Source organism: Denitrobacterium sp., from assembly GCF_056180635.1.
Window position 1 is genome coordinate 1 of record NZ_JAZZJS010000061.1, and the last position, 43308, is coordinate 43308.

The 43308-nt window shown below is 62.1% G+C and carries 30 protein-coding genes; 21 read left to right on the top strand and 9 right to left on the bottom strand.

What is annotated here, in order from left to right; translation table 11 throughout:
- The 10 genes from AC04P6_RS05240 to dxs form a co-directional block, all read left to right on the top strand.
- On the top strand, window positions 1-486 hold a 486-nt coding region (locus tag AC04P6_RS05240; protein ID WP_475565562.1), incomplete at its 5' end, for a 3-dehydroquinate synthase family protein.
- Window positions 487-523: 37 nt separating this feature from the next.
- Entirely contained in the window at window positions 524-1639 is a 1116-nt protein-coding gene (locus tag AC04P6_RS05245) for a M24 family metallopeptidase (protein ID WP_475565563.1), read from the top strand.
- 39 nt (window positions 1640-1678) lie between these two features.
- Window positions 1679-2239 carry an elongation factor P gene (gene efp, locus AC04P6_RS05250; protein WP_475565564.1) on the top strand — a complete coding sequence of 187 codons (561 nt, stop codon included), beginning with the start codon at window positions 1679-1681 and terminating at the stop codon, window positions 2237-2239.
- 134 nt (window positions 2240-2373) lie between these two features.
- Window positions 2374-3627 (top strand): serine/threonine transporter SstT, encoded by a 1254-nt coding sequence (gene sstT / locus AC04P6_RS05255; protein WP_475565566.1) that lies wholly within the window; start codon window positions 2374-2376, stop codon window positions 3625-3627.
- Between the two features lie 189 nt (window positions 3628-3816).
- A complete protein-coding gene (gene accB / locus AC04P6_RS05260) occupies window positions 3817-5715 on the top strand; it encodes an acetyl-CoA carboxylase biotin carboxyl carrier protein (protein WP_475565567.1) in 1899 nt (632 codons plus the stop codon).
- Window positions 5715-7061, top strand: a complete 1347-nt coding sequence (gene accC / locus AC04P6_RS05265) for an acetyl-CoA carboxylase biotin carboxylase subunit (RefSeq protein WP_475565568.1) — start codon at window positions 5715-5717, stop codon at window positions 7059-7061. Before accB ends, accC begins: the two co-directional genes overlap by 1 nt.
- 3 nt (window positions 7062-7064) lie before the next feature.
- On the top strand, window positions 7065-7412 hold the full coding sequence (locus AC04P6_RS05270; RefSeq protein WP_475565569.1) for an Asp23/Gls24 family envelope stress response protein: 348 nt from the start codon (window positions 7065-7067) through the stop codon (window positions 7410-7412).
- A 15-nt stretch (window positions 7413-7427) separates the two neighbouring features.
- Window positions 7428-7943, top strand: a complete 516-nt coding sequence (gene nusB, locus AC04P6_RS05275; RefSeq protein ID WP_475565570.1) for a transcription antitermination factor NusB — start codon at window positions 7428-7430, stop codon at window positions 7941-7943.
- Between the two features lie 12 nt (window positions 7944-7955).
- Window positions 7956-8207: an exodeoxyribonuclease VII small subunit gene (locus tag AC04P6_RS05280; RefSeq protein WP_475565571.1), complete on the top strand. Its 252-nt coding sequence runs from the start codon at window positions 7956-7958 to the stop codon at window positions 8205-8207.
- A gap of 104 nt (window positions 8208-8311) precedes the next feature.
- Window positions 8312-10168: a 1-deoxy-D-xylulose-5-phosphate synthase gene (gene dxs, locus AC04P6_RS05285; RefSeq protein ID WP_475565595.1), complete on the top strand. Its 1857-nt coding sequence runs from the start codon at window positions 8312-8314 to the stop codon at window positions 10166-10168.
- Here dxs and AC04P6_RS05290 read toward each other — a convergent pair.
- Window positions 10100-11119, bottom strand: a complete 1020-nt coding sequence (locus AC04P6_RS05290) for an EFR1 family ferrodoxin (protein WP_475565572.1) — start codon at window positions 11117-11119, stop codon at window positions 10100-10102. The genes dxs and AC04P6_RS05290 overlap by 69 nt on opposite strands.
- 166 nt (window positions 11120-11285) lie before the next feature.
- Here AC04P6_RS05290 and recN point away from each other — a divergent pair, with 166 nt between their 5' ends.
- Entirely contained in the window at window positions 11286-12914 is a 1629-nt protein-coding gene (recN, locus tag AC04P6_RS05295; protein ID WP_475565573.1) for a DNA repair protein RecN, read from the top strand.
- 8 nt (window positions 12915-12922) lie between these two features.
- On the opposite strand, the gene AC04P6_RS05300 is transcribed toward recN, so the two are convergent.
- Together AC04P6_RS05300 and AC04P6_RS05305 are read right to left on the bottom strand one after the other, a co-directional pair.
- Entirely contained in the window at window positions 12923-13936 is a 1014-nt protein-coding gene (locus tag AC04P6_RS05300; protein WP_475565574.1) for an MBL fold metallo-hydrolase, read from the bottom strand.
- A 93-nt stretch (window positions 13937-14029) separates the two neighbouring features.
- Window positions 14030-15415 (bottom strand): CCA tRNA nucleotidyltransferase, encoded by a 1386-nt coding sequence (locus tag AC04P6_RS05305; RefSeq protein ID WP_475565575.1) that lies wholly within the window; start codon window positions 15413-15415, stop codon window positions 14030-14032.
- Between the two features lie 160 nt (window positions 15416-15575).
- Between AC04P6_RS05305 and AC04P6_RS05310 the strand changes: the two genes are divergently transcribed.
- Entirely contained in the window at window positions 15576-16526 is a 951-nt protein-coding gene (locus AC04P6_RS05310; RefSeq protein ID WP_475565576.1) for an NYN domain-containing protein, read from the top strand.
- Between the two features lie 11 nt (window positions 16527-16537).
- A complete protein-coding gene (locus AC04P6_RS05315; RefSeq protein WP_475565578.1) occupies window positions 16538-17380 on the top strand; it encodes a class I SAM-dependent methyltransferase in 843 nt (280 codons plus the stop codon).
- Here AC04P6_RS05315 and AC04P6_RS05320 read toward each other — a convergent pair.
- Window positions 17347-18117 (bottom strand): class I SAM-dependent methyltransferase, encoded by a 771-nt coding sequence (locus AC04P6_RS05320; protein WP_475565579.1) that lies wholly within the window; start codon window positions 18115-18117, stop codon window positions 17347-17349. The two genes, AC04P6_RS05315 and AC04P6_RS05320, sit on opposite strands and share 34 nt — an antisense overlap.
- A 249-nt stretch (window positions 18118-18366) precedes the next feature.
- On the opposite strand from AC04P6_RS05320, the gene AC04P6_RS05325 reads away from it, so the two are divergent.
- Complete coding sequence (locus AC04P6_RS05325; RefSeq protein ID WP_475565580.1) at window positions 18367-19404, top strand: putative ABC transporter permease; 1038 nt, start codon at window positions 18367-18369, stop codon at window positions 19402-19404.
- A gap of 67 nt (window positions 19405-19471) precedes the next feature.
- On the opposite strand, the gene AC04P6_RS05330 is transcribed toward AC04P6_RS05325, so the two are convergent.
- Complete coding sequence (locus tag AC04P6_RS05330) at window positions 19472-20950, bottom strand: DUF1846 domain-containing protein (protein WP_475565581.1); 1479 nt, start codon at window positions 20948-20950, stop codon at window positions 19472-19474.
- A gap of 237 nt (window positions 20951-21187) precedes the next feature.
- On the opposite strand from AC04P6_RS05330, the gene AC04P6_RS05335 reads away from it, so the two are divergent.
- The 4 genes from AC04P6_RS05335 to AC04P6_RS05350 all read left to right on the top strand — a co-directional run bounded on the left by AC04P6_RS05335 (window position 21188) and on the right by AC04P6_RS05350 (window position 28078).
- Window positions 21188-22267 (top strand): PTS sugar transporter subunit IIC, encoded by a 1080-nt coding sequence (locus tag AC04P6_RS05335; protein WP_475565582.1) that lies wholly within the window; start codon window positions 21188-21190, stop codon window positions 22265-22267.
- 121 nt (window positions 22268-22388) lie between these two features.
- Window positions 22389-23207 (top strand): pyrroline-5-carboxylate reductase, encoded by an 819-nt coding sequence (proC, locus tag AC04P6_RS05340; protein WP_475565583.1) that lies wholly within the window; start codon window positions 22389-22391, stop codon window positions 23205-23207.
- A gap of 90 nt (window positions 23208-23297) precedes the next feature.
- Window positions 23298-25895, top strand: coding sequence for a YhgE/Pip domain-containing protein (locus tag AC04P6_RS05345; protein ID WP_475565584.1), 2598 nt, complete (start codon window positions 23298-23300; stop codon window positions 25893-25895).
- A complete protein-coding gene (locus AC04P6_RS05350) occupies window positions 25892-28078 on the top strand; it encodes a YhgE/Pip domain-containing protein (protein WP_475565586.1) in 2187 nt (728 codons plus the stop codon). The genes AC04P6_RS05345 and AC04P6_RS05350 overlap by 4 nt, the downstream gene beginning before the upstream one ends.
- An 80-nt stretch (window positions 28079-28158) precedes the next feature.
- Here the strand turns inward: AC04P6_RS05350 and AC04P6_RS05355 are convergent, their stop codons facing one another.
- The gene (locus AC04P6_RS05355; protein WP_475565587.1) at window positions 28159-29622 is read right to left on the bottom strand and encodes an MATE family efflux transporter; all 1464 of its coding nucleotides are present in this window, start codon (window positions 29620-29622) and stop codon (window positions 28159-28161) included.
- Window positions 29623-30062: 440 nt separating this feature from the next.
- On the opposite strand from AC04P6_RS05355, the gene AC04P6_RS05360 reads away from it, so the two are divergent.
- Complete coding sequence (locus AC04P6_RS05360) at window positions 30063-31757, top strand: (2,3-dihydroxybenzoyl)adenylate synthase (protein ID WP_475565588.1); 1695 nt, start codon at window positions 30063-30065, stop codon at window positions 31755-31757.
- Window positions 31757-32461, top strand: coding sequence for a 4'-phosphopantetheinyl transferase family protein (locus tag AC04P6_RS05365; RefSeq protein ID WP_475565589.1), 705 nt, complete (start codon window positions 31757-31759; stop codon window positions 32459-32461). Before AC04P6_RS05360 ends, AC04P6_RS05365 begins: the two co-directional genes overlap by 1 nt.
- Before the next feature lie 21 nt (window positions 32462-32482).
- Here the strand turns inward: AC04P6_RS05365 and AC04P6_RS05370 are convergent, their stop codons facing one another.
- Genes AC04P6_RS05370 through AC04P6_RS05380 form a run of 3 tightly spaced genes read right to left on the bottom strand, consistent with a single transcriptional unit; the run spans window position 32483 to window position 41741 of the window.
- Window positions 32483-33517: a Gfo/Idh/MocA family oxidoreductase gene (locus AC04P6_RS05370; RefSeq protein WP_475565590.1), complete on the bottom strand. Its 1035-nt coding sequence runs from the start codon at window positions 33515-33517 to the stop codon at window positions 32483-32485.
- Complete coding sequence (locus tag AC04P6_RS05375) at window positions 33517-34488, bottom strand: hypothetical protein (RefSeq protein ID WP_475565591.1); 972 nt, start codon at window positions 34486-34488, stop codon at window positions 33517-33519. The genes AC04P6_RS05370 and AC04P6_RS05375 overlap by 1 nt, the downstream gene beginning before the upstream one ends.
- The gene (locus AC04P6_RS05380; RefSeq protein WP_475565592.1) at window positions 34488-41741 is read right to left on the bottom strand and encodes an amino acid adenylation domain-containing protein; all 7254 of its coding nucleotides are present in this window, start codon (window positions 41739-41741) and stop codon (window positions 34488-34490) included. Before AC04P6_RS05380 ends, AC04P6_RS05375 begins: the two co-directional genes overlap by 1 nt.
- Before the next feature lie 152 nt (window positions 41742-41893).
- On the opposite strand from AC04P6_RS05380, the gene AC04P6_RS05385 reads away from it, so the two are divergent.
- Window positions 41894-43308 (top strand): condensation domain-containing protein (locus tag AC04P6_RS05385; protein ID WP_475565593.1); only part of this gene is annotated, 1415 nt, incomplete at its 3' end.

Here is a 43308-nt window from a genome sequence, read left to right on the forward strand (position 1 = left end):
GAGCATGCCGAACGCCTCGCGCAGCGCGATGCATCCGTCGTGAACGAGGCCATCGTGCGCAGCGTGGTGTTCAAGGCGAACGTCGTTGCCGCCGATGAGCAGGAGCGCAATGGCGCGCGCGAGTGCCTGAACTACGGTCATACGCTTGGGCATGCCATCGAGAAGCTCGCTGGGTATGGCGTGTACTCCCATGGCGCCGCCGTGGCCGAGGGCATGCGCTTCGCCATGCGCTTGGGCGTTGCCCTGGCTGGCGCTCCCATCGACCTCGTGCGCGAGCAGGACGCCCTGCTCGATAGCCTGGGTCTTCCGGCGCTCGACTTTTCCGCGTCGCCCAGCGACGTCATCGATGCCATGCGCGCCGACAAGAAGAACCGCGATGGGCAGATTCGCTTCGTCATTCCCAGCGATGTGGGCGCATGGGATGTCCGTGCAGTCGACGAGGGCGTTCTGAGCGAGCACCTTGACGCTTGGGCGCGCTCGAAATAGGCTTTCAGCCAGTATCCAATCGAAAACCAGATAGGGGATGAGCTCCGTGAAGAACGATTCTTCTGCGAGCGATTTGCGTCTTGCGCGCGTGCGCGAAAAGATGGCGCACGAGGGCGTCGAGGCGCTGTACGTGCGCGATACGAGCAATATCGCTTGGCTCACGGCCTTCGATGACGTGTTCGATGACGAGCGCGCGCATGCTATTCTCGTTACGCCCTCGACGTGCGTGCTCCATACCGACTCTCGCTATTCAGCTGCCTGCCGTGCCGCTGCGGCGGGCTCCCAGATTTCCATCGACGATTCCCGCGCGACGCATGCCTCCTGGCTTGCACGCGTATGCCCTGACGCGGCCGAAATCGCGATTGAGGATGACATGCCCCTGCGCGAGTTCCGCTCGCTCGAGCAGGCATGGGGCGAACAGGCTCCCGCGTTGCGCGAGACTGCGGGCTTTGGCGTGTCCCTGCGTGCCGTGAAGGACCGCTTCGAAGTCGAGCGCCTTATCGCCGCGCAGGCCATTACCGATGCGGCCTTCAAGCATATCGTGTCGTTCATGAAGCCCGGCATGACCGAGCGCGAAGTCCAGATCGAGCTCGAGGATTACATGACGCGTCATGGCGCGCGTGGCCTCGCATTCTCCTCGATCGTTGCGACGGGAGCCAACGGTGCATGCCCGCATGCCATCCCCGGCTCCACGCGCTTGGAAGCGGGGCAGTGCGTGGTGATGGATTTCGGCGCGCGTGCCTTTGGCTATTGCAGCGACATGACGCGCACGGTGTTCCTGGGCGAGCCCAGCGAGCGCCTGGCGCATGCCTATGGCGTGCTGCGCAGCGCGAACGAGCAGGTGGAGGCGATGCTGCGCCCTGGCGTTACGGGCCGCGAAGCGCATGAGCTCGCGGAAGAGGTGCTCGCCCAGGGCGGGTATGCTGGCGCGATGGGGCATGGCCTGGGTCATGGCGTGGGCATCGACATCCACGAGCAGCCCGTTCTAAGCCCCAGGAACGAGCGCCCCCTGGAAGAGGGCAACGTCGTCACCGTCGAACCCGGCATCTACATCGAAGGTGAATTCGGCATGCGCCTGGAAGACTTCGGCATCGTCACACGTGATGGTTTCAGGGTGTTTACGCAATCCACGCACGATTCGGTTATAATCTAGCGGTTATCTTTGCAAAGAAGACAAGAAGGGTAATCCGATATGGCAATCTCCACCGCAGACTTCAAGAATGGCATCTGCATCGAATACAACTACAAGCTCTGGACCATCGCCGAATTCCAGCATGTGAAGCCCGGCAAGGGCGGTGCTTTCGTGCGCACGAAGCTGCGCGATATCCGCACCGGTCGCGTGGTCGAGTACACGTTCAACAGCGGCACCAAGTTCGATAGCGTCCGCCTGGAAGAGCGCAAGATGCAGTACCTCTACAACGACGGTGCCGATTACTACTTCATGGATCCCGTCTCCTACGAGCAGATGAGCATCCCCGCCGACGTCATCGGCGACAACGCCAAGTGGCTCAAGGAAAACGACGAAGTCACGCTGCAGTACGCCGGTGAAGAGCTCATCAGCATCACCCCGCAGATGTTCGTCGAGCTGGAAATCACCGAAACCGACCCCGGCTTCAAGGGCGACACGGTTCAGGGTGGCACGAAGCCCGCTACGCTCGAAACCGGTGCCGTGGTGAACGTTCCCATGTACATCAACGTGGGCGAGGTCGTGCAGATCGACACGCGCGACGGTCGCTTCGTTAAGCGCGTTTAACCTAGTGAACGCATAGAAATTTGCGGCGGGCGGTTCCCAGGCGGGGCCGTCCGCCGTTTTATTTGGGCAAACCCTCTTGTCACTACAGTTGAATAGAGTGAAAATACTTAGATAGCCTAACGAGAGGAATCACCGTGAAAAAGATTTGGGAAACATGGAATTCGTGGAGCCTCATCCTGCGTATCGTGTGCGGTCTTGTCGTCGGCACCGTACTCGCGCTGGTTATCCCGAATTCAGAATGGATCGCGCTGCTGGGCACGTTGTTCGTGTCGGCTCTGAAGGCTATCGCCCCCATTCTCGTCTTCTTCCTGATTATCAGCGCCCTGTGCAATGCCGCTCGCGTGGGTGCCATGAAGCGCATCGTCGTGCTCTACCTGGTTAGCACGTTCGTTGCGGGCGTCGTCGCCGTTCTGGCCACGTTCATCTTTCCGCTGCACGTCACGCTCGAAGGGGTGGAAGCTGCCACGAAAACGGCTCCGTCCGGCGTGGGCGAGGTTCTCTCCAACCTGCTCGTCAGCGTTGTCTCGAACCCCGTTGGCTCTCTTACCGAAGCCAACTACCTAGGCATCCTGTGCTGGGCCGTGCTCATCGGCGTAGCACTGCGCGCCGCAAGCGATGGCACCAAGCGCCTCTTCTTCGACATCGCCGAAGCCGTTCAGCGCGTCGTGCGCATCATCATCTCGTTTGCCCCGTTCGGCGTTCTTGGTCTCGTGTACGATGCCGTGTCCACCAGCGGTCTCGACATCTTCACCGAATACGGCACGCTTCTGCTCGTGCTCGTGGGCTGCATGTTCTTCATCGCCTTCGTCACGAACCCGCTCATGGTATGGGCGAATATCCGCAGGAATCCGTATCCGCTCGTGCTTCGTTGCCTGCGCGACTCCGCCATCACGGCGTTCTTCACGCGCAGCTCCGCGGCCAACATCCCCGTGAACATGGAGCTCTGCCGCAAGCTGGGTCTCGACCCCGATAACTACTCCGTGTCCATTCCGCTGGGCGCCACCATCAACATGGCGGGCGCTTGCGTCACCATCACCGTCATGGCCATGGCCGCCGCTCAGACCATGGGCGTTCAGGTCGATTTCCTCACGGCCGTCATCCTGTGCGTTCTCGCAGCCGTTTCCGCATGTGGCGCTTCCGGCGTTGCCGGCGGCAGCCTGCTGCTCATTCCCGTGGCCTGCTCGCTGCTGGGCATCGGCGGCGACATCGCCATGCAGATGGTGGGCATCGGCTTCATCATCGGCGTGGTGCAGGATTCCTGCGAAACCGCTCTGAATTCCTCGTCCGACGCACTGTTCACGGCCACGGCCGAATACGTGCAGTGGAACAAGGATGGCAAGAAGTACTTCCCCGGAAAGGACGCCGAAGAGGTGAAGGCAGCGCTATAGCCTCGGTCCCGCTCGAACTGCCAAACGGGTTGGGGCGCAGGCTTCCAACCCGTTTTTCGTATGCGGTTCCCGGCGAGCAGATACTCGCCGCCCTTTTTGTGTACCTTGTCCATGAAATTACCCGCGTAAGAGCTTGTAGCTGCGCGTCTATTTATAATGTTGAGTTCGAAACCTAGGAGGTTTGCACATATGCCCAAGCTTCAGATCATGGATACCACCATACGCGATGGTCAGCAGAGCCTGTGGGCAACGCGCATGCCCGTTGGCGACATGCTCCCCATTCTCCCGAAGATGGACGAAGTGGGGTACTGGGCCATCGAGGCGTGGGGCGGCGCCACATTCGATTCGTGCCTGCGCTTTCTCGACGAAGACCCGTGGGAGCGCCTGCGTTCCATCAAGGCGAAAACGCCCAACACACGTCTGTCCATGCTCTCCCGTGGCCAGAATCTCGTTGGCTACAAGCACTACTCGCGCGAAGTCTGCATGCGCTTCATCGCTGCAGCCAAGCGCAACGGCATCGATATCTTCCGCGTGTTCGACGCTCTGAACGACATCCGCAACGTCGTCGACAACGCCGACGCCATCAAGGCGTGCGGCGGTCACTTCGAGGGTGCCATCAGCTACACCATGAGCCCCGTTCACACGCTCGATAGCTACCTGGAATACGCTCAGCAGCTGAAGGATTTGGGCGCCGATTCCATCGCCATCAAAGACATGGCCGGCATGCTCACCCCGTACCGCACGGAGCGCATGGTGCGCGCGCTCAATGCCGAAATCGGCCTGCCCGTGCACGTGCACTGCCACTACGTTGGCGGTATGGCTCCTGCCAACTACATCAAGGCCGCCGAAGCCGGCGCTGCCATCGTCGACACCGCAACCGCGCCTCTTGCCTTCGGCAACAGCCAGCCCGCGGTGGAAATGATTGCCGCCGCCATGCAGGAAAGCCGCTACGATACCGGCTTCAACCTCGATCTGCTGTTCGAAATCGCCGAATACTGGGAGCAGGTGCGCGAGCGCAGCCACTACAAGCGCGGCGTTTCCAGCCTCATTCACATGAAGGTGTACAGCCATCAGGTGCCCGGCGGCATGATGAGCAACCTCGTCTCCCAGCTGAAGACGCAGAACGCGCTCGATCGCCTGCCCGACGTGATGGAGGAAATCCCCAAGGTTCGCGCCGAAGTCGGCTATCCGCCGCTCGTAACGCCCATGAGCCAGATCGTTGGCACGCAGGCCGTGTTCAACGTGCTCACCGGCAAGCGCTGGGGCATCGTTTCCAAGGAAATGAAGGATTACATCTGCGGCTACTACGGCAAGGCTCCGGGCCCCATGGACCCGAACATCGTGAAGAAGGTCGTGGGCGCTGCCGAGCGTCTCGATCCCAGCGTTGCGCCCGGTTCCCTGGTAACCACCACGTTCGCCGAGCTCGAAGAGGAAATCGGCGATTTGGCGCAGAGCGAAGAAGACGTGCTCATGTACGCCATGTTCCCGAACGAGGCGCGTACGTACCTTAGCAAGCATCGTACATCGAAGTCGGTCGAATTCCTGATGGAAGAGGAGTCGAGCGAAACCAAGGAGGAAGATTACGTGGATATCAATCAGATTCGCGAGCTGGTTCGCGTCGCAGAGGAAAGCGGCGTAGGCGAAATCATCGTGGAAGAAGAGGGCGCTCGCATCGCCGTCCGCATGCCCGGTGTTATGCAGGCTGCTCCCGCTCAGGCCGTTGCCGCTGCTCCCGCGCCTGTTGCAGCTCCTGCGGCTCCCGCAGCTGCCCCCGCGGCTCCCGCCCAGGCAGCCGAGTCCAGCCGCCCCGCTTCCTGGATTCCCGTCACGGCTCCCATGGTGGGCACGTTCTACGTGGCTCCCGCGCCCGATCAGCCGCCGTTCGTCACCGTTGGCGATGAAGTTGCCGCCAACCAGACGCTCTGCATCATCGAGGCCATGAAGCTCATGAACGAAATCGGCGCCGAGCAGATGGGCACCATCCGCGAGGTCTGCCTTGAAGACGCCACGCCCGTCGAGTTCGGCACGGTGCTCTTCTACATCGAGCCCCACAATGCAAACGACGCTACCGGTCCGGAGAACGCATAATGTTCGATAAAATCCTTATCGCCAATCGCGGGGAAGTGGCGCTGCGCGTCATGCGCGCTTGCCGCGAGCTGGGCGTCAAAACGGTTGCGGTGTACTCCACTGAAGACAAAGACACGCTTCCCGTTCGCTATGCCGACGAAGCCGTGTGCATCGGCCCTGCTCCTGCGAACAAGAGCTACCTGGTGATGGCCAACGTTATCGCCGCCGCGAAGAACACCGGCGCGCAGGCCATCCATCCGGGCTACGGCTTCCTGTCCGAGAACGCCGATTTCGCCCGCGCCTGCGCCGATAACGACATCGTGTGGATCGGCCCGTCCCCCGAGTGCATCGAGAGCATGGGCAACAAGTCGGTTGCGCGCGATACCATGAAGCGCTGCGGCGTCCCCACCGTTCCCGGTAGCGATGGCACCGTGGAATCGGTCGAGGAAGCTCGCGCCTTTGCCGAGCGCGTGGGTTATCCCGTGCTCATCAAGGCCAGCGCTGGTGGCGGTGGCAAGGGCATGCGCGAAGTGCACAAGGCGGAAGAGCTGGAAAGCCAGTTCCTCGCCGCGAAGTCGGAAGCCAAGGCCGCCTTCGCCAACGACGACGTGTACCTGGAAAAGCTCGTTCTTCGTCCGCGCCACGTGGAAATCCAGATTCTCGCCGACGACTTCGGCAACCGCGTTGCCCTGTGCGAGCGCGACTGCTCGATTCAGCGTCGTCATCAGAAGCTCCTGGAGGAAGCCCCCAGTCCTGCGCTCGACGCCGAAACGCGTCGCGCCATGGGCGTTGCGGCAATCAAGGCCGTTCGCGCGGTCGATTACCGCTCCGCGGGCACCATCGAGTTCCTGCTCGACCAAGACGGCAAGTTCTATTTCATGGAAATGAACACGCGCGTTCAGGTAGAGCATCCCGTAACCGAGCAGATCACGGGCACCGACATCATCAAGGAGCAGATTCGCATTGCGGCTGGCGAGCCCATGACCTGCGCCGAGCGCGCCCCGTTCACGCCGTACGGCCATGCAATCGAATTCCGCATCAATGCGGAAGACCCCGAGCATGATTTTCGCCCTAGCCCCGGCACCATCACGAAGTTCACGCTTCCGGCTGGTCCGGGCGTGCGCGTGGAAAGCTACCTCGAGCAGGGTTCCCGCATCAGCCCGTACTACGATTCCCTTATCGCCAAGCTCATCGTGTGGGGCTCCACGCGTGCCGAGGCAATCGCCCGCGGCAAGCGCGCTCTCGATGAGTTCAAGATCGAGGGTGTCAATACCACGATTTCCTTCCATCAGGCGGTACTCGACGTGCCCGCGTTCGTGGAAGGAAACGCCTATACCGATTTCATTGAAACCGAGATGGGAGATTAAAGCATGTCAGATTTGAATATTGAAGGCATGGCTCTCGCCGAAGGCGTTGTTGAAACCATCATCGCCATCGCGCTGAAGGATGTAGAAGGCGTTGCCAGCGTTGGCGCTCCTTCCACCACCAGCGGCCTGCTTTCCGCTATTCAGCAGAAGCCCAGCACCCAGGGCATTCAGGTGGAGCCCACCGAATCGGGCTCCATTTCCGTGAGCGTTCGCGTCGAGGTGTTCTTCGGTCAGGTCCTGCCCGAAATCGCCGGTCGCATCCGCACGGCCGTTGCCGATGCCGTGAACACTCAGGTGGGTATTACTGTGTCAAACGTCGATGTCTTCATCGACGGCATTCGTTTCGAATAGTTGTGGTTGTATAGCATGAACAAACGTCATGAACGTATTCTGTCCCGTCGCATGGCGGTGCAGGTTCTGTATCAAAGCGAGATTACGGGCGTTCCCGCATGGGAAATCGCCGACAGGGGAGACGCCCTTCCCGAAGGCGGCACGCTGCCTCCGTACGCGATCGAGCTGCTGCGCGGCGTGGCTGCGCATCACGTGCGCATCGACAAGCTTCTCGACGAGGCTTCCGCGAACTGGTCCCTCGAGCGCATGCCGCTCGTCGACCGTTCCATCATGCGCATGGCCGTCTTCGAGATGCTCCATGAAACCGATGTGCCCGTTTCCGTGTGCATCAACGAAGCCGTGGAGCTCGCCAAGGAATTTGGCGGCGAAGACGATTCCTCGCGCTTCGTGAACGGCGTTCTGGGCCGCATCGCTCGCGATCAGGGCCTGGGCGAAGTTCCCGAGGTCGAGGAAGACCTCTCGCTTCATCGCTCCGATATCCCCGAAGGCGATATCGCCGCTGCCCCCAGCGACTCCGCCAGCGAACAGTAAGGTCTGTAGCGCATGGCCGAAATCGAACAGACATCGTTCGAGAGCATCAATACTCGTTTGAAGGAAATCCAGGCGGCTGTCGAAGATACCGACATGCCCCTGGATGATGCCCTTTCTCTTTTCGAGGAAGCGGTTCAGCTTGGCATGCAGGCCTCTTCGCTTTTGGAAGAGGGTATAGCCCAGGGCGCTGCGCTTGATACCGACGAGGTTGGCGCGTCCCATATCGAAGAGTTCGCGCCGGGCGAAAGTGCGCGTTCGCTCTAATCCGTAACCTTGCCCTTGCTGGTAAAGCGGGGGTGCGCATGGTACGGTACAGGGAAACGTTGAATGGAAGGGGAAGCGTGGAAGACAAGCATCGAATTATCGATATGATTGCCAATCCTAGCGATATTAAGCTGCTTTCTGAACCAGAGCTCTCCATCCTCTGCAAGGAAATCCGCGAGGAGATTGTCTCCGTCACCTCTACCAATGGCGGCCACCTTGCTTCCAGTCTGGGCGCGGTCGAAATCATCGTCGCGCTTCATTCTCTTCTGAACTGCCCCGAAGACCGCATCGTCTTCGACGTGGGGCACCAGGCATACGCCCATAAGCTCCTTACGGGCCGCCTTTCCAGGTTCAATACGCTCCGCCAGATCGATGGCATCACTGGGTTCCCGAATCCTCTTGAAAGCGAATATGACGTGCACCCTTCGGGTCACGCGTCCGATAGCCTTTCGGTTGCCATGGGCCTCGCGTACGCTTCCAAGCTCAATGGCGATTCCCGCAAGATCGTCACCGTCATCGGCGACGCATCGCTGGCTGGTGGTATGGCCTTCGAGGCCTTGAATCACATCGGCCAGGAACAGCTTCCCATGGTCATCGTGCTCAACGACAATGGCATGTCGATTTCGCGTCCGGTTGGCGCGCTCGTGCGTCACTTCGGCTACCTGCGTGCTTCCGCGCGCTACCGCCAAACGCGCGATGCCGTGCAGGGCGCCATGGAAGATGGCGGCAACGTCACGCAGGGCATGCTCAATCTTGGGCGCAACATGAAGGACTCCGTAAAGCACCTGGTTATTCCCAAGGCCATGCTTTTCGAGCAGCTCGGCATCACGTGCACGCCGCCCGTGAACGGCCACGACCTGCATCAGCTGCGCGATATGTTCAACGTCGCATTGCAAAGCAACGGCCCCGTGCTCGTGCACGTGGTTACCAAGAAGGGCATCGGCTATGCGCCCGCACGCCAGAACCCCGAGCTGTTCCATGGCGTGGGCCCCTACGATATCGCCACGGGCAAGGTTCATAAGAAGCCGAATGCCAATCCGAAATACACGAGCGTCTTCGGAAGCGCGCTGATAAACGAAGCGCGCGAAAACGGCGACATCATCGCCATCACCGCGGCCATGAAGGACGGCACGGGCCTCGACTCATTCTCGAAGGAGTTCCCCGATCGCTTCATCGATACGGGCATTACCGAAGAGCATGCCGTGGGCCTGGCAAGCGGTCTTGCGGCTTCGGGCAAGGTGCCCGTCGTGGCTATCTACTCCACGTTCCTGCAGCGTGCCCTCGACCAGGTCATCATTGACAATGCGCTCGCGAATCGCCATGTGGTGTTTGCGCTCGACCGCGCGGGCCTTGTGGGAAACGATGGCCCTACGCATAACGGCGTGTTCGATATGGCATACATGCGCATGGTTCCCAATATGCGCGTTTTGGCCCCCTCGAACGAGGCCGAGCTCGTGAACGCCCTGCATACGGCCATCGAACTCGATGGCCCCGTGTCGCTTCGCTATCCGCGCGGCGAGGCAGAAGGCGTGCCGCTGCCCACCGCCCCCGAGTCGTGGCCCGTGGGGAAGAGCGTCGTCGTGCGCGAGGGGTCTGATGCTGCGATTCTGGCGTTCGGCCATATGGTGAAGTACGCGCAGGAAGCGGCCAGCCAGCTTGCAGAAGAAGGCATTTCCGTGCGCGTCGTTGATATGCGCTGGGTGAAGCCCGTCGATGACGATGCCGTTCGCGAAGCTGCAGCCACCGGATTCGTGCTCACTGTCGAAGAGGGTACGGTTTGCGGGGGTGCGGGTTCCGCCGTGCTCGAATCGCTTGCGCGCCAGGGCATCGCCGTTCCCGTGCGCGTTATGGGCCTGCCCGACGAATTCATCGAGCAGGGTCCCGTCGATGTGCTATTCGGTCGCCTGGGCGTCGACGCCGCTGGCATCGCTGCTGCCATCAAAGCCCAGCTCGGAAGGTAGCTCTTCTTCGCTCGCGCCTTCATGCGCGCATTCGTCTTCCGCTTTTGCGCCATCAATGGAAATGTCTTCCGGTTCGAGCTCGAAGGCTTCGACGCTGTTGTATACCGGCGCTTCCGGTTCGGGCGCTTCCATGTCGAGCGTCTGGGCGATGGCCTCGTTCATGGCCTGGCTGCTTTTCAGGATGGGGTGCAGGTAGCGGGCGCGATGGCGCGTCGATTTCCCGAATTGGATTGCATGCACGGGGCAACGCTGCAGGCATGCGAGGCACTGCGTGCAGTTTCCCTCGAGCCATACCGGATAGCCGTTGTCGAGGCGGATGGTGTTGGTGGGGCACATTTCGACGCAGGTGCCGCAGTGCAAGCATACGTTAGGGTCGACGGTGAATTTCTCGACCGAGAAGCGCTTGCCCTCTTTTCCCGTAACCGCCGAAAAGGCCGTGCCAATGGGGTTGCGCGTCTCGAAATGCCCGAACTTCATCGAGCTTACGTCGCGGGCGATCGAGCGTGCGCGGTTATGCGCTTCCTCCTGCTTGCGCGCTTGCGCCGCACGCGAACCGGGGCCCGTGAGGTAGGTGCAGCTGCTTACCGTGGCAATGGAGTACGATGCGTCGAGCCTGATGTTCTGGTGCTTGCGAAGGCCCTGCTCGAAGTGCTTTGCCGTGGAGCCCGGGATGGCGGCGCAGGTGAAGACGCAGTAGCAATAGCCTGGCACGAAGGGGTTGCCGTTCGGCGTGATGAAGCGCACGTTGCGCAGGAACTCGTCGACGATGCGCGGCGTGGTGAACAGGTACACGGGGAAGACGAAACCCAGGGGTTCGCCCTGCTCCACTTCGAATCCGTAGGCTTCTTCCTTGGTGGCGCGCCCGATGCTGGCAATGCGGTCGTTCGTTGCCTCTGCGATGGTGTAGGCGGCGTCGAGGGAGTTTCCGGTTGCGGTGAAGTAGAAAATCATGGCGTTCCTGGTCTGCCGGGGTGAAAGCCGCATCAAGGGCGCAGTGGCCCCTTGCTTGCCCCTTCCCACCCCAAACTTCGGTTGGCGTAATTACAAAGCAGTATTATACGATAAGAAATATGGTACACTTGTTCGTGTTTTTGCAACCCCGTCGAAAGCGTAAGGCATGATTGACGAACTGCATGTGAAGAACGTTGCCCTCATCCGCGAAGCCACGCTCGCTCCCGCGCGCGGCCTCACGGCCGTTACGGGCGAAACGGGTGCTGGTAAAACGGCACTCCTTTCGGCTTTGAAACTCCTGGTGGGCGAACGCGCCGACGCGCATATGGTGCGCGAAGGAGCCAGCTCTCTCACCGTCGAGGGTCGTTTCTTCCATTCCAGCGAAACCGATTCCGAGGGAACGGTGGTCTGCCGCACGCTTTCGTCCGATGGGCGCAGCAGGGTGCATGTCGATGGCTCCATTTCCGGCGTGCAGCAGCTTGCGCGCACGGTTGGCGCCACCGTCGATTTGTGCGGTCAGCACGAGCATCAGCGCCTGCGCGCCTCTTCGAACCATATCGCCATGCTCGACGCGTGGATGGGCGAGTCCCTGGCGGAACCCATGGCCGCATATGCCGTTGCCTGGAAGGAAACGCGGGAAGCCATCGCGGCCCTGGAAGCCGTGCGCAAGGCGGGGCAGATGAGCAACGAGGAAGTCGACCAAGCGCGCTACATCGTCTCGCGCATTGCCGAGGTCGACCCCCAGCCGGGCGAGTACGAAGAGCTCGCCAGCCTCGTTCCCCGCGCGGAAAATGCCGAGCTCCTCATGCAGTCCGTTTCCGCAGCCTATGAAGCCCTCTCGGGCGATGGTGGGGCCCTCGACGCCCTTTCCCAGGCGGCGGGTCTGCTCGAGCGCGTTGCCGGCGTCGATGAAGCGCTGGGCGCGTTGGCTTCCAGCCTGCGCGAAAGTAGCTATGTCATAGAAGACGTGTCCCGCGACACGCGCGCATACCGCGACGATCTTGAATATTCTCCCAGCGACCTTGCCTCGCTGCAGGAGCGCCTAGGCGAGCTGCAGGGGCTCATGCGCACGTGGGGTCCGGGTATGGAACAGGTCTTCGCGGCGCGTGATGCGGCTCAGGAATCGCTTCTCGCCGTCGATTCGCTCGAGGCGCGTCTTAAGAGCGCACAGGCTCAGGTCGACGCCGCGGAAGAGCGACTTGCCCAAGCGGCCAACGTCCTGCACGAAGCGCGTGCTGCGGCGGCTCCCCAGTTTGCGGAAGCGGTAACGGCTCAGATGTCCCGCCTGGAAATGGGCGGTGCCTCACTCGTGTGCAGCGTCTCGCTGCAGGAACGCGATGGCTGGACGTCGCGGGGTGCCGATGATGTCGAGTTCCTCTTCAAGCCTGGCTCGCATATGAGCGCCCGCCCTCTGGGCAAAATTGCCTCGGGCGGCGAAACGAGTCGCGTCATGCTCGCCATCAAGGTGGTCATGGGTTCGCGCGACGACGTGGAAACGCTCGTGTTCGACGAGGTAGACGCTGGGGTTGGCGGCGGCGCCGCCCGCGCGCTGGCCGAGGTCCTGGCCGATCTTGCGAAAACGCATCAGGTCATCGTCGTCACGCATCTGCCTCAGGTTGCCGTTGTGGCATCCACGCATTACGTGGTGCGCAAAACCGCGGGCGAGGTGCCTTCTACGGAATTGCATGAAGTTCGCGACGACGATCGCGTAAGCGAAATCGCGCGCATGCTTTCGGGCGATACGGGCAGTACCAGCTTGGCGCATGCGCGTGAAATGCTCGAAGAGCGCGCGTAGGGCGTTTGCTAGAACGTCTGCGGCATTGCCAGGAATCGCATGTCATTGCCGCAGATCGTGCAGGCAATGCGTTCCTGCTGCATCAAATGCACCAGATGGGCAAGCGTTTCGCCCAGCGAAAAGTACTTTTGCTGCAACGACCAGTTGTCCCAGTTGCTGTGCTTCCATGCGCAGTTGCGCGCGATGTCAGCAAGTGTCGAATAGCCCGCGGCAACCAGTCCGTTTATTTCCTCGAGGCGCTGGGCATGATGGTCTTTCAGGAATGCCAGGCGTTCGTGCACGTGGCCGAAGGGTTCACCGTGTCCCGCCAGGGCTAGGTCGACATCGAGCGTATCCAGTTTATCGAGGCTGTGCAAGAATGCTCCCAAGTTGTCGTGCGAAGTGAGCCAGGTCGACACGGTGGGCGTGATGCGCTCGAGCACGGTGTCTCCCGCGATAAGCAGTCGCTCGTTGGGCTCGTAGAGGCAGATGTGCCAGTTGTCGTGCCCCGGCGTGCTTATCACGTGGAACGTGTAGCCTGCGGCTTCGAAGATGTCTCCGTCGTCGAGGAAGTGGAAGTTGGGGCGCTTGCGCAGGGGCAATAGCTCGCTCGTGAGCACGGTGCGCGATCCGTCGCGTCCGCCCGTGCGCCCGGCAAGACCTACTTTTTCGCCTACGACGCCTTCGAGCACCGGCTCGATGACCTCGGCCTCCATTGCCAGGTTGTCGCTTACTTCCTGGAAGGAATGCATGTTCGCGTGTACGGTCATGCCCGGTGTCCACAGGCGGTCGAGGCAGCCGGTGTGGTCGGGATGCGAGTGCGTGAGAATCACCTCGACGCTGCTCCAGGTGCGCCCCAGATGCTTCAGGGCGTTACCGAGCGTGCTTGCGCATTCCTCGTTGTCGAAGCCGACGTCGACGATGGTCGTCTTGTCGTCGCCGAGCATGAAGTACGAATTCAGGAACTTCAGCGGGTTGTCGGGCAGCGGAACCTGAACGCGCCAGATGCGTGGTCGTATTTCCTCGATGGGTTGCAGGTTCAAAGGGTGCCCTTCCGCGTGATTGCGCTGTTTGCCTGTATTGTACGCGTTGTTGTGCCATATGTAATGGCTGATAGTTGGCGTGTGGCGTTTTTTTTACGGCTGCTTTATCTCGCGTTCACGTTTGCTCCACCATTCGCGCGCGAGCACGAGCAGTTCGCTGCGGTCGTTCGCGATGGCTTCATCCATAACGGCTTCGAGCAGCATGTGAAGCGCCTCGCCTACGTGGGGGCCCTGCGGAATGCCCAAGGCGAGCATTTCCCTTCCGGAAACCGCCAGGGCGCCTACCGTGAATGGCTGCTTTTCGGAGAGGATGGTGTCTAGGCAATCTTCGATGAGCTTGGCGTGGCACACGCCCGTGCGATAATCCGGGGCGTGGGAAAGCGAATCTGCGCATTTCACGTCACAGAGCGCTCGCAGCAGGGCTGGGTCGCCGTCGAGCTTGCGCAGGAGGCGCTTGACGTATTTCGGTTCGGGGATGGTCATGCAGTCGTGGTATTTCACGAGCAGCGCGACGCGGTTGATGAATGCGGGGCTCATCTTCAGGCGTTTCATGGCTCGTTTTGCCAGCGGAATTCCCTCGTGCGCATGGCCGTAGAAATGCCCCACGCCCTCGCTATCGAGCGTGAATACGCCTGGCTTTCCGATGTCATGGAAGAGCGTGGCCCAGCGGTTGAGCGGTTCGGGCTTGGCATACTGCACGGCATGCGCGGTATGTTCCCACACGTCGAAGATGTGGTATTTCGTCTTCTGGTCGAATCCCCTCATAGGCAGGATTTCGGGGATGACGTGCCCGATGATGTCGACGTAGGAAATGAGCGCGTCTCTCACGTAGGCGCCGCATACCAGGCCGTCCATTTCGTGGGCTATTCGTTCTGCGGCGATGCGATCGAGGTTGGCAGCCTGCGCGAGCATGCTTTCCGCCGTTGCCCCTTCGATGGAAAAGCCCAGTTGGCTTGCGAAGCGCACACCTCGCAGGATGCGCAGGGCGTCTTCCGCGAAGCGACGTTCGGGGTCGCCGACTGCGCGTATCAGGCGCGCGTCGGCATCGGCGCGGCCGCCGAACGGGTCGAGCAGGCCGCGCGTGGGGTGCCATGCCATCGCGTTGATGGTGAAGTCGCGTCGTGCGAGGTCCTCCTCAATCGAGCGGGTGAACTGCACCGAATCGGGGTGGCGTCCGTCGGAATACGATCCGTCGATGCGGTACGTGGTGATTTCCAGGGGCGTGCCCTCGAGGATGGCGGTGATGGTGCCATGCGCGACACCCGTTTCCACGGTATGGAATCCGTTTCTTGCGAGCGTGGATTGCGTGGTTTGCCACAGCGCGTTGCAGGCGATATCGAAATCGTGCACGGGGCGCCCCAGAAGCGCGTCGCGCACGCAGCCGCCTACGAGCCACGCTTCCAGCCCGGCTTCCTCTAAAGCCTCGATGGCGCGTATGGCCCGTGCGGCGCCTTCATTGTTGTCGAACGTGATATCCATGCTTCTATTCTACTCTCCCTGGCAAGGTCGCTTTGCGCGATTGCGCAGGCGCTTCCCGCTTGGCGCACGCGTTTGGGCGCGTGGGGCGAACGGGCGGTCGCAATGCGATAAAATGCGGGGTGGCAAGTATTCGACAGGGTGCGATGATAGGGGCGAGCCCATGGAAGACCGCAAATCGTTTGCGCTGCTCATCGATTCCGATAACATTTCCGCGAAGTACATCCAGGCCATCATGAACGAGCTCACGAGCCGTCATGGCCAGGTTACGTATCGCCGCATCTATGGCGACTGGACGAGCAGCCAGATGGGGAAGTGGAAGGACGTGCTCGCGGAGTATTCGCTCACGCCCATGCAGCAGTTCGCGAACACCAAGGGCAAGAACGCCACCGATTCGTTTCTCATCATCGACGCGATGGATATCCTCTACGAAGGCAAGGTGCAGGGTTTCTGCATCGTGTCGAGCGACAGCGATTTCACGCGCCTCGCAAGCCGCTTGCGCGATGCGGGCATGACCGTCGTGGGCATGGGCGAGCAGAAAACGCCCCGTTCGTTCCGCAATGCCTGTACCGTGTTCACGGCGCTCGAGGTCATCAGCCAGGAAGGCGCCGATAGCGAATCTGGCAATTCCCCCGACGAGTCCCTCGAGGAAAACGGCGTGAGCCTGAAGGAGACGTCGTCGGCGATTGTCGACATCATCAACGAATACAGCGGCAAGGGCACGCAGATTTCCCTGGCCGAAATCGGCAGTCGTCTCGTGGACATCTACCCCGATTTCGACGTGCGCGCCTTCGGCTACAGCCAGCTTTCCAAGTTCCTCGAGAGCTTCCCCAACCTGCAGCTGGAGCGCAAGCACAACGTGGTGCTCGTGGCCCTGCGCGACGCCGACAGCCTGCGCGGCGAAGTGTCGTCGTTCATCGTCGACGAAGTGCGCAAGGGCAAGGCTGGTGGCGTGAGTCTCAGCAAGATCGGCGACATGGTGTACGAGGCATTTCCCGAGTTCAACGTGAAGGACTTCGGCTATTCGAAGCTGTCGAAGTTCGTGCGCGACGTCGATGGCGTCATAGTGAGCGTCGACGAGTCGGGTGCGCGCGTGTTTCCCGACTACGACTAGGCCGCAGGCGCATGAACGAGCCGACCGCGCGAGCGCTCGCGCAGCTCAACAACGAGTTCTATCGCAATAATGCCGAAACGTTCGCATCCACGCGTTATTCCGGCTGGCCTGGTTGGGTGTGCTTCTGCGACGAATTGGCCCTTCGCTGGGGGAGTGACGACGCTCGCCTAACGGGCGAGTTGCCCCTGCGCGTGCTCGACGTTGCGTGCGGAACGTTCCGGTTCGAGCGCTTTCTCTGCGATCGCTTCCCGCGGGCCGACATTCGCGTCATGGCATTGGATTCCTGCGTCGAGCTGGCAAACGACGAGGGGCTCGAAGGCGTCGATATCGCGTACCGCGAGGTCGATATCATCGAGTCGCTTTTGGCGAGCGACGGCGATGTTCTTTCGCGCCTTGGCGTGAGCGAGGCATCGTTCGACATCGTCGTTTGCTTCGGATTCTTCCATCATGTGCCCGGAGCTCTCTATCGTGCTCGTTTGCTGGGCGAGTTGCGGAAGGCAGTGGCGCTCCGCGGCGCACTCGCCATCTCGTTCTGGCGCTTCATGGATGACGAGAGCCTTGCCGCTCGTGCACATGCGGTGCATGACGTGGCGCGCCGGGAGCTGGGCTCACGTACGCCCGACATGGATTTCGATGCGTTCGAGCAAGGCGATTGGATTATCGGATGGCAGGGGCGCGAAGGCGCGTACCGGTACTGCCATAGCTTCGACGATGATGACATGCGCTCCCTGATGGATGGCGCCGCGCCCTGCGAGGGCGATGCGGTGGTGCGCTATCGAGCCGACGGGCGCACGGGGGCGCTGAACGAGTACGTTGCGCTTTACGCGTCGGGCGCCACGACGATGCAGTCGTAGCGGATGGCTTTCCCCGCAATGGAGTAGCTTGGCTTGCGGTCAGCGAGGTAGGGGCCCTTCAGCGGGCGCTTGATGACCACCTTGCGTGGGTGCGCGCTTAGCGCCGCCTGCAGGATCTCCTCCTGATTGTTGCAGGGTTGCTCCAGGTGATGCAGTAATTGGAACTTCTTCTTCACGGCTGCGCTCTTCGTGCGCTCCGGGAACATCGGATCGAGATACACCACGTTGGGCTGTAGCTCGCACGCCTTGAGCGCTTCGATGCTGTCTCCCTCGATGACGTGCAGGTTTTTCAGGGCTCGTGCGCATTTGGGTTGCTTCGATGCGCGGGCAATGGTGTCTTTCAGGAGCGCGGCGATAACGGGGTTCGCTTCGTAGGCGTATACCGTGAAGCCCGCGGCGGCGAGGAGCATGGAGTCTTCGCCCAGGCCGGCCGTGGCATCGATGGCGATGGGCGCGGTTGCCTTCTTCGTTTTCGCGGCTCGCACGAGCAGCTCGCGATGCACCTTGTCGGGGCGTAGGCGCCGTGCCACGTGCGTTACGTCGACGCTCAGGCTCATGCCGTCCACGGAAAGGGCCAGCCCGTCTTCGCCGAGCATCAGGACCATCTCGAAGGAAGTTGCGTCGGCGTTAGGCTCGACGTATGCCGCTCCGATGTGCTCCGCAAGCGCACGCCCCTCTTCCTCGAAGTGGGCGGATGCGGGATGCACGGCAAGGCGGTATGTGACTTCGCTCTTCATAGGGCAAGTGTAGCTTGTCGATGGGCGTTTTGGGGCGCATTCCGCAAATCCCGCGCATGGATGCCTTGCCGCGGAATGGGCGCTCAATAAAAGCCATGGTGTAAGTAACAATTGCCTTCCCGATGCGTGGGCAAATCCCCCGCATGCCGTATGCAGGCTACACTAGCACTATGCGCTTCGTGCACGGGAAGGGGGTAAGGTTTGCAGCATGCCGCTCATAGTGCGTCTGCGCGCTCGGCCCTTCCCCCATTGGGTCCTGGACTGCAGGTCGTGCGCATCGTCTTCGTCTTCGAAATCCTGTTCGTCTATGCGAATGCCGCCATTCTGAACCCGGCGGAGTTCGCCTACGACCTTTCGTTATTCCGCTCGGTATTCGGGGCCATTTCCTCGATGCTATCCATTTGGTACATCACGCGGCGCGCCGCATTCGGCAGGCCGTTTATCATCGTCACGACGCTCCTCACGTGCGTTCTCATGCTCATCGACAACTTGTATCTGGGCGCAGCCGAGGAAGTCGTGCGTGCCATTGGCGTTATTCCCATGCTCTCCATCGTGCTTGTGCAGATGCTCATCTACATCTCCGTTGTTTCGTACGTGGCGGCGTCGAGCAGGGTGGGGGCGACGCTCACGGTGCACCTGCGTAGCGTTACCGAGGTCGAGCGCTTCCTGAGCGCGTCCGTTCCCGTGCGCCATCGCATGAGGAAGTGGCCTTTCTGGCGCGACCTGGCCATCTACTTCGTAGCCTTCTCGTTCCTGGGGCATTGGGCGGAAATGCTCTTCTGCCAGCTCATTGTCGCAGGCGTGTTCATGGGCGAATACGATCCGAGCAATGCGATGCTCTGGCAGCAGTGGCTCTACCCGTTTTCCGCGGAGGGCATCGCCATCGCCTTGGTGGTCGTTGTTCTGCATCCGTTCAAGGAATGGCTTATGAAGCGCTTCGACAATCGCGTAGCCATCGCCTTGCCCATAAGCTTTCTGCTCATCGCCTTCGCATGCACGGCCATCGACTTCACGACGGGCATTACCGCGAACGCCGATTACCACTTGTGGGATTACCGCAACATGCCCTTCAATTTCATGGGGCAGATCTGCCTGCAGAATTCGCTTGTGTACTCCATTGCCGCCACTTTCATCGTGTGGGTCGTGTACCCGCTGATGGACAAGGGCATGTCGCGCCTGCCTCGCTGGTTCGCCGACCTGCTCTTCTGGGTGCTTCTCTCCGCGTATGGCTTTCTGTCCCTCTTGCATTTCATGTACCTGGGGCCCACGGGCTGGGTATTCGGATAACCCGCTCATATACGAAGAACGCCCGCAGCGGATGCGGGCGTTCGGATTTCGCAATGTGGGGCGAATCTTATTTGTGGTAGTACGTGCTCAGCTCGTAGCGCGGTTCGCAGCAGACGTTGATGCCGAGCTTCTTGTAGAGGCGCTCGTCGGCTTCGGAGAGGATGACGCTGAAGAACGCATCGCAGCCGCGTAGCTTGTCGGTGTGCTTCATCAGCTCCTCCGCGATGGGGTTCGTGGTGGTGCTCACGGAAAGGGCAAGCAGCGTCTCGTCGGAATGCAGGCGCGGGTTGCGGCTGCCCAGATGCGACGTCTTCAGATGGCAGATGGGCTGGATGGCCGCATCGCTGATGACGTCGATGTCGCCGATGCCCGCCGCGTACTTCAGGGCGTTCATGAGCGTGGAGGATGCCGCGCCCAGCAGGTTGCTGGTCTTGCCGGTGAGGATGTGCCCGTCGGGCATTTCGATGGCGCCTGCGGGGCCACCCGTGGCCTCGGCCTTCAGCAGGGCCTTCGTGCGCACCTCGAAGTCGGTTTCGCTAACGCCCGCCTGGTTCATGAGCAGGCGGAGCTTCTCGATCTGCTCGCTGTCGGCCTTGCCCTGCTTCACGGCGACGGAGGTATGGAAGAAGCGGCGCAGGATTTCGCGCTTCGCTGCATCGCGCACGATCTCGTCGTCGGAGATTGCCAGGCCGGCCATGTTAACGCCCATGTCGGTGGGGCTCTGGTAGGGGCTTTCGCCCATGATGCGCTCCATGAGCGCCTTCAGCACGGGGAACACTTCGATGTCGCGGTTGTAGTTCACGGTGGACTCGCCATAGGCTTCCAGGTGGAAGGGGTCGATGGCGATTGCGTCGTCGAGGTCGACCGTTGCGGCTTCGTAGGCGATGTTCACCGGGTGGCGCAGGGGGATGTTCCAGATGGGGAACGTCTCGTACTTGGCATAGCCGGCCTTCACGCCGCGCTTGTGCTCGTGGTAGATCTGCGAGAGGCAGGTGGCCATCTTGCCCGAGCCGGGGCCGGGAGCCGTTACCACGACGAGCGGGCGCGTGGTTTCCATGAATTCGTTCTTGCCGAACCCGTTATCGCTCACGATGCCCTCAATGTCGGTGGGGTAGTTGGCGATGGGGTAGTGCAGGCAGCTGCGCACGCCCAGCGCCGCCAGGCGGGTGCGGAATGCCTCGGCGGAAGGCTGGCCGGTGTAGCGCGTGATAACGACGCCGCCCACCATGAAGCCCATCGACGAGAAGACGTCGAGCAGGCGCAGCACGTCATCGTCGTACCCGATGCCCAAATCGCCGCGAATCTTGTTCTTCTCGATGTCGTTCGCGTTGATGGCGATGATGATTTCCACGTCGTCCATCATGCTCTTGAGCATGCGGATCTTGGAGTCGGGCTCGAAACCGGGCAATACGCGGCTTGCATGATAATCGTCGAAGAGTTTGCCGCCGAATTCCAGGTACAGCTTGCCGTCGAATTGGGCAATGCGTTCCCTAATGTGGTTCGCCTGAAGTTCGATGTACTTGTCGTTATCAAAGCCTATGCGCATGCGTGTTCCTACCTTGCTGTTCCATGTCGGGGATGTACTACGAATTCCGTTTGTGCAACCCCTCCATGCTAACTCAAATGCACCCTTCTTCGCCTTCGGGAGATAACCATTCACTATCGTTTCATTTGACCAGGTAGGATATGAGTTTACTCTTTGAAGATTGCTCATTTGCGGAAGGGAATTTTTACATCAAGCGTAAGGTATCCGCCAATATTCGCATCAGGGGAAAGGCTATCAATGGCAAATGCGGAAGTTCGTGACGTCTCGGAAACGCAAGGCGGGTTTCGTGGGTTCCTTGCGCGCAAGGACATCGAGTTCAGTTTTCAACGGTATGCCATCGACGCGATGTCGGCTATGGCCCAGGGTCTGTTCGCATCGCTTCTGATCGGCACGATCCTGAACACCATCGGTTCTCTTTCCGGCGTGTCCTTCTTCAACGATATCGGTGCGTTTGCCCAGGCGGCCACTGGCGCAGCCATGGCCGTGGCCATCGGCTATGCGCTGAAGAGCCCCGGACTCGTGCTCTTCTCGCTCGCGGCCGTTGGCTATGCCTCCAATAGCGCAGGCGGGGCGGGCGGTCCTCTGGCCGTGCTCGTCATCGCCGTCATTGCCGCCGAATTCGGCAAGGCCGTGCATGGCGAGACGAAGGTCGACATCCTCGTCACTCCTGGCGTGACGATCCTCGTGGGCTGCGGCCTTGCGGTTGCCATCGGCCCCTGGATTGGCGCACTTGCTTCCGCCGTGGGCGGCTTCATCATGTGGGCGACCGAGCTCCAGCCGCTCTGGATGGGCATCATCGTTTCCGTGGTCGTGGGCATCGCCCTCACGCTTCCCATCTCCTCGGCTGCCATCTGCGCGGCTCTGGGCCTCACTGGTCTTGCGGGCGGCGCCGCTCTGGCGGGCTGCTGCGCCCAGATGGTGGGCTTCGCCGTGCTGAGCTTCCGCGATAACGGCTGGGGCGGCATCGTCTCCCAGGGTCTGGGAACGTCGATGCTGCAGATGGGCAACATCATGCGTAAGCCCGTCGTTTGGGTGGTTCCCACTCTCGTTTCCGCCATCACGGGCCCCATCGCCACGTGCCTGTTCCATATGGAGCAGAACGGCGCGGCCATCGCCAGCGGCATGGGCACGTGCGGTCTGGTTGGCCCCATTGGCCTGTACACGGGCTGGGTATCCGGTGGAGCCGTTCCGGGCGTTGCGGAATGGGCTGGCCTCATCGCCGTCTGCTTCGTGCTTCCCGCGGTGCTCGCCTGGGCTTTCGGCCTGCTCTTCCGTCGTTTCGGCATCATCGAGGATGGCGATCTGAAGCTCGACTAGCCGTTGTGTAGCGGCTTTATGACGAAAAGCGCCCGTCTGGACGAATCGCGCAAGTTGTACGATTCGCCTGGGGGTGCTTTTCGGCTATTATGGGAAAGAACGTGCACAGGAGGTGCAGCAGATGAAAATAGGTTTTATCGGCGCGGGAAACATGGCGTCGGCCATCATGGGAGGCATCGTCGATGCCGGTCTTGTCGCGGTATCCGATGTCATGGCGAGCAACCCCTCTCGCGATAAGCTTGCCAGCCTCGCGGCCCAGTGGGGCATTACCCCTGCGTCGAGCAATGCCGAAGTCGTGCGCACGTGCGATGTCGTGGTGCTTTCGGTGAAGCCTGCGGTGCTGCCGTCGGTTATCGCGGAAATCGCCGCCGAAGAGGCCAATCCGCTGTTCATCTCCATTGCGGCGGGCAAGAGCATCGCGTGGATGGAAGGTCAGTTCGCCCAGGCGCGCGAAGCCGCTGGAACGGCACGTCCCGTTCGCATCATCCGTTGCATGCCCAATACGCCCGCCTTGGTGGGCGAAGGCATGTCGGGCCTGTGCGCTAATGGCGCTGCCACCGAAGACGATATGCGCGTCGCGCTCGACATCTTCGGCTCGTGCGGCAAGGCCCTGCCCATGAGCGAGCAGATGGTCGATGTCATCGGCGTGGTTGCTGGGTGCACCCCGGCCTTCACGTTCCTGTTCATCGAGGCGCTCGCCGATGCGGCTGTGGCCGAGGGTATGCCCCGCGCCGATGCGTACCAGGTGGTATCGCAGGCCGTTATGGGCAGCGCGCTTCTGGCGCGCGAAACGGGGAAGCATCCCGGTCAGCTGAAGGATATGGTTACGTCTCCCGCAGGAACCACCATCGAGGGCGTGCAAGCGCTCGAGGAAGATGGTTTCAGGGCTGCGGCCATGCATGCCGTACGCAGGGCGATGGAGAAGACCCGAAGCCTGTAGGCGCTCTTTGATGTGCTTGTTTTCGCACGGTCTCGGGCATGCTCGGGGCCGTGCCTTGTTTGTCGTATGAAATGAAAGGGGAAGGGAAGCTTGCGGAATATCCTGCGCGTATTCGGCCGCGATGTCATGCGCTTGCTTAAATCGCCTGCGGCGCTGGTCGTAATCGTCGCCCTCATAGTTCTCCCATCCATGTACACCTGGTTCAACGTGGTTGGCTTCTGGGACCCGTATGGCAATACGGGCAATCTGAAGGTGTGCGTGGTCAACGAAGACCAGGGCGCCTATTCCGATGATATGGGGCAGCTCGCCCTGGGCGACCAGATCGTCGAGAGCCTCGAGGAAAATACGCAGCTGGGCTGGGAGTTTACCGACCGCGATACCGCGATCGAAAAGGTGCAATCCGGCGAGGCGTACGCTGCCTTCATCATTCCCTCCAACTTCAGCTCGTGCTTCACCACCATCCTGTCGGGCGACATCGAGCGCCCGCAGCTGGAATACTACGTGAACGAGAAGACGGGTGCGGTGTCGCCGAAGATTACCGATACCGGTGCCTCCACGCTCGACCAGATGATCAACTCCGAGTTCGTGTCGGCGGCAAGCGAAGTAGTGGCTGCCAAGTTCGACCAGGTCGTAAGCGATGTGCGTGGCGATATCTCGCAGGCTAAGGAAAACGTTATCGCGCGTTTCACCACGGCGCAGGATAGCATCGCGTCGGCACGCAGTTCCGCATCCGACCTTTCCGAATCGGCGCAGCAGGCGCTCGACAAGTCGGCAGATGCGCGCAGCAAGCTCCAGGGTGCGAAGAGCGACATCCAGCTCATTTCCGCATCGCTGGGCGACGTGCAATCGCTTACGCTCACCGCGCAGGACAAGCTCGGTACGATGTCGTCGACTATTTTCACCAACATGGACCAGGGCTCCGTGCTTGCGTCGCGTGCGGCTTCGAATGCCAATGCGGCGGTGGGCGAGGCGTGCTCTTCGGTTATCGCGGCGGAAGGTTCCGTCCAAAGCGCCCTGTCGTATGGCGAAACTGCCGTTGAGCAGAACGAGAAGATGATCGAGGAGCTGCGTGGAATCGCCTCCGTCATGCCCGATGGGCAGGAGAAGACCACCTTGCTTGCCACGATTAGCGTGATGGAGAGCCGCAACAGCAGCCTGTCTTCCTCAATCCAGACCCTGCAGGGCATCAGCGAGGATACGAAGAAGGCCGCGGCCGACACATCCGATGCGGGCGATGCCGCGAACGATGCGGCCCAAACGGCGCTCACGAACGCGGGCGAGTATCGCACGGTGCTTTCCACGAGCGTCATTCCCAGCGTCGACAGCGCCCTTTCCAATATCGCTGCCACGTCGGGCACCCTGTCTTCCACGGTGGCGCGCCAGTCGCTGCTCATCGACCAGACGCTTGCGGTGCTCGACCAGCTCGACGAAACGCTCCGCTCCGCGAAGGACGCCCTCGACCAGACCGATTCCATGCTCGCCACGCTGCAGGGGAGCATCGACACCGTCAAGGCCGATATCGAGGCTCTGGGCACGTCGCAGCTGTTTGGGCAGATTTTCGGCGTCGACGGCTCCATCGATTCCTCGAAGGTCGCCGACTTCATGCTCTCGCCAACCGAGCTCACCACCGAGACGCTCTATCCCGTGAATTCGTTCGGCTCGGCCATGGCGCCGCTGTTCACCAACCTCACGCTGTGGATCGGCGTGTTCATGCTCATGGTCATCCTGAAGCAGGAAGTCGACCGCGGCACCATAGAGGGGCTTACGCTGCGCCAGGCCTACGTGGGCAGGGGGCTCTTCCTTTCCCTTCTCGTGGCGTTGCAGGCGGTCGTCTGCTGCGTGGGCAACCTCTTCCTGGGCGTCCAGACGATGAACGTGCCCCTCTACGTGCTTACCGCCGTGGTGTGCTCGCTCTCGTACCTTGCCATCCAGTATTCGCTCTCGGTGATGCTGCAGCATATCGGCAAGGGCATCTGCATCATCCTCGTGTTCGCGCAGATTCCCGGTGCCACGGGCTTGTACCCCGTGGAAATGACGCCGTCGTTCTTCCAGGTCATTTACCCGCTTCTGCCGTTCACGTACGGCATCAACGCCATGCGCGAAACCATCGCCGGCTTCTACGACGGCCAGTGGGCGTACTGCATGGGCATGCTCGTGCTCTTCTTCGTGGTGTTCACGGTGCTTACGCTCATCTTCAGGCCGTATCTCACGAACCTCAATCGCCTCTTCTCGCGTCAGATTCGCGAGAGCGACATCATGAACGGCGAGGAATCGGAACTGCCCGCGCGCCGTTATCGCCTTACGCAGGTCATCGGCGTGCTTGCCGACCGCGAGGAGTATCGCGAGCAGCTGCTTGTATCCGTGGAGCGCTTCGCCCTTTGGTATCCGCGCTTGAAGCGCCTTGCGTGGATTCTGGGCTTCGGCGTGCCGTTCGTGGTCACGCCGCTGCTGGCGCTTTCGGGCACGGGGAAGCTCGTCATGCTAACCGCGTGGCTCATCTGGCTTGTCCTCATCATGATATTCCTGGTGGTCATCGAGCATATCCGCGACAACATCGAACATCGCGTGAGCACCATCGGCCTTACGAACGACCAGCTTCGCGACGTATACAACAGGCAGCAGCATGTGAGCGGCACGCCGTTGGCGCGCGCAATTGACGTGCTTCGCAGGAACGGGGGTGCACGATGAAGAACATCTGGCTTCTGTTCCTGGGCGACCTGAAACGCGTATTCAGCAATGTCGTCACCATCATCATCGTGCTGGGCCTCGTGTTCTTGCCCTCGATTTTCAGCTGGTACAACATTCTGGCCTGCTGGGACGTGTTCGGTAACACGGGCAACCTGAAGGTCGCCATCGCCAATTGCGACGAGGGCTACGAAAGCGATCTCGTTCCGCTCGAGATCAATATCGGCGATAGGGTCGTGTCCACGTTGCGCGCGAACGATCAGCTGGAATGGCAGTTCGTAAGCGAGGAGGACGCCATCGAGGGCGTCGAGTCGGGCGAGTACTACGCTGCGCTCGTGATCCCCGAGAGCTTCAGCCGTGACATGATGACGTTCTACTCGGAAAGCTCCGAGCATGCCCAGATCGTCTACTACACGAACGAGAAGAAGAACGCCATCGCACCCAAGGTGACGGGGCAGGGTGCCGACAAGGTCGCCTATCAGGTGAACGAGGCGTTTACCCAGACGCTTTCCGATACCGCGCTCTCCATCGCCTCGGCGCTGTACGAATATGCGCAGGACAGCGATGCCGACGGGCGCATTGGGGAGCTTGCCGACCATATCCAGACGATGGGCGATACCATGTCGCGCACGTCGGGGCTCCTGTCCTCGTATGCGGGCCTGGTGGGGTCTGCCCAGTCGCTTATCGACAGCTCGTCGAACTTGCTTGATAGCGCGCAGAGCGCCGTTGCCGATGTGAAGAGCGATGCCCAGGGGGCCGATGCGGCCATCGATGACTTGTCATCCGCCCTCTCCTCGTCTACGTCCGCGCTCGACACCGCACTTTCCAATACGCAGCAGAGCTACGATTCGCTTTCCTCGTCGCTCGATACCGTGTTCAACGATTCGAGCGTGCTCGTCTCCGACCGCGTTAACCAGCTTCGCAGCGAGGCGAACGACGAGCGCAACCACGTGAGCGGGCTCAAGAGCCTGAAGTCGTCGCTCGAAACGCTCGAGCAGCAGGTCGACGAGCAGTACAAGCCCTACATCCGTGCCGCGATAGCGACGGTTGACAATTCCATCAACGCCGATGAGTCCCTTGCCGACGTGCTCGATGCCGCCGCGAACGATATCGAGAGCGGCACGGGGGATGCCCAGGAGGAATACGACAAGGCAAAAGACCTCGTCAACCAGGCGAAGAACAACATTTCCGAGCTTCAGACCAATTACCGCTCCGACGTGAAGCCCGTGCTCGACGATTTGGCGAGCAATATCTCGTCGCTGTCCGACTCGCTTATCGTGAACGCCGCAACGCTTTCCTCCGCAGCTGACGACCTGCAGGGGAGCGCGGGTTCCATTTCCGAAAAGCTCGCCTCGGTGAAAGACAGCCTCAATTCCGCCGCTCAGGATATGAGTGCATCCGCCGACAAGCTCACGCAGCTTTCCGCCGAACTGAAGGAAGCGCTCGTTTCAGGCGATTCGAGCAAGATCGCCACGCTGCTCTCCACCGACCCGAGTGCCCTGGCCGACGCGCTTTCCGCACCCGTGCAGCTGAACAGGCATGCCGTTTTCCCGGCTGATAATTTCGGCTCGCAGATGGCGCCGCTGTACACGACGCTCGCCATTTGGATCGGATCGTTGCTGCTCACCGTGGCCATCCGCGTCGTAGTATCCGAGGAGGCCCAATCCACGTTGCGCAACCCCAAGCCGCGCCATTTCTTCCTGGGGCGCTTCGGCATCTTCGCGCTCGCTTCGCTATCCCAGACGACAATCATGGCCCTGGGCAATATGTTCTTCCTGGGCGTGCAGGTGAACGAGCCATTGCTGTACCTACTCTGCTTCTGGTTCAGCGGATTGGTGTTCACGTTCCTCATGTATTCGTTCGTGGTCTCGTTCGCGAACCTGGGCAAGGCCATGGGCGTTCTCCTGCTCATCGTGCAGGTAACGGCGGGTAACGGCAGCTATCCGCTGCAGGTGCTGCCCGACGCGTTCCAGGCCATTAGCCCGTATCTGCCTGCAACGCATACGATTGCCGCCATGCGCGCGGCAATGATGGGCGTGTACCAGAATGACTTCTGGATTCAGCTTGGCCAGTTGGCGCTCTTCATCATTCCGGCTGCGCTGCTGGGCCTTGTGCTTAGGAAGCCCCTCGCGAGCTTCCTGGGGTGGTACGTGCGCAAGACGGAAGACTCCAACCTCGTGCAGTAGAGGGCGTGGGCCCACCAACAAGAATGACCTCCGCGGCATGGTGCCTGCGGGGGTCGTTCTTGTTGGTGGGCGCGTTGTCGCTAGGCGGCTTTGCGCAAGTGGGAGATGTGCAGATGGGAAGTGATCCTGCGCACGATGGTGCGGTTGCCCTGCGTTCCGCTCTCCTGCAGCTGGAGCGCCTTCTGCTCGCGCTTCTTGCGCTTCTTCTCTTCCTGCTGCGCGACGATGCCCTTCTGAACGCGGTACGTGAAGATGAAGTACGCGCCCATCATGGCCACGCCTGTGACAATCCACGAGATGGGGTAGACGTTCACGAGCGTTTCGAAGGTGGGGTCGGCGGCGAACACGGTGGAGACCCACACGAGGCGCAGCGCGCACGTGCCGATTACGGTGATGATGGCGGGCATGAGCGACGAGCCCATACCGCGCATGGCGCCTGCCGGGACCTCGTAGAACGCGGGGATGAACTCGATTACGGCCACGCGCCAGATGCGGATGCTCGCGAACGACATGGCCAGCACGTCGGCGGTGAATAGCGATTCGAGCGGTTGCATGAACGTGGCGAAGACCACGCCCATGACGCCGGTGAATACGATCGAGCCGCCCATGCAGATGGCGAAGATGCGACGGCACCGGTCGTACTTCTTGGTCGCGAAGTTCTGCCCCATGAAGGTAACGGCTGTTTGCGCGAAGGCGGAAACCGCGAAGTAGGAATAGCTCTCCATATTCAAGGATGCGGTGGAGCCGGCCATTGCCTGCGAGCCGAAGCCGTTGATGGCAGCCTGGATGACCAGGTTGGATACGGCGAATACGGCGCCTTGGATGCCCGCGGGAACGCCAATCTTCAGAAGCGTGGAAAGCGGGCCCTTGGCGATGCGGAGCATGCGCACGTCAAGGTGCGTCGCGCCCTTGTCGCGAATCATGGCCGCCACTACGATGACCGCGGCGCTGGCGTATGCGATGACGGTGGCGAGCGAGACGCCCATGACGCCCAGCGGAATTACCGTGGTGAACAGCAGGTCGAGCAGGGCGTTAAGGCCGCATGCCACGGCGAGCGCATACAGGGGGCTGCGCGTGTCGCCCTTGCCACGCAGGACGGCGGAGCCGAAGTTGTAGAGCATGATGAAGGGCGTGCCAATGAAGTAGATGCCCAGGTACTGCGCTGCGGGTTCCATAACCGATTCGGGCGTGGCGATGGCGTTGAGCAGCGGGCCGGTGGCTCCCAGGCCAACGGCGATAAGGGCTATGCCGCAGATGAGCGAAACGGCCATCGACGTGTGCACGGCCTGCTTGATGTCTTGCTCGCGACCGTTCGCGATACGCACTGCCACGGCGACGTTCGCGCCGACGGAAAGGCCAACGAATACGTTCACGACCAGATTCACGATGGGGGCGGTAGCGCCGATGGCGGCCAGGGCCTCGTTGGAAACGAACTGGCCCGCAATGGCGGAGTCTACCGAATTGAAGAGTTGCTGGATGCAGCTCGTGATGATGAGGGGGAGTGCGAAGAGGAGGATTTTACCCAGGAGGGGTCCGTTGAGCATGTCGATGCTTCGATCGCAGCGTTGCGCCATTGCGCGGCTCACTTCCTTCCACCCTGTTTTCGGGCGTAAAAAGCCCCGCCAGAAGCGGGGCGCGTTTCCATATGTATGACGGACGAAACTATAGCGCCCTGCATGAAAAATGGCATTGCCCAAGTGGCGAATACCATTAGGTGTTCAAATACGGTTCATGGTTGCTTCGAATGTCCATTGGGGCAAAGCGGAGCGCATGGAGTGCATTCCGCTTGCGCGCATGCTCGTTCCGTTGGGGCGAAAAGGGCCGCTGTTTTGGGAAAACGGTGTTGCCGAGCCGCGGTGCCAATGGTAGAGTCATGTGAGTTAGATAAGCCTAATATCGGTTGTGGCGACTATGCAATTGTGAAGACAGGTTCGAAGGGGGCTTCGGGTCCTTTTTCCTGTCGTCGATTCTAGATGGGAGCGAAATGAGCGATAAGCTGCAATGGGGTGCGTATGCGAACGAAGCCGAGTCCATGCCGGCTCGGGGCCTTGTCGTGGGTCCGCATCCTGCGGGCGTGTTGCTCGACGGGGTCGTGCCGTATCCGTCCGACATGGCGCAGCGCTATCGCGAGCGCGGCTATTGGAAGGGCGAGACCATTGCCGATATGTTCTTCGGCGCCGTTCGCGATTTCTCTCAGCGCGTTGCAGCCGTCGATGCTGGCGGGGAGGTTACGTATGGGCAGCTGGGCGAGCGTGTGCTGCGCCTGGCTGGTGGATTGCAGCGTTTGGGGATTGGGCGGGGCGATCGCGTCGTCGTGCAGCTCCCCAACGTGTCCGTGTATCTTGACGTGGTCTTCGCGCTCTTCGAGCTGGGTGCCGTCCCCGTGTTCGCCCTTCAGGCGCATCGTCAGGCCGAAATCGAGTACTTCTGCTCGTTTGCCCAGGCCAAGGCGTATATCACCATCGATGTCTGCGAAGGCTTCAGCCATGAGTCGCTGGCTCGCCTTATGGAGGAGCGCGTGCCGAGCATCGAGCATGCGCTGGTGGTCGACACGCGCAATGGCTGCGCGGAATTCGGGAAGCTCTACGGCGAGCCGCTCGAGCATCGGGAGCGCTGCGCCCCGTCCGATGTCGCATTCCTGCAGCTCTCGGGCGGCACGACGGGTAAGCCCAAGCTCATTCCCCGCACGCACGACGACTACCTGTACACCATCCGCGAGTCGGCGCGCATATGCGGTCTTTCCCCCGAAAGCGTGCACCTGGTGGTGCTCCCCATCGCCCATAATTACACGATGAGCTCGCCTGGCGTGCTCGGGTGCATCTATGCGGGCTCGAAGATGGTGCTCGCGCCCAGCGGCAGCCCCGACGTCGCGTTCCCGCTCATCTCGCAGCATAAGGTCACCAGCTCGTCGCTCGTGCCTCCCATTGCGCTGCTATGGCTCAATTCCTCGCTTCGGTCCGAGTGGGACCTCTCATCCCTTCAGGTGCTGCAAGTGGGCGGCGCCAAGTTCAGCGAGGAGGCGGCGCGTCGCGTGAAGCCCGAGCTTGGGTGCACGTTGCAGCAGGTTTTCGGCATGGCCGAGGGCCTGGTGAACTACACGCGCCTCGATGACGAGGAAAGCCTGATCGTCTCGTCGCAGGGCCTGCGCATCTCGCCTGACGATGAAGTGCGCGTGGTGGATGATGCGGGCGTCGATGTCCCCGCGGGCGTTCCGGGCAACCTTCTTGTGCGTGGGCCCTATACCATCAGGGGGTATTACCGCGCTCCCGAGGTGAACGAACGCGACTTCACGCTCGACGGCTTCTATTGCACGGGCGATATCGTAACGCGTGACGAGCGTGGGTACCTTATGGTCACGGGGCGCAAGAAAGACCAGATCAACCGCGGTGGCGAAAAGGTGTCCCCCGAGGAAATCGAGAACCTGCTCCTTTCCCACGAAGCCGTTCACGACGCATCGGTGGTGGGCGTGCGCGACGAGGTGCTGGGCGAGAAGGTCAAAGCGTTCGTCATATTGCGAGCCGAAGCCGATGCGTCCTCGGTGAGTCCGTTCAAGTTGAAGAAGTTCCTGCGCCAGAAGGGGATTGCGGGGTTCAAGATTCCCGACGAGTTCGAAATCGTCGACGAATTTCCCGAGACGTTCGTGGGGAAGACGAGCAAGCGCGCCCAGCGCGAATCGTAATGGATACGGCAATCAACCTTGCGGGCCCGGTTGTGTGGCTCGTCGATACGCGTGGGGAAGACCCCCTCGCGCCGCAGGCAGATGCCTGGTTCACCGACGAGGAACGCTCCCGTCTTGCGTCATTCAAGTTCGAGCATCTTGCCTCGTTCTATCGTTGCGTGCATGGGGGCGTACGACGCCATGTGGGCGCATATGCCGGCGTTGCCCCCAATGTGGTGCGAATCGAGCGCTTGGCATGCCCACGATGCGGTTCCGATAGACACGGGCCTCCAGCGCTTGTGGTGGATGGCGTGCGCCTCTGCTTTTCGCTTTCGAAGTCCGACCCGTTTTATGCGTTCGCAATCGCGCCCTTTCCCTTGGGCGTCGACATCGAGCGTGTGGGAACGTCCGCCCTGGCTGGTGGTTTGGGCGATGACGCGTTTAGCTCCCGCGAGCTGCAGCGAATCGATGAGAGGGGGGAGCGCGATGCCCTGCGTCTTTGGGTGCGCAAGGAGGCGCTCGTGAAGGCACGTGGCATTGGGCTCGTGGAGCCTCCGCCGTCGCTGTGCGTGGTGGACGATACATTCGAGGCTGATGACGGTTTGTGGGCGATTCGCGATATACGCGCAGGCGAGGGCTTCGTTGCGTCGCTGTGCGTGCCCGCATGCGAGGCCTCGCTGCCAGTGGAGGTTCGTGCGTGCGGATTGACGGATGCTCTTTCGTAGCCGCCAATCCGCGTTCATGCGTTACTGCGCGCTGGGCGTGACGTCGAGCCCTTGCGGCTCGTTGATGCTTTCGGGGTAGCCCGTCGCCTTGGTGAGGGTTGTCCAGTTCCTGGCCTGCTGCATGCTTGCGGCCAGGTTCCTGTTTCCAACAGGAGCGCTGATGAGCGCATGCATATCCTGCGCGATGCACTGCGTCCAGATCTCGCTCGTCCAGTCGCCGAAGGAGCGTTCGTTGCGTTCTTCGAAAAGCGTTTTCGTGGGTGCGGCGGCGCTGGTGCGGGGAAGGCCGCGCTCGTCTCGCTCGGTAATTTCCATGCGCGCATTCCAGAGCACCGGCCCGCATACCTCCGGCATGACGAGCGTGCCCGCCTGCGTGTAGGCCTCAATGCCCATGAACAGGTGGGCGAAGGCGTCGGGGTGCGATGCGTCCGCCTGGTTCCAGATGTCGAACGAGCAGGGGATGCGCCCGAATGAGCCCGTGACGTGCACGAAGGGTCCTTCGTTCTGGGCGTTATCGATGCGCAGGCTAGCTCCGGGCTCGATGTCGCTCAGAAGGCCGCAGAGGTAATACGTCACGTGCATTGATGCGCTGATGCGCAGGCGGACAGTGTCGCTTTTTCCCGAAAGGGAACGCAGCGCGCGTACGAACGCCGTGGCTGCGGGGAGATTGCGGTAGAGGTTGCCCACGGCCAGCTTCCGGCCATGCTTTTGCGCGCAGCGGGCGAGTTCGGCGATGTCGTTCGCATGCAGGGGCGGCTCGAGCAGCACATCGTATCCGCGCTCCAGAAGCGAGCAGGCAATATCGTTGCCGCGTCCACCCAGGACCGAGGAGCGAAGCGCCACGCTGGCGATGTTCGGCGTCCCATCCTGCGGGGTGGGTATGTCGTTCGCCTGCGTGAAGAGCGTAGTGCCGTAGGCTGCCGCAATCGATTTCGAGCGGTCGCTTCCGCCCGCCCATATGCCGGCGAGGTCCAGCGTGGGGTCGGCGAATGCCGCCTTTGCGTGCATGGCGCCGAACGTCGTTCCGCAGACGATGACCTGTGCATTTCCGGGCATTACAGTTCTCCTTCTTCCGCTTCGTCCTCTTCGGGGTTCAAGATCCATCCACCGCTGATTTGGATGCATTCCCGTAGGACATTCGGCAGTGTATCACCTGCGAGTATCGCGAACGGCATCGCTTCTTGTTGCTCGCCTGGCAACCCGTTGCGCCATGCGAGCCATGCGCCCGCAGCGCTGAATTCGTAGAGCGACGGGATGTGCACGGTGAGCGTATCCTGGGCACCGGGTGTGGGGTTGACGATGATGTGCACGATGGTCTCGTCCGAGCGGCCAAGCGACGAGGCGGCGCTCATCGCCTTGGCGCGTCGTTCCAGCTCCATCGACTTGGGTGCGCGGAAAGCATCAAGCAGCGCTTCGGGCCAGAGGCTGTAGGCGCGCACAATTGAACTTGCGTCCTTGGCCAAGCTTGCGGTAACGCGATCGTGGTAGGGGATTGCCCTGCCCTTGCCTGCGAGCGATAGGGGCTGCTCGCAGGCCCTATCGAGTCCGTCGGCGTAGTCGGTGGCAAGTACGTCGAGCGCCGCCGTTGGCGTGAGCGCGCCGTTGAACTCGTATACGATCTCGATTGCGCGCGCATCGCTTGCGCCTGCGAGCGTGAAGACTCCCGCAAGTAGTCCGGGAAGCGCGCCAGCTTGCAGCACCTGGTTGCGTGCGTTGGGGCTATGAACATGCCCGAGCGAGATGAGGCGCGTGCCGCATGCGGAGCAGATGCGCGAGATGCGTTCGCCATAGCGGGCGGAAGGCCCCAGGCAGTCGATGACCGTGTCGCTTAGCGCGCAGAGCTCTTCGATGGACGCATCGCGTTCTGCGTCGAGTTCAAAGCCCCGTACGCCTTCCTCGCGCAGGGGCGTTGAGTGATACGTCCCGATGATCGTCTCGTCAGAACCGCGTTTGCCCAGTTCCCGCTTGAATGTGCGTAGCGTGGCGGCGCCCATGCGCCCACTTGCGCCCAGAATGGCGATGCTCATTACAGTTCACCTTCGTCGAAGTCTTCAAGCGCGGCCCTGTGCTCGTCGACGAGGGCGGCTGCAGCAGCGATGGACGGGGCGTCGAGGAACGCGCGCAGGCTGAATTCGTCATCGAGACGCGTACGCACGATGCGTGCGACACGGGCCGCGGAAAGCGAATCGCCGCCGAGTTCGAAGAAGCTCGCGTCGGGGTCGCAGGATTCGATGCCCAGGGTTTCGCACCAGATGGCCTCCATGCGGCGCTCGGTCTCGCTTTCCTCGCGCGTGGCGGATGATGCGGTCGTGCGGTTCAGGGCGGCCATCGCGCGCATTCTGTCGACCTTGCCGTTGCGGGAAAGCGGGAGCGTGTCGATGAACGAGACATGTGACGGCATATGCGAAGCGGGTATATGATCGCGCAGGTAGGCGCGTACCTCTGCAGTGGGTGCGGCGTCCATCTTGCGGAAGCGGATGATGTAGGCATCGTTCGTTTCCGCCTTCGCGAACCCAATGGGAACGAGGCCCACGGAGGGCGCTTCGGCCATCCAGGCTTCGGCAGCGCAGATGGTCGAGGCGTTATCGTCGGACGCGTACGGGTTGAGCGCACCGCGCGAGAGGGCCACGGCCGAAATGAGCGCGGCGGGCGAAAGGGTATCGATTTCCGCTACGACGAGCACGCCATCTTCCTTCAGGGCACTTGCCGCGCGGCTGAGCGCTGCCTTCCTGCTGTTGAAGCGATGCAAGCTGAATGGCGCGATTACGAAATCGAACTGCTGCGATTCGCAGAGGCAGTCGATGTTCGGACCGGGAATGCCCTGCACGGGCGCGTTGCTTGCAATGTGGCGCATGATGCGCTCGGATGCACCCAGGATGCCCGTTGATCCTGATGAAGGCATGCTCTTTTCCAGTAGCGAAAGAGCTGCGCGCGATGCGGGGTCGGCGAGCATGTGCTCTTCGAAATCGAGATAGGGGTTCGCGGCGAACACGTCGGTTCCCGCTTCGCCTGCCAGAAGCGCCACCAGGTCGTTCGCGATTGATTCGGGGGCGCTTACGGCGTCGCCGGCTTGCGGATGCTCGCGGATCCATTGCTCCCACACGGCAACGAGGGGTCGGTATTCGGGGTTCACCGTGTGCGCCTCGCGCAGTACGCGGGAAAGCACGGCGTGTACGTGCGCTTCATCAAGGTATGCTTCGCCCGGCTGCGAGGGTGCGAAGCTCGTGCGCGTGGGCATGGTGGGCTTGCTGCCGCTCCATGCGCGCTCGAGTGCCAAACCAATCTTGCCATCTGCGGTAATGCCTGCAATCGCGCGTCCTACCGAGGGAATGGCTTCCGCGAAGGACTCGATTTCACCCAGCTCGATGCGGTGGCCGCCCACCTTCACCTGGAAGTCCGATCTGCCGCGAATCTCGATGATGCCATTGGGGCGAATGCGCCCCACGTCGCCCGTGTGGTACTTGCGCACGCCGTCTTCCTCGAAGAAGCCCTCTTCGCCTGTGACGTAGCCCATGCCAACGCCGTCGCCCGTGATGACGAGCTCGCCAATCGTCCAAGGCGGGCATACTTCGCCCGTGGCAAGGGAGCGCACTTCGAACCCCTGGCCGGGAAGCGGGTGGCCGTATGGAACGCTCGGGTAACGGGGTTCCTCTTCCGTCCAGGCGCGTTCTTCGAGGGGCGCGAACCAATTCGACCAGATGGCGGCCTCGGTGGCGCCTCCCATGGCGACGAATCGCATGTGCGGGGCGGCCGATTTGGCGCAATGAGGCATGTCGAGGGGCACCTTGTCGCCCGACACGCATGCCATGAGCAGGGAAGCGAGTTGCTCGTCTTCGGCGCTCGCCAGGGCCATTTGCAGGAGCTGGGGAACGGAATTCCACAGCGTGACGCGCTCGCTCTGCACGATGGCGGCGAGCGTTTGGGAGTCGCGGTTGTCGTTTCCGTCGAGCGCGACAACCGTACCTCCGGCGGCAAGCGTTCCGAAGTAATCGAAGATGGACAGGTCGAAATCGGGTGACGAGATGGCAAGCGTCCGCGGCGCTTCGGACGCGGGCCACAACGCCAAGACCTGCCTAATCGTGGTCATGGCCTGGCGATGCGAGATGGCGATGCCCTTCGGCGTTCCCGTCGTTCCCGACGTGAAGATGATGTACGCCATGGCATCGGGATCGCGTGCGATGATGCGTTCTTCGCTTTGCGCCTGCTCGTCGAATGCGGTTTCGTCGTCGATTACCTGACGGGCGCCGCTCTGTTCGATGACCTGCTTGATTCGGTGGCCGTTCTGCGTCGAGGAAACGGGTACGTACACGGCTCCCTCGCAGAACAGCGCCAGGGCGCAGGCGATGCGCCGACGCACGCTCGTGCAGCACACGACAACGTGGTCGCCTGCATGCACGCAACGCGCGGCAAGGTGGTTTCGCACGATGCGCACGTCGTTTGCGAGCTGGGCGTAGGTCACGCTTTCGTCGCTCTTCGGCAGCCTGATGGCCACGTCGTTCGGGGCGGTTTTCGCATGTTCGACGAAGCGCGTATGCAGGCATTCTTCCTGCGTATTCGCAGGTGCGGAAACGCGCGCGAGCGAGGGTTCGGGCATGCGGGCGCCCCAGTCGCCCTGCGCGCTCCATTCCAGCATGCTCCAGAAGTGCGCGAATGCGTCATCGAGGAATCCCTTGGGGAACAGGCCGTCGACGTGGTCCCACGTGACGACGATGCCATCGCCTCCGAAGTCGCTTACCTGGCAATCGAGCCACGTCTGCGGTGTTTGGGAGAGTCCGAAGACGCAGGAGTCGAACAGGCTTTGCTCTTTGGCGCCGCCCTCAAGGCCCAATGCGGCGGTGAACACGACGGGGAACGACTTCCCTTGCTGGAAGAGCTCGCTGCGCACCTGCTGAAGCGCGCCCTCGGAACAATGGTCGAGGTCGGCAAGTAGGTTGCGCGTGGTGGCGCGCACCGTGTCTTCCCAGGGGCATTCCAGGTCGCGCGTGTAGCTGGACAGGACGAGTTTGGTGAAGTCGCCCACGACCTTGTCGATATCGGGATGCACTGGTTCGCGATCGAATGCGGTTACGGTAATCGTCACGCCATCGGATGCGGAGAATCGCCTGAGGGTTTCCGCATACAGCGTGAAGAGGGTCCCGGCAACGGTGGTGCCATGTGCGCGGCACGCCTCTTCGAGCTTGCGCGCGCCTTCGGCGCTGAGCGTCTTCGCCATGCGCTTGAAGCGTGGCGTACCGATGCTTTCGGCGGAACGCAGCAAGGGGAGGTCGGGCGCCTTGGGCATGCCGTCCGTGCGTGCGCGCCAATATGCGAGGCCATCTTCCGCGCGTTCTTCCAGGAAACGCGCGCGATTTGTCATGTAGTCGCTGAATTCGATGCGCGGTGCGTCGCAGAGGGGCGCTCCGAAGTATGCATCGCTTATCTCGTCGAGCAGCATGAGGACGCTGGCGGCGTCGATGGCGATATTGCAGAAGGCGATGCCCAGAATGTTGCCTGCGTCCTCTTGCGCGATGCCCACGGCTAGAAGGGGAGCATGCGAGAGGTCGAACGTGCGATGGCCCAGGGCCTCATGCATGTCCTGCGCGCTGTCGAATCGTTCGACGGGGATGCTCGATACGCTGTCGTCATAGACCTGCAGGCCGTCCTCTATGCGCATCCTCAGCATGGCGTGTCGCCTAACGATGGCGTCAAGCGCGTTTTGCAGGCGCTGTTCGCTCAGGTTGCCGATGCGGTACGCGCGGTAGAAGGTGCAGCTGATGCCGCCCAGTTCCACGGTTGGGTCTTGCCCGTAGAGGTAGGCCTTCTGCACCTGCGTCAATTCAAACGGTTCGTTCGGGGCTGCCTCGATCGTTGCATTGCCTGCGGCATCCTGCGCCCGTTCGAGGGTGAGGGCGAACTCTTCGAGTGTGGGATGCTCGAAGAGGTTTACGAGCGATGATTTCAGGCCCTGCGCACGCAACGCGGCAAGTACCTTGGTGCCGCTTAGCGAGTCGCCTCCGATGTCGAAGAACGATTCGCCGCGCCCGATGTTAGCTATGTCGAGCACCGATTCCCAGATGGTCGCAACGAGGCGCTCGTCTTCCGTTTCGGGGGCGTGGTACGCCGCTCCCTCGTTCGATCGCGAGGCCTCGAGCATTGCTTTCAGCTGCTTCATGTCGATCTTGCCATTGTGCGTGATGGGGAAGGCGTCCATGAGCAAGATGTTGTGGCATACCGCCGCAGCGGGCAGCTGTGGCTTCTGATGTTCGACGAGCTCCTCTACGCAAAGGCTCCCCTGCGCGATTACGGCCGCGCCAAGGGTGCGGTTGGATTTCTCGCCCAAAATGACGACGCGCGAGCGCGCAACGCTCGGGTGTGCGTTGATGGCGGCTTCCACTTCCGCCACTTCGATCCTGTTGCCGCGTATCTTCACCTGCGTGTCGCGGCGGCCCAGGAACTCGATCTCGCCCGAGGGCAGCCAGCGGCCCACGTCGCCCGTGCGGTACCAGCGCCCGCCGGGGCCGTCGACGAAGGCGGCCCCCGTGAGGTCGGGGCGGCCGAGGTAGCCCTCGGCCAGGCCCGCGCCGCCGATGACGATCTCGCCGGGCACCAGGTCGGGGCGCGGGGCGAGCCCGGGCCCGGCGACCTCCATGCGCTGGCCGGTGAGGGCCGCGCCGTAGGGCACCGATGCCCGCCCCGCGTCGGCCTCGCCCATGACGTGGACGTTGGACCAGATGGCGGCTTCGGTGGCGCCGCCAAGCGCCGCCACGGCGGCCCCGGGCGCCCAGCGGCGCACGCGCTCGAGCGAGTCGGTCGGCACCCAGTCGCCCGAGAGCAGCGCCAGGCGCAGCGTGGGCGGCAGCCCCGGCTCGCCGGCGTCGAGGGCCATGGTCATCTGGGCGGGGCTGGAGTTCCACACCGTGGCGCCCGCGGCCCTGGCAGCGGCGGCCCAGGCGGCGGGGTCGGCCACGGGGCCCTGCTCGCAGAACGCGAGCGAGCCGCCGGCGCCCAGCACGCCGAACAGGTCGAACACCGACAGGTCGAAGTCGAGCCCCGACACGGCCAGCGCCACGTCGCCGGGCCCGAACGAGAAGCGGGCGCGCACGTCGCGCACGGTGTTGAGGGCCGCGGCGTGCGACACCACGACGCCCTTGGGCTCGCCGGTGGAGCCGGAGGTGAATATGACGTAGGCGGGCGCGGAGGGGTCCCGTCGCGCGGGCGGCTCCCAGCCGGCCGGGGCGTCGTCGCCCGGGCGCGGCGCGGGGGCGGCCGGGCCGTCCCACCAGGGCGCGGGCCCGTCGCAGAGCAGCGCGGAGAGCCCCGCTCGCCCGGCGATGCGCGCCCTGCGGCCCTCGGGCACCGAGGGGCTCACGGGCACGTAGGCGCACCCGGCCAGCAGCGCCCCGTAGGCGCAGGCGACCTGGGAGGCGCCCCGCGCGGCGCACACGCCCACGCGCGAGCCGGGGGCGGCGCCGGCCGCCGCGACCGCCGAGGCGGCCGCGCGCGCCATGGCGGCGAGCTCGCCGCGCGTGACGCGCTCGCCCCGCGGCCCCACGCACGCGACGGCGCCCGGGTCCTCGGCCGCGCGGGCGAGGAAGCCGTCCTGCAGCAGGCCCGGGCCCTCCTCGCGGCCGGCGGCCATGGCGTCGAGCGCGGCCTGGTGGGCGCGGCGCGCGGCCAGCTGCGCCTCCGGCACGCCCACGGCGAGGGGCGCGTCCGCCCCGGCGGCCCCGGAGGCGGCGTCGGAGAGCGCGCGGCGGAAGGCGTCGAACATGGCCTCGGGCACGCCGGGGGCCAGCACGCCCGCGCGCACGTCCCAGTTCACGTGCAGGGCGCCTGCCACGAGGCTCAGCTGCACGTCGAGTGCCGTATAGGGGCTATGGCTCGTGATCCACGTGGGTTCGCCCAGGTTGGCGCGGAATTCCTCGCCGAAGAGCTCGCCGATGCCCATGGCCGAGGTGAACACGACAGATGCGCGCGCCGGTTCGTCGCGGTATTTCGTGAGGTCGCGTAGGACGTTCACGCCTGGATACTCGTGATGGCTCAGCGCTTCGGCTAGGGAACGATGCACCGCGTTTAGATTTCGGCGCAAAGGCTCGCTCGCTTGAATGTCGATGTCCACTAGCACCGAGCCGGTGAAATCGCCCACGACGTCCTCGATGCCGGGAATGTTGGTGGGGCGGCTGAACACGGGGACGTTTAGGATGAACCTCTCGTTTTCGCTCCAGTTCTGCACGACGTAGCCGAACAGCGTCATGAGGAGTGCCGTGAGCGTGATGCCCTCCTCGCGTGCAAGCGCGTCGAGCGCCTCATATTCTGCTTCCGAAAGGCGCATGTTAAGGCGATAGGAGCGCTTCTCGGGCGTTTCTGCGTCGCTTGCCAGAGGCAGACGCGGCTGTTCGGGCAAGCAGTCGAGCCTGTCGTTCCACCATGCGCGATCGGCTTCGCGCTTCTCGCTCGGCTGGGCCAGCGATTCGATGTACGTGCGGTAGCTTGCTTCGACGGGCGCAAGTTCGTCGTTGGGGTGCACGTAGTAGTGCGCTAGCTCATTCAGCACCGTGCGGAAGCTGCGCGCATCGGAGACGCCCATGTCCAAAAGCACGGCGAGAACGCTTTCGCCGTTTGCGCGCTGCACCAGGTGCACATCGAGCACCTCGCCCCTCGAGATGTCCATGGTCCTGTTTACCATGCTCGTGCGGAAGGCTTCGAATGCCTCTTCCTCTTCGCGTTCGCTCATGCGCGTGAGGTCGTGCACGGTGCAGGTGGGGTGCGCGGGTTCGCTGCAGATATGCTGGCGTCCGCTTTCGTCGACCCGGGCTCGCAGCATGGGGTGCCGCTCGAATACCTTGGCGAGGGCGAAGTCGAGGCGGTCCTGGCTGATGCCGCTCGCGGTGAACTCGTGATAGAAGTGAGCGGGCACGCCTGCGTCGCCGGCGGTATCCTGTCTGCCCGCCCAATAGGCATGCCCCATCGTGGAAAGCCCGAACGACCCATCCGCGTTCCCCTCGCGTGCGTCTGCGGTGACGGGGGAGGATGCGGGTGCTTGAGCCAAGCCGTTCACCTGGGCATTTTCCGCCAACTGCACCAGAGCATCGAGCGTTGGGGCCTCGATCGCGTCGGCATAGGAAAGCGAAACGCCCAGTTCTCCATGGGCGCGGTCGATAAGCTGCATGAGGGTGATGGATTGGAGTCCGATGTCGTACAGCGTGTCGCTTCCTTCGAGCTCTTCTGGCTCTGCACCGACTAGATCGCCGATGTTTTCGTATATCCAGGGTTTTAACGTTGGGAGGCTCACTGAAATCATCTATCTTTCTTACATATATGGAAAAAAATTCGAACAAGAGATAACAAACTTTCCGAGTTAGTGTATCCTGACATCCGCACAGTTAGCAATACCTAACTTTTTGAATGAACGCCTTGAGGGCGCGTAGGGTAAACCGGCAAGAAGGGCATTTCATGAATCAATTAGCTGCGGAAATAATTTCCGATGCCGCAAAACGGGGAGTAAGGCTCTGGGTGGAAGACGGGAAGTTGCGCTTCCGCACCGAGCGGGGGAAGCTGCCCGACGACTTGCGTGCGAGCATCAAGTCGATGCGCTCTGAAATCATGGAGGAACTGGAACGTGGTCCGCGCCAGACGCTGGAGGCCCATCCGGAAGACGCGCATCAGCCGTTCCCCCTTACCGACGTGCAGTCGGCGTATCTGCTGGGCCGTCGTGATGCCGTGGCAGGTGGCGGCGTTTCCTGCCACGCGTATTTCGAGATTGGCGCGCGCGAGCTGGACGTTGCCGACGTGCAGCGTGGGTACGAAGCCGTCGTTGCCGCGCACGATGCGTTGCGCACCCGATTCGACGAAGCGGGGTACCAGCAGGTGCTTCCCGTTCAGGATGTGGAAGTGCCGCGGGTCGTGGAAGCTCATAGCGACGACGAAAGCGCCCTGATCGACATGCGCGAGCATATGTCGCACATGGTGCACGATGCCTCGCTGCCCCCTCTTATGGGAGTTGGCTACAGCACGCATGGCTCCGTACGCACCGTGCATGTTTCCATCGACTTCCTCGTGGCCGACTGGACCGGCATTATGCGCATTCTCGACGACCTGTTCGAGGTCGCGCATGGGCGCTCGCTTTCGCTTGATCCCGCGCGCATCACGTTCCGCGATTACGTGCTGGCCCTTCAGCGCGAGGACGACTCCGCGGCGCGCGCGTATTGGCAGAGTCGTTTGGGTGATATATCCGTTGGCGCCGACGTTCCCATGGGCGGCGAGTGGGGGAGCCGATTCTCGCGTCTTTCCACTACGCTCGATGCGGGGCAGTGGGAATCGTTCCGGGAAGCGGCAAGCGGCATGGGCGTTAGCCCCAGCGCGCTTCTTCTTGCCTTATATGCCCAGGTCATTTCATTCTGGTCGGCGCAAGAGCGCAACGCCATCACGGTGACGCTCTTCAATCGCCGTCCGTATCACGAGGACGTGCCCATGCTCGTGGGCGATTTCACGTCTACGGGCTTCGCCGTCCTGGGCTCGTCGACTGCCTCCCTGCGCGATGTCGCGCGCGAGGCCGCCGGCGAACTGGGGGCCATCGTCGAACACAGCGCGTATTCGGGCGTTAAGGTCATTCGCGATGTCGTGAAAGAGCTCGATGGGGAAACGCCGAATTACCCGTTCGTCTTCACATCGGCCGTTTCCGACGACCGTGCGGGGGAATTTGAGCATAGCTGGTCCATCGACTACGGAATCACGCAGACGCCTCAGGTGGGAATCGACTTCCAGGCCGCCACGATTGGCGGCGCCCTGCACGTGAACTGGGACGTGCGCGCGGGCGTGCTGGCCCCCGGCGTGCCCGAGGCCATGTTCGACGCCTTCCGCCGCGCGCT

Excerpts from the sequence above, each read along its gene's own strand:
- AC04P6_RS05365 (WP_475565589.1), top strand. The coding sequence starts at position 31,757 with ATGGATACGGCAATCAACCTTGCGGGCCCGGTTGTGTGGCTCGTCGAT.
- AC04P6_RS05245 (WP_475565563.1), top strand. The coding sequence starts at position 524 with ATGAGCTCCGTGAAGAACGATTCTTCTGCGAGCGATTTGCGTCTTGCG.
- AC04P6_RS05290 (WP_475565572.1), bottom strand. The coding sequence starts at position 11,119 with ATGATTTTCTACTTCACCGCAACCGGAAACTCCCTCGACGCCGCCTAC.
- AC04P6_RS05330 (WP_475565581.1), bottom strand. The coding sequence starts at position 20,950 with ATGCGCATAGGCTTTGATAACGACAAGTACATCGAACTTCAGGCGAAC.
- AC04P6_RS05360 (WP_475565588.1), top strand. The coding sequence starts at position 30,063 with ATGAGCGATAAGCTGCAATGGGGTGCGTATGCGAACGAAGCCGAGTCC.
- accB (WP_475565567.1), top strand. The coding sequence starts at position 3,817 with ATGCCCAAGCTTCAGATCATGGATACCACCATACGCGATGGTCAGCAG.
- accC (WP_475565568.1), top strand. The coding sequence starts at position 5,715 with ATGTTCGATAAAATCCTTATCGCCAATCGCGGGGAAGTGGCGCTGCGC.
- efp (WP_475565564.1), top strand. The coding sequence starts at position 1,679 with ATGGCAATCTCCACCGCAGACTTCAAGAATGGCATCTGCATCGAATAC.
- AC04P6_RS05370 (WP_475565590.1), bottom strand. The coding sequence starts at position 33,517 with ATGCCCGGAAATGCACAGGTCATCGTCTGCGGAACGACGTTCGGCGCC.
- AC04P6_RS05375 (WP_475565591.1), bottom strand. The coding sequence starts at position 34,488 with ATGAGCATCGCCATTCTGGGCGCAAGTGGGCGCATGGGCGCCGCCACG.
- AC04P6_RS05315 (WP_475565578.1), top strand. The coding sequence starts at position 16,538 with ATGAACGAGCCGACCGCGCGAGCGCTCGCGCAGCTCAACAACGAGTTC.
- AC04P6_RS05350 (WP_475565586.1), top strand. The coding sequence starts at position 25,892 with ATGAAGAACATCTGGCTTCTGTTCCTGGGCGACCTGAAACGCGTATTC.
- AC04P6_RS05280 (WP_475565571.1), top strand. The coding sequence starts at position 7,956 with ATGGCCGAAATCGAACAGACATCGTTCGAGAGCATCAATACTCGTTTG.
- AC04P6_RS05380 (WP_475565592.1), bottom strand. The coding sequence starts at position 41,741 with ATGATTTCAGTGAGCCTCCCAACGTTAAAACCCTGGATATACGAAAAC.
- nusB (WP_475565570.1), top strand. The coding sequence starts at position 7,428 with ATGAACAAACGTCATGAACGTATTCTGTCCCGTCGCATGGCGGTGCAG.
- AC04P6_RS05355 (WP_475565587.1), bottom strand. The coding sequence starts at position 29,622 with ATGCTCAACGGACCCCTCCTGGGTAAAATCCTCCTCTTCGCACTCCCC.
- AC04P6_RS05335 (WP_475565582.1), top strand. The coding sequence starts at position 21,188 with ATGGCAAATGCGGAAGTTCGTGACGTCTCGGAAACGCAAGGCGGGTTT.
- AC04P6_RS05310 (WP_475565576.1), top strand. The coding sequence starts at position 15,576 with ATGGAAGACCGCAAATCGTTTGCGCTGCTCATCGATTCCGATAACATT.
- proC (WP_475565583.1), top strand. The coding sequence starts at position 22,389 with ATGAAAATAGGTTTTATCGGCGCGGGAAACATGGCGTCGGCCATCATG.
- recN (WP_475565573.1), top strand. The coding sequence starts at position 11,286 with ATGATTGACGAACTGCATGTGAAGAACGTTGCCCTCATCCGCGAAGCC.
- dxs (WP_475565595.1), top strand. The coding sequence starts at position 8,312 with ATGATTGCCAATCCTAGCGATATTAAGCTGCTTTCTGAACCAGAGCTC.
- AC04P6_RS05305 (WP_475565575.1), bottom strand. The coding sequence starts at position 15,415 with ATGGATATCACGTTCGACAACAATGAAGGCGCCGCACGGGCCATACGC.
- AC04P6_RS05320 (WP_475565579.1), bottom strand. The coding sequence starts at position 18,117 with ATGAAGAGCGAAGTCACATACCGCCTTGCCGTGCATCCCGCATCCGCC.
- AC04P6_RS05270 (WP_475565569.1), top strand. The coding sequence starts at position 7,065 with ATGTCAGATTTGAATATTGAAGGCATGGCTCTCGCCGAAGGCGTTGTT.